General features: G+C 60.8%; 39 protein-coding genes and 1 pseudogene (1 of these 40 only partly in view). 19 read left to right on the top strand and 21 right to left on the bottom strand.

The genetic code is table 11. From position 1 onward, the window contains the following. From ACIQV9_RS02140 to ACIQV9_RS02130, 3 genes are all read right to left on the bottom strand, one after another. A protein-coding gene (locus ACIQV9_RS02140) for a methyl-accepting chemotaxis protein (RefSeq protein ID WP_403097525.1) crosses the window boundary here: on the bottom strand, window positions 1–754 show its 5' end (the start). The gene continues 872 nt to the left of window position 1, outside the view; only the first 754 of its 1,626 coding nucleotides appear in the window; it begins with the start codon at window positions 752–754; the stop codon falls past the left edge of the window. Between the two features lie 343 nt (window positions 755–1,097). After that, window positions 1,098–2,240 (bottom strand): glycerate kinase, encoded by a 1,143-nt coding sequence (locus ACIQV9_RS02135; protein ID WP_403097522.1) that lies wholly within the window; start codon window positions 2,238–2,240, stop codon window positions 1,098–1,100. Window positions 2,241–2,465: 225 nt separating this feature from the next. Then, the gene (locus ACIQV9_RS02130) at window positions 2,466–3,578 is read right to left on the bottom strand and encodes a sugar diacid recognition domain-containing protein (RefSeq protein ID WP_403097520.1); all 1,113 of its coding nucleotides are present in this window, start codon (window positions 3,576–3,578) and stop codon (window positions 2,466–2,468) included. A gap of 169 nt (window positions 3,579–3,747) precedes the next feature. On the opposite strand from ACIQV9_RS02130, the gene ACIQV9_RS02125 reads away from it, so the two are divergent. Beyond that, window positions 3,748–5,058 (top strand): MFS transporter, encoded by a 1,311-nt coding sequence (locus ACIQV9_RS02125; protein ID WP_403097517.1) that lies wholly within the window; start codon window positions 3,748–3,750, stop codon window positions 5,056–5,058. Window positions 5,059–5,355: 297 nt separating this feature from the next. Here the strand turns inward: ACIQV9_RS02125 and ACIQV9_RS02120 are convergent, their stop codons facing one another. Then, complete coding sequence (locus tag ACIQV9_RS02120) at window positions 5,356–5,718, bottom strand: DUF6124 family protein (protein ID WP_403097514.1); 363 nt, start codon at window positions 5,716–5,718, stop codon at window positions 5,356–5,358. 542 nt (window positions 5,719–6,260) lie between these two features. On the opposite strand from ACIQV9_RS02120, the gene ACIQV9_RS02115 reads away from it, so the two are divergent. From ACIQV9_RS02115 to ACIQV9_RS02055, 13 genes are all read left to right on the top strand, one after another. Further along, window positions 6,261–7,274, top strand: coding sequence for an aldo/keto reductase (locus ACIQV9_RS02115; protein ID WP_403097512.1), 1,014 nt, complete (start codon window positions 6,261–6,263; stop codon window positions 7,272–7,274). 655 nt (window positions 7,275–7,929) lie between these two features. Continuing rightward, the gene (gene glgA, locus ACIQV9_RS02110; protein WP_403097510.1) at window positions 7,930–9,516 is read left to right on the top strand and encodes a glycogen synthase GlgA; all 1,587 of its coding nucleotides are present in this window, start codon (window positions 7,930–7,932) and stop codon (window positions 9,514–9,516) included. A gap of 15 nt (window positions 9,517–9,531) precedes the next feature. Then, window positions 9,532–11,328, top strand: a complete 1,797-nt coding sequence (treZ, locus tag ACIQV9_RS02105; protein ID WP_403097507.1) for a malto-oligosyltrehalose trehalohydrolase — start codon at window positions 9,532–9,534, stop codon at window positions 11,326–11,328. Continuing rightward, a complete protein-coding gene (malQ, locus tag ACIQV9_RS02100) occupies window positions 11,325–13,403 on the top strand; it encodes a 4-alpha-glucanotransferase (protein ID WP_403097504.1) in 2,079 nt (692 codons plus the stop codon). The genes treZ and malQ overlap by 4 nt, the downstream gene beginning before the upstream one ends. Next, window positions 13,400–16,183, top strand: coding sequence for a malto-oligosyltrehalose synthase (locus tag ACIQV9_RS02095; protein WP_403097502.1), 2,784 nt, complete (start codon window positions 13,400–13,402; stop codon window positions 16,181–16,183). Before malQ ends, ACIQV9_RS02095 begins: the two co-directional genes overlap by 4 nt. Before the next feature lie 26 nt (window positions 16,184–16,209). Next, entirely contained in the window at window positions 16,210–16,527 is a 318-nt protein-coding gene (locus tag ACIQV9_RS02090; protein ID WP_403097499.1) for a DUF2934 domain-containing protein, read from the top strand. Window positions 16,528–16,723: 196 nt separating this feature from the next. Then, window positions 16,724–18,883, top strand: coding sequence for a glycogen debranching protein GlgX (gene glgX, locus ACIQV9_RS02085; RefSeq protein ID WP_403097497.1), 2,160 nt, complete (start codon window positions 16,724–16,726; stop codon window positions 18,881–18,883). Between the two features lies 1 nt (window position 18,884). After that, window positions 18,885–19,874: an acyl-CoA dehydrogenase gene (locus ACIQV9_RS02080; RefSeq protein ID WP_403097494.1), complete on the top strand. Its 990-nt coding sequence runs from the start codon at window positions 18,885–18,887 to the stop codon at window positions 19,872–19,874. After that, complete coding sequence (locus ACIQV9_RS02075) at window positions 19,871–20,629, top strand: PIG-L deacetylase family protein (protein ID WP_403097491.1); 759 nt, start codon at window positions 19,871–19,873, stop codon at window positions 20,627–20,629. Before ACIQV9_RS02080 ends, ACIQV9_RS02075 begins: the two co-directional genes overlap by 4 nt. Beyond that, a complete protein-coding gene (locus ACIQV9_RS02070) occupies window positions 20,626–21,225 on the top strand; it encodes an SAM-dependent methyltransferase (RefSeq protein WP_403097488.1) in 600 nt (199 codons plus the stop codon). Before ACIQV9_RS02075 ends, ACIQV9_RS02070 begins: the two co-directional genes overlap by 4 nt. Further along, on the top strand, window positions 21,222–21,881 hold the full coding sequence (locus ACIQV9_RS02065; RefSeq protein ID WP_403097485.1) for a glycosyltransferase: 660 nt from the start codon (window positions 21,222–21,224) through the stop codon (window positions 21,879–21,881). The genes ACIQV9_RS02070 and ACIQV9_RS02065 overlap by 4 nt, the downstream gene beginning before the upstream one ends. A 124-nt stretch (window positions 21,882–22,005) precedes the next feature. Further along, window positions 22,006–22,764, top strand: coding sequence for a PIG-L deacetylase family protein (locus ACIQV9_RS02060; RefSeq protein WP_403097482.1), 759 nt, complete (start codon window positions 22,006–22,008; stop codon window positions 22,762–22,764). Window positions 22,765–22,960: 196 nt separating this feature from the next. Then, window positions 22,961–23,761 (top strand): endonuclease/exonuclease/phosphatase family protein, encoded by an 801-nt coding sequence (locus tag ACIQV9_RS02055; protein WP_403097479.1) that lies wholly within the window; start codon window positions 22,961–22,963, stop codon window positions 23,759–23,761. 12 nt (window positions 23,762–23,773) lie between these two features. On the opposite strand, the gene ACIQV9_RS02050 is transcribed toward ACIQV9_RS02055, so the two are convergent. Both ACIQV9_RS02050 and ACIQV9_RS02045 read right to left on the bottom strand, forming a co-directional pair. Beyond that, window positions 23,774–24,337: a hypothetical protein gene (locus tag ACIQV9_RS02050; RefSeq protein WP_403097476.1), complete on the bottom strand. Its 564-nt coding sequence runs from the start codon at window positions 24,335–24,337 to the stop codon at window positions 23,774–23,776. A gap of 1 nt (window position 24,338) precedes the next feature. After that, a complete protein-coding gene (locus ACIQV9_RS02045; RefSeq protein WP_403097473.1) occupies window positions 24,339–25,109 on the bottom strand; it encodes a DUF2092 domain-containing protein in 771 nt (256 codons plus the stop codon). 527 nt (window positions 25,110–25,636) lie between these two features. On the opposite strand from ACIQV9_RS02045, the gene ACIQV9_RS02040 reads away from it, so the two are divergent. Then, a complete protein-coding gene (locus ACIQV9_RS02040; protein ID WP_403097470.1) occupies window positions 25,637–26,710 on the top strand; it encodes an autotransporter domain-containing protein in 1,074 nt (357 codons plus the stop codon). Between the two features lie 150 nt (window positions 26,711–26,860). Here the strand turns inward: ACIQV9_RS02040 and glgB are convergent, their stop codons facing one another. The 3 genes from glgB to ACIQV9_RS02025 form a co-directional block, all read right to left on the bottom strand. Next, complete coding sequence (gene glgB / locus ACIQV9_RS02035; RefSeq protein WP_403097467.1) at window positions 26,861–29,092, bottom strand: 1,4-alpha-glucan branching protein GlgB; 2,232 nt, start codon at window positions 29,090–29,092, stop codon at window positions 26,861–26,863. 2 nt (window positions 29,093–29,094) lie between these two features. Continuing rightward, entirely contained in the window at window positions 29,095–32,436 is a 3,342-nt protein-coding gene (treS, locus tag ACIQV9_RS02030; protein ID WP_403097462.1) for a maltose alpha-D-glucosyltransferase, read from the bottom strand. Window positions 32,437–32,645: 209 nt separating this feature from the next. Next, entirely contained in the window at window positions 32,646–34,643 is a 1,998-nt protein-coding gene (locus ACIQV9_RS02025; RefSeq protein WP_403097457.1) for an alpha-1,4-glucan--maltose-1-phosphate maltosyltransferase, read from the bottom strand. Window positions 34,644–34,850: 207 nt separating this feature from the next. On the opposite strand from ACIQV9_RS02025, the gene ACIQV9_RS02020 reads away from it, so the two are divergent. Beyond that, window positions 34,851–35,024, top strand: coding sequence for a hypothetical protein (locus ACIQV9_RS02020; protein ID WP_403097453.1), 174 nt, complete (start codon window positions 34,851–34,853; stop codon window positions 35,022–35,024). Here ACIQV9_RS02020 and ACIQV9_RS02015 read toward each other — a convergent pair. Next, on the bottom strand, window positions 35,021–35,533 hold the full coding sequence (locus tag ACIQV9_RS02015) for an MgtC/SapB family protein (RefSeq protein WP_403097449.1): 513 nt from the start codon (window positions 35,531–35,533) through the stop codon (window positions 35,021–35,023). The two genes, ACIQV9_RS02020 and ACIQV9_RS02015, sit on opposite strands and share 4 nt — an antisense overlap. 124 nt (window positions 35,534–35,657) lie before the next feature. On the opposite strand from ACIQV9_RS02015, the gene ACIQV9_RS02010 reads away from it, so the two are divergent. From ACIQV9_RS02010 to mapR, 3 genes are all read left to right on the top strand, one after another. Then, window positions 35,658–35,891: a DUF3203 family protein gene (locus ACIQV9_RS02010; protein ID WP_403097446.1), complete on the top strand. Its 234-nt coding sequence runs from the start codon at window positions 35,658–35,660 to the stop codon at window positions 35,889–35,891. Between the two features lie 196 nt (window positions 35,892–36,087). Beyond that, a complete protein-coding gene (gene ccoG, locus ACIQV9_RS02005; protein ID WP_403097444.1) occupies window positions 36,088–37,515 on the top strand; it encodes a cytochrome c oxidase accessory protein CcoG in 1,428 nt (475 codons plus the stop codon). Window positions 37,516–37,644: 129 nt separating this feature from the next. Further along, the gene (gene mapR / locus ACIQV9_RS02000) at window positions 37,645–39,054 is read left to right on the top strand and encodes a GntR family transcriptional regulator MpaR (protein WP_403097441.1); all 1,410 of its coding nucleotides are present in this window, start codon (window positions 37,645–37,647) and stop codon (window positions 39,052–39,054) included. A 118-nt stretch (window positions 39,055–39,172) separates the two neighbouring features. On the opposite strand, the gene ACIQV9_RS01995 is transcribed toward mapR, so the two are convergent. From ACIQV9_RS01995 to ACIQV9_RS01945, 11 genes and pseudogenes are all read right to left on the bottom strand, one after another. Further along, the gene (locus tag ACIQV9_RS01995) at window positions 39,173–39,919 is read right to left on the bottom strand and encodes an SDR family oxidoreductase (RefSeq protein ID WP_403097439.1); all 747 of its coding nucleotides are present in this window, start codon (window positions 39,917–39,919) and stop codon (window positions 39,173–39,175) included. Between the two features lie 199 nt (window positions 39,920–40,118). Then, window positions 40,119–42,200: a putative bifunctional diguanylate cyclase/phosphodiesterase gene (locus ACIQV9_RS01990; RefSeq protein WP_403097437.1), complete on the bottom strand. Its 2,082-nt coding sequence runs from the start codon at window positions 42,198–42,200 to the stop codon at window positions 40,119–40,121. A 337-nt stretch (window positions 42,201–42,537) separates the two neighbouring features. Next, entirely contained in the window at window positions 42,538–44,019 is a 1,482-nt protein-coding gene (locus ACIQV9_RS01985; protein WP_403097434.1) for an efflux transporter outer membrane subunit, read from the bottom strand. Beyond that, window positions 44,016–47,123: an efflux RND transporter permease subunit gene (locus ACIQV9_RS01980; protein ID WP_403097431.1), complete on the bottom strand. Its 3,108-nt coding sequence runs from the start codon at window positions 47,121–47,123 to the stop codon at window positions 44,016–44,018. The genes ACIQV9_RS01985 and ACIQV9_RS01980 overlap by 4 nt, the downstream gene beginning before the upstream one ends. After that, a complete protein-coding gene (locus tag ACIQV9_RS01975) occupies window positions 47,120–50,224 on the bottom strand; it encodes an MdtB/MuxB family multidrug efflux RND transporter permease subunit (RefSeq protein ID WP_403097429.1) in 3,105 nt (1,034 codons plus the stop codon). Before ACIQV9_RS01975 ends, ACIQV9_RS01980 begins: the two co-directional genes overlap by 4 nt. Beyond that, on the bottom strand, window positions 50,221–51,537 hold the full coding sequence (locus ACIQV9_RS01970; RefSeq protein ID WP_403097426.1) for an MdtA/MuxA family multidrug efflux RND transporter periplasmic adaptor subunit: 1,317 nt from the start codon (window positions 51,535–51,537) through the stop codon (window positions 50,221–50,223). Before ACIQV9_RS01970 ends, ACIQV9_RS01975 begins: the two co-directional genes overlap by 4 nt. Window positions 51,538–51,717: 180 nt before the next feature. After that, window positions 51,718–52,218 carry a thiol peroxidase gene (gene tpx / locus ACIQV9_RS01965; protein WP_403097423.1) on the bottom strand — a complete coding sequence of 167 codons (501 nt, stop codon included), beginning with the start codon at window positions 52,216–52,218 and terminating at the stop codon, window positions 51,718–51,720. 231 nt (window positions 52,219–52,449) lie between these two features. Further along, window positions 52,450–52,892: pseudogene (locus ACIQV9_RS01960) on the bottom strand (polyketide cyclase). Window positions 52,893–52,948: 56 nt separating this feature from the next. Further along, window positions 52,949–54,508: an S-type pyocin domain-containing protein gene (locus ACIQV9_RS01955; protein ID WP_403097421.1), complete on the bottom strand. Its 1,560-nt coding sequence runs from the start codon at window positions 54,506–54,508 to the stop codon at window positions 52,949–52,951. A gap of 106 nt (window positions 54,509–54,614) precedes the next feature. Continuing rightward, window positions 54,615–54,890 carry a bacteriocin immunity protein gene (locus ACIQV9_RS01950; protein WP_403097418.1) on the bottom strand — a complete coding sequence of 92 codons (276 nt, stop codon included), beginning with the start codon at window positions 54,888–54,890 and terminating at the stop codon, window positions 54,615–54,617. Beyond that, a complete protein-coding gene (locus tag ACIQV9_RS01945) occupies window positions 54,880–57,504 on the bottom strand; it encodes an S-type pyocin domain-containing protein (RefSeq protein ID WP_403097415.1) in 2,625 nt (874 codons plus the stop codon). Before ACIQV9_RS01945 ends, ACIQV9_RS01950 begins: the two co-directional genes overlap by 11 nt. Window positions 57,505–57,671 lie beyond the last annotated feature (167 nt).

Below are 57,671 nucleotides of genomic sequence, written 5' to 3'. Positions count from 1 at the left end.
AGGCACCGAGCAAGCGCGCCGGTTCGTCCTTGCCGTCGATCTCGATGGCTTTGGTCAGGTTGCCGCCGGCAATGGTTTCGGCCGCCGCCACCGCACGGTTCAGCGGCGTAACGATGCTGCGGGTCAACAGCCAGGCCAGCAGCACGGTCATGAGCGACGCCACCACCGATACCGCGATGATGCCCGTCACGGCGGTGTTGTAATTTTCTTCCGCGATAACACCGGCCGCTTTGGCACCCTCCTGGTTGTACGCCACCAGCTTGTTGAGCTGCTCGCCCATCTGGTCGGTGCCTTCCTTGATCCGCGTGTTGATCAAGGTGCGCATTTCATCCACCTTGTTCTGGCGCGACAGGTCCATCATCTCGCGCTGCGCTTGCATGTATTTATCCAGCGTGGCGCTGAACACTTTATATAGTGCGGCTTCGTCCGGGCCCGCCGGCAACTCGGCATAGCTGGCCTGGGCCTTGCGCGCCTTGTCGGTGAGCACGGCGATACGGGCTTCAGCTTCCTGCAAACTGGCCGGCTCGCGGTTGACCAGAATCCGGAACGACAAGATGCGCATGCGCAGGATATTTTCGGTGACATTGCCCAGATAGCCGACGCTAGGCAGTTGGGTGCTACCCATGTCGATCGAGGATTGGCGGATGATCGACATGCGGTTCACCGCGAACACACCCATCACAATGACGAGCAAGGCAATGAACGCAAAACCCAGGAAGGCTCGAGGCGCGATATTCAGATTACGCAGGGACATAGGACGATACTCGGGTGATTGAGGCGGCGAGCGTCCATGCGGTGATGGCGGAGTGGCGGGCTTTGGGGCACGCGCGATTTCAGCCGGGCGCCACTCTTGTAATAGGTTTGTGTGCGCCTGATCGGTGTATCGGCTGGGGATGAGGATTTTCGCGGGGATTTGAGAAAAATATTTTGCGGGGCGACATGTGTTTCAACGTTGAAACACCATTCCCTGTAGCAGCTGCCGAGCCTGCGAGGCTGCGTTCGAGCGCGCAGCGGTCGCGCTTTTAAAATCCTGCGACTGCTGCGCAGCCGAACGCAGCCTCGCAGGCTCGACAGCTGCTACAGGAATGGATTGAACTTCAGGATTTGTGAGCGGCCATCCGCCAGACCCGCGCGATATCACTGGCGCGATCGCGCAACAACCGTGGTGCCTCGGCACACGCCTGTTCCAGCGTCATCGGCCCGCTGGCCAAGGAAAACGCGGCATCAATGCCATGTTCATACAACTCCTGATAACCCTCGCCCAAGGTCCCGGCAATCACAATCACCGGCACGCCCTGCTCCCGGGCAATGCGCGCAACGCCAAACGGTGTTTTACCGCGCAAGGTCTGGGCGTCAAAACGGCCTTCGCCGGTGATGACCAGGTCAGCGCCCTTCACCGCCTCGGCCAGCCCGACCAGTTCGGCCACCACTTCAACCCCGGCCTTGAATTGCGCCTCCAGAAACGCCTTGGCCGCGAACCCCAAGCCACCCGCCGCGCCGCTGCCCGGTTCGTCCTTGACGTCCTTGCCCAACGCCTGGGCGCACCGCTCGGCGAAGTGCCCGAGGGCAGCGTCCAGTTGCCGGACTTGCTCGGGCGTTGCCCCTTTCTGCGGACCGAAAATCGCGGAAGCGCCGTGCGGACCGCACAGGGGATTGTTGACGTCGGCAGCGATGTCGAAGCGCACATCGGCCAGGCGCGGATCGATTGCACTCAGATCAATCTGATGCAGGTGCGCCAAGGCCAGACCACCCGGTGCCAGCGTTTGCCCTTGTGCGTCCAGCAACTTCACACCCAGCGCCTGCATCGCCCCGGCGCCGCCATCGTTGGTGGCGCTGCCGCCAATGGCCAGGATCACCCGTTGCGCCCCGGCATCCAGCGCGGCACGAATCAGTTCACCAGTGCCAAACGTGCTGCTGACGCACGCATCGCGCTGCCCCGGCGGAACCAGTTGCAGGCCGCTGGCCTCGGCCATTTCGATGATCGCGGTGTGGGTGTGCGGCAACCAGCCCCACGCGGCATCGACGGTGACGCCGAGCGGACCGCGAACCTGGGTCCTGCGCAATTCACCTTCGCACGCCGCCAGAATAGACTCGACCGTGCCTTCGCCGCCGTCGGCCATCGGGCATTTGACCAGTTGCGCATCAGGCCAGACCTGCGCCAGGCCGAGGGCGATGGCGTCGGCCACACCCTGGGCACTCAGGCTGTCCTTGAACGAATCGGGGGCGATGACGATTTTCATGCGAATTCTCCAGTTCCAATGCGTTCCATGCTGCCAGCAGCCCCGCACAATAACGCCGGTCCTCTGCACAAGCGGCGGTGGCGTTTATTGTTCATTTCCACAAACCACAGGATTGAGGGTGTTGCGGATGGCCTCTTCGCGGGCAAGCCTCGCTCCTACAGTGAATGCAGCGTTCTTGTAGGAGCGAGGCTTGCCCGCGAAGGCGTCCTTACAATCACCACCTCTCTAATCAGTTTGGGGCAAAAGCTGCACGCCGAGGTACAGCGCGAGCATGCCATCCAGTTTCAGCGGATCAACCCCGCTCAACTCGGCAATCCGTTCCATCCGGTAGCGCAAACTGTTGCGATGAATCCCCAGCGCATCGGCACATGCCTGACTTTGCCCGTCGTGCTCACACCAACTGCGCAACGTCGCCAGCAGTTGGCCGTTGCCATCCTTGGCGATGACTTTGCGCAGTGGCTTGAGCAGCTCATCCAGCGCGTCGTCGTTGCGATGCCGCCACAGCATCACCGGCAGCCGATAACGGTTGAGCGTCAGCAAACGCGAACGCGGCAACACATCGCGCCCATACGCCAGCAAGTCGCCGACCCGTCGATAACAACGACGCAGCCCGGACAACCCATCCGCCTGCCCACCCACGGCAATGCGCAAAATGTTCCAGCCCAGACCGTCGAGTTTTTCCAGCAGCCGATCATTCTCGATCGCCGGACTCGCCGGCCGGCACCACAGCAACGAAGACTTCGCCGAACTCACGCACCAACTGTCCGGATATCGCGAAGTCAGCCACGCACTGAGCGCATCGACGGTTTGCCCCGGCCCATGCTCCACGCCCAACTCGAACAGATAAGGCACCCGCGTCATTTGCGGTTTGAGGCCCAACTGCTGCGCTTCATCCAGCAAGCGCGGCGAATCCCCAGCCTCGCTCAGCAGCAATGCCAGCAAATCATCGCAACGCTGACGCCGCCATTGCTGCTCGGCCTGCTGATTGCGCTGGCCCACCAGCATTTCGGCGGTCATCCGCACCAGTTCGGCATAGGTGCGCAGTTGCTCGGGTTCACCGGTAATTCCCAGCACACCGATCAAGCGCTGATCGAGCAGCAACGGCAAGTTGATCCCCGGCTGCACGCCTTTGAGGTGAATCGCCGTCTGCGCATCGATTTCCACCACCCGCCCGTTGGCCAACACCAATTGCGCGCCTTCATGGCGGGTGTTGATGCGCTCCGCCTCGCCGCTGCCGAGAATCAAGCCCTGACTGTCCATGACATTGACGTTGTACGGCAGGATGGCCATCGCCCGGTCGACGATGTCCTGGGCCAGGTCGTGATCGAGTTCGAACATATCGGGATCCTTGGAGGCGTGATGGGACAGGTTGTTCACCCGCACAGGGCTGGGTTGCAAACCCTGTGCTAAGGCACAAAGACAGCAACCCCGAGGGTGGTCGAGACTCTCTGGGCGATCAACGTTACCCTGCGCATCGCAAAAAATCATAATAAAGAGAGAGCCCGCCATGTCACAGAGCGCCGCCGCTACCCAGGCCATCGTTGACGACAAAAACGCCGTCTACAAACGCATTACCCTGCGTTTGATCCCCTTCATCTTCATCTGCTATCTGTTCAACTACCTCGACCGGGTCAACGTTGGATTTGCCAAACTGCAGATGCTCGACGCGCTGAAATTCAGCGAAACCGTGTACGGCCTCGGGGCCGGGATCTTCTTTATCGGCTACGTGCTGTGCGGCGTGCCGAGCAACCTGGCCCTGACCAAATTCGGCCCACGGCGCTGGATCGCGCTGATGATGATCGTCTGGGGCACGCTCTCGACCTGCCTGCTGTTCGTCACCACCCCGACCGAGTTCTACACCTTGCGCCTGTTCACCGGCGCGGCCGAAGCCGGGTTCTTCCCGGGCGTGGTGCTTTATCTTTCGCAGTGGTTCCCGACCTTCCGCCGTGGCCGCATCATGGCGCTGTTCATGTCGGCGATCCCGGTGTCCGGTCTGCTCGGCAGCCCGTTCTCCGGCTGGATCCTCAACCACTTCGCCGCAGGCCAGGGCGGCTTGGCGGGCTGGCAGTGGATGTTCCTGCTGCAAGGGATTCCGACCGTCATCCTCGGCGCCCTCGCCTACTTCCTGCTGAGCGACAGTTACGCCAATGCCAAGTGGCTGACGCCGTTCGAGCGCTCGGTGCTGGAAGCCGACCACGCCATCGATCTGGCCAACAAACCGAAAACCACCACCGACTCGCTGCTGGCCGTGTTCAAGAACCCGGCGATCTGGGCGTTCGGTTTGATCTACTTCTGCATCCAGAGCGGCGTCTACGCGATCAACTTCTGGCTGCCGTCGATCATCAAGAACCTGGGCTTCAGCGATAACCTGGTGATTGGCTGGTTGAGCGCAATTCCGTATCTGCTGGCGGCGGTGTTTATGTTGATGGTCGGCCGCTCGGCGGACCTGCACAAAGAACGTCGCTGGCACTTGGTGGTGCCAATGTTGATGGGCGCGGTCGGTCTGTTGATCGCCGTGAACTTCGCCACAACCCCGGCCATCGCGATTCTCGGTTTGACCATCGCCACCATGGGCGCCCTCACCGGTTTGCCGATGTTCTGGCCGGTGCCGACAGCGATGTTGAGCGCGGGCGCGGCGGCGGGCGGTTTGGCGCTGATCAACTCCATGGGGCAGATGGCGGGTTTCCTGAGCCCGTACCTGGTGGGTTGGGTCAAGGACAGCACCGGCTCGACCGATGCGGCGCTGTATCTGCTGGCGGGTGTGATTGTGTGCGGCAGCATGTTGGCACTGCGCATGACGCGGACGTTGCGGGTTTAAGACATCACCGACCCAAACGTGATCTCCAACAGAAACGGCCCTTACGGGCCGTTTCTTAATTAGCGTATGCACACAGGCCTTATGTGGCCACTCAGACTTTTGTACTCAGACACATTGTTGAGGCGGGACAATCTTTTGTGGCGAGGGGGTTTACCCCCGTTGGGTTGCGAAGCGACCCCAAAACCATTCACCGCAGTTTTGTCAGTTAAACCGTGTATACCGGTTTTACGACTGCTGCGCAGCCGAACGGGGGCAAGCCCCCTCGCCACAAGGTATGTGCACTCTACGGGATCTGCTTTAGCCCTGCGGGCCGACGTTATCCAGCACCCGGTTCGCGGTGATCTCCGCCATCATGATGCTGTTCGAAATACCCAAAAGCGCGTACCGCGACTCACCCTCCAGATGATCCACCAACTGATGGACCATCACATCGACAGAGGCCAGCGTCTCGACCAGATACACCGCCAGGGTTTCGGTCGTGGCCTCTGGGTCTACGGAAAACAGGGTACTGCGAATTCGCGGGGTGGCTTTGATGTCGGCGCTCGACGGGAAGTGAAAGTCGAGCGCGCGCTCGGCAGCTTCGTTGAGTTTTTTGGAATCGGTGGATTCGTAGGGGGAAACGTCGTCTGTTTCTGGTGGGTTTGGCGTTGGTTTGAACATGGATGAAACTCCTAAAGCGCTTAAAAGGAGCCATCACCCCTCGCTACCAAACGAACGGGTGGTGGCCATACGCAGGTTGGTAGACCGGGCTTTAGGAAGCGGCGCGCCCGAAGGCGCCCTGCGCATGACCACCATAAAACCGAGACGAAAAATCTCAGCAAAGGGAAGTACTTTGCGTCTAAAAACCCGGGCTACCAAACCCGATCGCTGTTTTTCAGCGACGGGGAAACGATAAAACCCAGGCCCAAGGCGCACAAGCCGGCGGATTCTGGCGCAGTCGTAGGCAACGGCGCAAGGTTGTGTAGCCTGAGAGAGTGTCTGGAGATGTCTGTTAAACATCTCCGTTTAATTCTCGATTTCAGATCAGCTATGAAGGCTAAAACGCGCAAATAGATCCGTCCCCTTAACATGCTCGGAACGGGTCAAGGTGTTGCAGGCATTTTTGCAAGCGTTGTCATGCACTTTGCCGATAAATTCACTTTTCTCCGCGCAGGCGTTCTGGTATTTGATTGGAGCTTTCCCACCGGTAAAAGGATTTCGTCATGAGCTATCGCACGCTGGGTCATTCGGGTTTACAGGTGTCGACCCTGACTCTGGGCACCATGATGTTCGGCGAACAGACCAGCACTGAAGATTCCCTGCGGATCATCGACAAGGCCTGGGACCAGGGCATCAATTTCATCGACACTGCGGACGTTTACACCGGCGGCCGTTCGGAAGAGATCGTCGGCGAAGCGATTGCCGGCAACCGTCACGAATGGGTGCTGGCGACCAAGGTCGGTTTTGGCCCGGTGGACGGTGTGCCGAACCGCAGCGGGTTGAGCCGCAAGCATATTTTCAATGGTCTCGACGCCAGCCTGACGCGTTTGGGCACTGACTATCTCGACATCTATTACCTGCACCGCGAAGACCACAACACGCCGCTGGAAGTCACTGTGTCGGCGATTGGCGATCTGATTCGCCAAGGCAAGATTCGGTATTGGGGTCTGTCCAACTACCGTGGCTGGCGGATTGCCGAGGTCATTCGTGTGGCGGACAAGTTGGGTGTTGATCGGCCGGTGATCAGTCAGCCGCTGTACAACATCGTCAACCGTCAGGCCGAGACTGAGCAGATTACTGCCGCGCAAAACTATGGTTTGGGCGTGGTGCCTTACAGTCCGCTGGCGCGGGGTGTGCTCAGCGGCAAATACTCACCAGACGTAAAACCGGACGCCAACAGCCGCGCCGGTCGCGCTGACAAGCGCATCCTGGAAACCGAGTGGCGGGTGGAGTCGTTGCGTATTGCCCAGCAGATTCAGCGGTACACGCAGGAGCGTGGCGTGGGCATTGTCGAGTTCGCGATTGCCTGGGTGCTGAACAACAGCGCCGTCACGTCGGCGATTGTCGGGCCGCGCACCGAGGAGCAATGGGATGCGTACACCAAGGCGCAGGCGGTGAAGATCACGGCTGAAGATGAAGCGTTTATTGATTCGCTGGTCACGCCGGGGCATTCGTCGACGCCGGGGTTCAACGATGTGAGTCATTTTGTGTCAGGGCGTAAACCGCGTCTGGCTTGATTTTTTTCGCGGGCAAGCCCGCTCCCACAGGGATCGTATAAGTCCTGTGGGAGCGGGTTTGCCCGCGAAGGGGCCATAAGAGCCAACATCTCCGGTACCTGTTGTATCGCCATCGCGAGCAGGCTCACTCCTACAGGGTTCGCATCAATCCTGTGGGAGCGGGCTTGCCCGCGATGAGGCCCTCACCCCCCAACATGCCGCACTGCAATGGTGCAAGACCCGATAAAACCCGCCCATTTCCGTGACTCGCCAGTCCCGTTTTGACCCACTCTCAAAAATAAACCTGCCCTTCGTCGGTGCGTTTCCCCCTACAAGCGCTGTGCCTTTACCCTCTTCCAACCGATTGTCGAACAATTTCGCCAGTTGACCTGCCCCGCTCTAGGATCTGGCCTAGACTCATTTTCGCGAGGTAAAAGCGGTCAGTCATCTGGTGGTAAGAAACTCGAAACTTTTGGTCCTGGCCAGGGGTCAGGTTAAAGGTAGGGCCTCAGCGACTGGTGCATTCCTTGCAACGGCCCCTCCACCCTTTCTGCATTAGCGCATGGGGCAGCACTTGCTCACCGATGCGAAGCGCGTTTGCGCCCGGCCACAGGATTTGGCCACGATCACCGTTGGTGCCAGACCTGGAACTAGATCAACAACACGGGAGATTCATATGATTAGTGCGGCTTTAGATATTCAGGGAGAGCGTGCTCATCAGCAGGTCGGCGAATCAAACGCCGTGAATGCTCCGAGCACCCAATCGATCAGCGTAACCGGCACCAAAACGCTGTCACCGGCTGCCAGTCAGAATCCGAACAGAAAGAAGGTATTGTTCGTCACCTCCGAGATTGCCGATCTGGTCAAGACCGGCGGTTTGGGCGACGTTTCCGCAGCGCTGCCCCGAGCGATGGCTCAACTGCACGATGTGCGGGTGTTGATCCCCGGTTACCCGCAGGTGCTGCACAGCGAAAACCCGATTCATATCATCGGTGAACTGGGTGGGCACGCCGCACTGCCGCCCTGCAAGATCGGACGCATGGACATGCCCGACGGTCTGGTCATTTACGTGTTGATCTGCCCCGAACTCTACGAGCGCGAAGGTTCGCCTTACGGCGCCAATAACGGCCGCGACTGGCCGGACAACCACATTCGTTTCGCCCGCCTGGGCCTCGCCGCCGCCGATATCGCCGCCAATCTCGCACAAATTCACTGGTGCCCGGATCTGGTGCACGCCCATGACTGGCCGGCCGGGCTGGCGCCTGCCTACATGCACTGGCGTGGACAGCGCACCCCGACGCTCTTCACCATTCATAACCTCGCCTACCAGGGTGTCACCAGCCTTGGCTCGTGCCCGGAACTCGGTATTCCAGCGCATGCCTTGCAACAGGAAGGCATGGAGTTCTACGGCAAGATGTCGTTCCTCAAGGCCGGCATGGCCTATTCGAGCCACATCACCACCGTCAGCGCCACCTACGCCCAGGAAATCACCACGCCGGCCTTCGGCTGCGGTCTCGATGGCTTTCTCGCCGCCAAGACCCAGCAAGGCCTGCTCAGCGGTATTCCAAACGGTATTGATGAAAGCTGGGACGCCGCCACCGACCCGCACCTGTTCTGCCCGTTCGGCATCGGCGACTGGGACGGCAAAGCGGTCAACGCCGCCCATGTCCGCGACCTGTTCGGCCTCGAAGATTCCGAAGGCCCGCTGTTCGCCGTGGTCTCGCGCCTGGTCTATCAGAAAGGCCTGGACCTGACCGAAGCGGTCTCCGAATACATCGTCACAAATGGTGGCCAGATCGCGATCATCGGTCGCGGTGAGCCCGAAGAAGAACAAGCCATGCGGGAACTGGCCCTGCGCTTCCCCGGGCAAATCGGCGTGCGCATCGGCTTCAATGAAACCGACGCCCGTCGCATGTTCGCCGGCAGTGATTTCCTGTTGATGCCCTCGCGCTACGAGCCTTGCGGCTTGAGCCAGATGTACGCCCAGCGCTTCGGCTCGCTGCCGGTGGCTCGCAATACCGGCGGTTTGGCCGACACCATTGAAAACGGCGTGACCGGTTTCCTGTTCGACGAATCCACGGTCGAGAGCTATCAAGAGGCCCTGAGCCGCGCGTTCAAGGTGTTCGCCTTCCCCGGCCTGCTCAGCGCCATGCGGTGCCGCGCCATGGCCGCGCCCTTCAACTGGTGCAAGGCGGTTGAACCCTACGCCGAACTCTACGAACAACTGGTCGCCAAAGCCCTGGGTAAATCGGGCAAACAGTAAAAGAGGTTTTCAACGATGCCGTTACGGACCCTTGAGACCTGGCCCCACGGCGCAATCATGCTGGACGCAGAACACACGCGTTTTGCCTTGTGGGCGCCAGATGCGTTTTACGTCAGTGTCGAACTGGAAGATGGACAATCCTTGCCGCTACTGCCTCAGGCTGATGGCTGGTTCGTGATCAAGACCCGCTGTCCGGCGGGTACGCGCTACCGCTACAACATTGATGGCGAGCTGGAGGTGCCGGACCCGGCCTCCCGCGCGCAGGCCGGTGATATCGGCGACCACAGCGTGGTAGTCGATCCCCTGGCCTATCAATGGCAAAACAGTGCCTGGACCGGTCGCCCCTGGAACGAGGCGGTCATCTACGAATTGCACGTCGGTGCGCTTGGCGGTTTCAGTGAGGTCGAGCAGCACCTGGCGCGCCTTGTAGAGTTGGGCATCACCGCAATCGAACTGATGCCGCTGGCGCAGTTCCCCGGCGAGCGCAACTGGGGTTACGACGGGGTTCTGCCCTACGCGCCCCAAGCCTCCTATGGCACTCCCGAACAACTCAAACACCTGATCGACACTGCCCACGGCCATGGCCTGGCGGTGATTCTCGACGTGGTCTACAACCACTTCGGCCCGGACGGCAATTACCTGCATCACTACGCCAAGGGCTTCTTTCGCGAAGACAAGCACACGCCCTGGGGCGCGGCCATCGATTTCCGGCGGCGCGAGGTGCGCGACTTCTTTATCGATAACGCACTGATGTGGTTGCTGGAATACCGCTTCGATGGCTTGCGCCTGGATGCGGTGCACGCCATTGAGAGCCCGGACTTTCTCCAGGAACTGGCGCAACGGGTTCGGCAACAGACCGATCCGGCGCGGCATGTCTGGCTGACGGTCGAGAACGAACACAACCAGGCCAGCCTGTTGGAGGAAGGCTTCGACGCGCAGTGGAACGATGACGGCCACAATGCCTTGCACGTTTTGCTGACCGGTGAAACCGACGCCTATTACGCCGACTATGCCGACAACCCCACGGGAAAACTGGCGCGCTGCCTGAGCCAGGGCTTCGTGTTTCAGGGCCACGTGACCCGCCACGGCACAACCCGGGGCGAACCCAGCGGTCACTTGCCGCCCAGCGCGTTTGTGCTGTTCTTGCAGAACCATGACCAGATCGGCAACCGCGCCTTTGGCGAACGCCTGCATCAACTGGCCCACCTCGACGCCTTGAAAGCGGCGACCGCGCTGTTGCTGCTGTCACCGATGATCCCGCTGATGTTCATGGGCGACGAATTCGCTGCCGAGCAGCCGTTCCTGTTCTTTACCAGCCACCACGGTGAACTGGCGGAGCTGGTCCGCGAAGGACGACGTAACGAATTTGCAGCGTTCAGCGCCTTTACTGATCCGCATAAACGGGAACAGATCCCCGATCCGAACGCACAACAGACCTTTGAAGCGTCGCGGCCGAAGCTGACCGCCACCCGCCAATCGGCCATGCAGGGTTTGTATCACCAGCTGCTGCGGATTCGTCATGACCACATCATTCCGCATCTGCCAGGGGCTCAGGCCCTGGGGGCCGAAGTACTGGCCGAAGGTGCCGTGACGGCGCGCTGGCTATTGGGTAATGGCCGACAGCTGCGCATTGACCTGAACCTCAGCGACAAGCCAGTGGTCCACTCCCCACAGGCCGACGCCAGGTTGTTGTTCGAAACTCCGCCTCAGTCGGCCGGCCTGTTGGAACAGGGCACCCTTGCCCCGTATTGCGCGCTAGTCAGCCTCACGGCCGCAGCCCCTTTGCTACCCCCGGATGGAGAGCGCCAATGAGTGATGCGCAACTGGAAATACTGGCCAGCCGTGCCGGTTTGGCAGTCGACTGGATCGACGCCAACGGCCGCCCACAGAAAGTCGCCCCCTCGGTATTGCGGAACGTCCTGACCGGCCTCGGCCACCCCGCCGGCTCCGCACAGGAAATCGACGCCAGCCTCCTGCAATTGCAGCAGGTGCAACAGACCCGGCACCTGCCGCCGTTGATCACCGCCGACTTCGGTGTCGGCCTCGACCTGGCGCATTTCTTTGAGCCGCAAACACCGTGCGAGATCCACCTTGAAGATGGCTCGCGACTCAGCCTGAAACTGGACGCCGAGGCGCTGCTGCCCGGCATCGTCCCGGTCGGTTATCAGCACGTCAGCATCGACGGACAATCCTTTACCCTGGCCGTGGCACCGACGCGTTGCTACAGCGTCGGCGATGCCGTCGACAGTCCGATTCCGCGGACCTGGGGCCTCAGCGTGCAGTTGTACTCGCTGCGTCGCCCCGGCGATGGCGGGTTCGGCGATACCCAGGCGCTGGAAGACCTGGCCCGAGTGGCCGGCGAACGCGGTGCCGAGGCGTTGGCGATCAGTCCGCTGCACGCGATGTTTGGCAGCGATACCCAGCGCTACAGCCCGTATTCACCGTCCAGCCGGTTGTTTCTCAACAGCCTTTACGCCGCGCCGGGCGCTATTCTCGGCGAGCGCGCGTGGCGTGCTGCGATTGACGCGACGGGCCTGGCCGCAGAACTGCAACACCTGGAAGAACAGCCGCTGATTGACTGGCCTGTGGCCGCCGAAGCCAAGCATCGTTTGCTGCAAGCCTTGTACGAAGGCTTCGTCCAGGGCGAACACCCGTTGCATACCGATTTCAGCAGTTTCCGCCACGCGGCCGGTGAGGCCCTGGAAAACCACTGCCGCTTCGAAGCCATTCAAGAAGCCCGCGCCGCCAAGGGCGAAACCCTCGACTGGCGCGAGTGGCCGGAACAATGGCGCGACCCGCGCAGCGCCGCCCTCGCCGAATTTGCCGAAGAGAACGCCGGGCGCATCGGCTTCTTCGCCTTCTGCCAATGGTTGATCACCCGCTGCCTGGAGCGCGCGCAAACCGCCGCCCGCAGCGCGGGGATGAGCATCGGGCTGATCGCTGATCTGGCGGTGGGTGCCGACGGCGGTGGCAGTCAGGCCTGGAGTCGCCAGGATGAATTGCTGGCCTCACTGACCGTGGGCGCGCCGCCGGACATTCTCAACCGCACAGGCCAGGGCTGGGGCATTTCCGCGTTCTCCCCGGAAGGCTTGGTGCGCAATGGCTTTCGCGCCTTCATCGAAATGCTCCGGGCCAATTTCGCCCACGCCGGAGGCTTGCGCATTGACCATGTCATGGGCCTGCAACGGCTGTGGGTGATCCCCAATGGCTCGCCGCCCGCCGACGGCGCCTACCTTTATTACCCGGTGGACGACCTGCTGCGCTTGCTCAGCCTTGAATCCCATCGCCATCAGGCGATCGTCCTGGGCGAAGACCTCGGGACCGTGGCGGATGGCTTGCGGGAAAAACTCATCGCCCGCTCGATCCTCGGCATGCGGGTGTTGCTGTTTGAACAGGACAACGCACACTTCAAATCGATTCTCGACTGGCCGGACAACGCCCTCGCGACCACCAGCACCCATGACCTGCCGACGCTCAATGGCTGGTGGCATGGCCGTGATATCGACTGGAACGCCCGGCTGGGTCTGGTCGACGCCACGGGCGAAATCGAATGGCGCCAGCACCGTGAACGCGAGCGCGAAGGCCTGCGTCGCGTGTTGAGCGAGGACCCGCAGAACTTTCGCGAAGAGTCCCATGAGACAGACCAGATACTGGACGCGGCGGTCCGCTTCCTCGGTCATACCCGCGCGCCGCTGGTGTTGCTGCCACTGGAAGATGCTTTGGGCATAGAACAGCAGGCCAACCTGCCCGGCACCATCGACACGCACCCCAACTGGTCGCGGCGCTTGCCCGGCGGCAGCGAAGCGCTGCTCGATGACCCGGACGCCGCCCGGCGCCTGGAATTGCTCGCCTGTGCGCGACTTCAGGCTGGCGAGCGTGACCAATGAATCACCCGTTAATACAACCGCTGCCGCTTCGCGCGTCCCTGCGGCTGCAATTTCATAAAGGCTTCACGCTGGATCAAGCGGTGCCACTGGTGCCGTACTTTGCCAGCCTGGGCATCAGCCACGTCTATGCCTCGCCGCTGCTCGCCGCCCGTGCCGGGTCCATGCACGGCTACGATGTGGTGGACCCGACCACGGTCAACCCTGAGTTGGGTGGCGAAGCGGCCCTTCGCAGATTGGTCGCGACCCTGCGCGAACACAAGATGGGGCTGATCCTCGACATCGTCTCCAACCACATGGCCGTCGGTGGCGGCGATAACCCTTGGTGGCTGGACTTGCTGGAATGGGGACGCCTGAGCCCTTACGGCGAATTTTTCGACATTCAATGGCACTCGCCCGACCCGCTGATGGAGGGACAATTGCTGTTGCCGTTCCTCGGCAGCGACTACGGCGTCGCCTTGCAGGACGGCACCCTGCCCTTGCGCTTCGATGCACAGCGCGGCGCGTTTTATGTCGAACACTACGATCACCATTTCCCGATCTGCCCGTCGAGCTACGGTGAACTGCTGCGATCCGATGACGAACCGCTCAAGTTTCTCGCCGACCGTTTCAGTGCCTTGAGCTACCAGACCGACGCGCACAGTCTGGCGGTGCCGCTGAAAGCGGAACTGCGTGAACTGGCCAGCGACCCTGCACTCCTCAAATGCATCCAGCAAAATCTCAGCGCCTACGATTCGCTAACTCCCGAGGGTTTCCAGCGCCTGCACAACCTGCTCGAACGCCAGAGTTATCGCCTGGCCAGTTGGCGCACGGCGGCGGATGACATCAATTGGCGGCGCTTTTTCGATGTCAACGAATTGGGCGGCCTGCGGGTCGAACGTCCGGCCGTGTTCGAAGCGACCCACGCGAAAATCTTCGAGCTGGTGGCTGAAGGCTTGGTCGACGGTCTGCGCATCGACCATATCGACGGTCTGGCCGACCCGCGCGGCTACTGCCGCAAACTGCGGCGTCGGGTCCATACGCTGTCGCCCGACCGGCACCTGCCGATCTACGTCGAGAAGATCCTCGGCGAAGGTGAAACCCTGCACCGCGACTGGTCGGTGGACGGCACCACCGGTTACGAATTCATGAACCAGTTGTCGTTGCTGCAGCACGACCCACAAGGCGCGGAAAACCTCGGTCATCTGTGGAATCGCTACAGCGAACGGCCCGCCGATTTCCGTCAGGAAGCGCAACTGGCGCGTCAGCAAATTCTCAACGGTTCATTGGCCGGTGATTTCGAGAGTGTTGCCCAGGCGTTGCTGCAAGTGGCCCGGGACGACCTGATGACCCGCGACCTGACCCTTGGCGCGATCCGCCGGGCGTTGCAGGAACTGATCGTGCACTTCCCGGTGTACCGCACCTACATCAGCCCGCGTGGCCGGTCTGCCGAAGACGATGTGTTTTTACAGCAGGCCATGGACGGTGCACGGCAAACCCTCGGCGAGGCCGATTGGCCAGTGCTGGATTGCCTGGCCGGTTGGCTGGGCGGTGAGCCGTGGCGCAAACGCCCGGTGGGCCGTCAGCGCAAGATCCTCAAGCATGCCTGCGTGCGGTTCCAGCAACTGACTTCACCCGCCGCTGCCAAGGCTGTGGAAGACACCGCGTTCTATCGCTCGGCGGTGCTGCTGTCGCGCAATGACGTGGGCTTTAGCACCGAGCAATTCAGTGCGCCGGTCGCAGATTTCCATGCCGTCTGCATCAATCGCCTGGAACAGTTTCCGGACAACCTGCTGGCCACCGCCACCCACGACCACAAGCGCGGCGAAGACACCCGCGCGCGGTTGGCGGTGTTGAGTGAACGCAGTGCCTGGTACGCCGAGCAGGTCCCGCTGTGGCGAACACTCGCCCGGCCTCTGCGTGAAGACGATCAGATGCCCTCGGCGGGCGATGAGTTGATCCTCTATCAGGCGATCCTCGGCAGTTGGCCGCTGGACCTGCGCAGTGACGATCAACCGGCGCTTGAGGACTACGCTAAACGCCTGTGGCAATGGCAACAGAAAGCCTTGCGTGAAGCCAAGTTGCAAAGCAGTTGGAGCGCGGCGAACGAACCGTATGAAAAAGCCATGCAGGTCTTTATCGAGCGTCTGCTGCTGAGCCCCGAGGGTGAGCTGTTACGCGCGGCCCTCGGCAAAGCGGTTCAAACCATTGCCGCTCCCGGTGCGATCAACGGTTTGGCGCAAACCTTGCTGCGCATGACCGTGCCGGGGATCCCGGACCTCTACCAGGGCAGCGAGTACTGGGACTTCTCGCTGGTGGACCCGGACAACCGCCGGCCGGTGGATTACGCCAGCCGCCAACATGCGATGCAGGTGCCGTTGAATCTGCCCGACCTGTTGGCCAACTGGCGTGACGGGCACATCAAGCAAACCCTGATCACGCAAGTGTTGAACCTGCGGGCCGAGCATGCGCAGCTGTTTCGGCGAGGGACGTATCAAGCCCTTGAGGTCGTTGGCAGCCAGGCTCACCGGGTGCTGGCCTTTGCTCGCGAACATCAGGGAAAGCGGGCCATCGTGATCGTACCGATACGTTGCGCCCCGCTGCTGGAAAACAGTGCCGAACCCCAGGTTGACGCGCTGCGCTGGGGCGATACGCGGGTCAAATTACCGTTTACCGCCGCCGAGGAAAATCTGAAGGGACTTTTCTCGAGCACAGCAGTCACACACCACAAGGAGCTGAACATCAGCGCCGCGCTGGGGGATGTCCCGGTCAATCTCTTTATTCAAACGTTTACCCAAGCTTGAGTTCAGTTCAGTTCAGGAGTATTGCGATGAGTACCGACGATAAACGCGTTCGCGAGTTTGCCTATCAAATCTGGGAATCGGAAGGAAAACCCGAAGGCCAGGAGGCCCGGCACTGGGAGATGGCGCGCAAGCTGGCTGAAGCCGAAGCCCTGGCCCCCAAGAAATCGCCAAAGGCTGCCGGCAGTAAAACGGCTGCCAAACCTGCTGTGGCCAAAACCGCCAATGGCAAGGTGCCGGAGCCGAAAGCCAAGGCCAAGCCTGCTGGGGCGTCGAAGGTGATTCCGCCTGGCGAAAAAGCTGCAGAGAAGAAGCCAAAAGCAGCGCGTAAACCGCCTGCGGTCTGACGCTTCCCGAACCTGTTCTGATTGACCTCGTGGCCAGCCCCCTGGCCACCGTGGGCTCGCTCGCCCACGAAAAACCTGTAGGAGCGAGGCTTGCCCGCGAAGGCGGCATGTCAGTCGATTCAAATGTGACTGAAACACCGCCTTCGCGGGCAAGCCTCGCTCCTACAAAGAATCCCCCCTTTTTGCAGGAGCATGTATGACCAGTCCAAAGAAAGCCGCGCCAGAACCTCACGCCGAGGCCTCGCGAATCCGTGAAGGCTTGCCCTTCCCGCTGGGTGCGACCTGGGATGGTCTGGGGGTCAACTTTGCCTTGTTTTCCGCCAACGCCACCAAAGTCGAACTGTGCATTTTCGATGATGCTGGCGAAGTCGAACTCGAGCGCATCGAACTGCCCGAATACACCGATGAGATCTACCACGGTTATTTGCCCGACGCCCATCCGGGGCTGATCTACGGCTACCGTGTCTACGGTGCGTATGACCCGGCCAACGGTCACCGCTTCAACCACAACAAACTGCTGATCGACCCCTATGCCAAACAACTGGTCGGCGAGTTGAAGTGGTCTGAAGCGCTGTTCGGCTACACCATCGGCCACCCGGACGCTGACCTGAGTTTCGATGAGCGCGACAGTGCGCCCTTCGTGCCCAAGTGCAAAGTCATCGATCCGGCTCACACCTGGGGCAATGATCAACGCGTCAGCATCCCGTGGGACAAGACGATCATTTATGAAACCCACCTGCGCGGCATCAGCATGCGTCACCCCTCCGTCCCCGAGAACCTGCGTGGCACCTGCGCCGGGTTAATGGTCGATGACGTGCTGGAACACATTCGCAAGCTCGGGGTGTCATCGGTGGAGTTGCTGCCGATCCACGCCTTCGTCAACGACCAGCATCTGCTGCACAAAGGCATGACCAATTACTGGGGCTACAACAGCATCGCCTTCTTCGCCCCGGACCCGCGTTACCTGGCCAGCGGCAAGATCGCCGAGTTCAAGGAGATGGTCGCGCACCTGCACGAGGCCAATCTGGAAGTGATCCTCGACGTGGTCTACAACCACACTGCCGAGGGCAATGAACAAGGCCCGACCTTGTCCATGCGCGGCATCGACAACGCCTCGTACTACCGCTTGATGCCTGATGACAAGCGCTTCTACATCAACGATTCCGGCACCGGCAATACCCTGGACCTGAGCCATCCGTGCGTGCTGCAAATGGTCACCGACTCCCTGCGTTACTGGGCCACGGAAATGCACGTGGACGGTTTCCGCTTCGACCTGGCGACCATTCTCGGGCGCTACCACGACGGGTTTGATGAACGTCACAGTTTCCTTGTAGCCTGCCGTCAGGACCCGGTGCTGCGTCAGGTGAAAATGATTTCCGAACCCTGGGATTGCGGCCCCGGTGGTTATCAGGTCGGTGGTTTTCCGCCGGGTTGGGTCGAGTGGAACGACAAATTCCGCGACACCGTGCGCGCGTTCTGGAAAGGCGATGACGGCCAACTGGCCGACTTCGCCAGCCGCATGACCGCGTCCGGCGAGATGTTCAATCAGCGCGGCCGGCGCCCCTATGCTTCATTGAACTTCATCACCGCCCATGACGGTTTCACCCTCAACGACCTGGTGTCGTACAACGACAAGCACAACGAAGCCAACGACGAGAACAATCAGGACGGCAGCAACAACAACCTGTCCTGGAACCACGGCGTCGAAGGCCCGACCGACGACCCCGAGATCAATGAGCTGCGTCAGCGTCAGATGCGCAATTTCTTTGCCACGCTGCTGCTGTCCCAAGGCACGCCGATGCTGGTGGCCGGCGACGAATTCGCCCGGACCCAGGAAGGCAACAACAACGCCTATTGCCAGGACAGCGAGATCGGCTGGGTCAATTGGGACCTGAGCGAAGACGGCAAGGCCCTGCTCAAGTTCGTCAAACGCCTGATCAAGCTGCGTCTGGCGTATCCGATCCTGCGTCGCGGACGCTTCCTGGTGGGCAATTACAACGAGGACATCGGCGTCAAGGACGTGACCTGGCTGGCCCCGGATGGCAGCGAAATGTCCACCGAACAATGGGAAGAAGCCCACGGTCGCTGCCTCGGCATGTTGCTCGATGGCCGCGCACAGGAAACCGGTATCCGTCGCAAGGGCGGTGACGCGACCCTGTTGCTGGTGGTCAACGCGCACCACGACATCGTCAACTTCACCTTGCCGGAAGTGCCGGACGGCTATCACTGGACGTGCATGATCGACACCAATCAACCGTCGATTCGCGGGCAGGAACGCTTCGAGTTCGGTCACGAGTATTCCGTCACCGGCCGTTCGCTGCTGCTGTTCGAATTGCAGCATGAGGATGAAGAGTGAAATGGACGTTCAAGCCTTTCTCGATCGCCAGCCACCGGACTACGCCGATACTCAGGCGCTAGGCCGGTGCCTGCGGGCGCTGGTGGAGGCTGGACTCGATCAGCTTCCGCTGCCGGGCGGCGGCCAGACGCTGGAGCGATTCCAGCGGTTGGCCGCAGTCGGTGGGCATGACCTGGGGTTGTGCAAATTGTACGAAGGCCATACCGATGCGCTGGCGATCATCCAGCAACTCGGTGGCTCGCCAACCCCGGGCAGCACGTGGGGCATGTGGGCCGCTGAACCGCCACAGGCGCGGGTGCGCGTCCGTCCGCAAGGACACATGGTGGTGTTGAACGGGCGCAAGGCTTGGTGCTCGGGCGCGGCGGTGTTGAGCCATGCGTTGCTCACGGCCTGGGATCATCAAGACTGCCAGCAACTGGTCGCGGTGGCGCTGGATCAACCCGGCGTGACCGTTACCGATCAGGGCTGGCAAGCCGTCGGCATGGGCGCCACCGGCAGCGTTGAAGTGCTGTTCGAAGGCGCCGAAGGACAAGCCATCGGCTACCGCGGCGATTACCTGGATCGGCCCGGTTTCTGGCAGGGCGGCATCGGCATTGCAGCCTGCTGGTACGGCGCGGCACAGAGCATCGCCGAACGCCTGCGCACGCACTGCGCCCAACGTGAAGAACCCCACGCCCTCGCCCATCTGGGCGCCGTCGACAGTGCGCTGCATGCCGCCGCCGAGGTGTTGCGGGTCAGCGCACTGATGATCGACGCCGCCCCGCTGGACGACGCCGAATTGCTGGCCCGGCGCGCCCGGGCGGTGGTGGAACACACCGCCGAACAGGTCATGCTGCACGTCGGTCACGCCCTCGGCGCGGGTCCCTATTGCAGGGATCGGCAATTCGCCCGACTGATCGCCGACCTGCCGGTATTCCTGCGCCAAAGCCACGCCGAACGGGACCTCGCCGCCCTCGGCCAAACCGTCATTACCGGAACATGGACGTTATGAAAACCAACCCTATCGTCGGTCAGGGCACGCCGCTTCATCGGTGGCAGACCTCCAGCCACCTGGCGCAGTTACCGGTGATCGACATCCTGAGCCTGGTGCCGGAAGGTGCCCGCGCAGTGATTATCGCCCCGCACCCGGATGACGAAGTGCTGGGCTGCGGCGGTTTCCTGCAATTGCTCGCTGCTGCCGGTCGGCCCTTGCAACTGATCTCGGTCACCGATGGCAGCGCCAGCCATCCCGGCTCCGAGCGCTGGCCGGTGGAGCGCCTGAGCGCGGTCCGGCCTCAGGAATCGGTCGAAGCCTTGCGGCGACTCGGCCTGCCACTGCACAGCCTGAAATGGCTGCGCGGCGGATTCAAGGACAGCCGGGTCGCCAATCGAGAAACCGAATTGAGTGAATTCATCGAACGTCACTTGCACCCCAACGACGTGGTATTCACCACGTGGCGCGAAGACGGGCATTGCGATCACGAAGCCGTGGGGCGGGCCAGCGCCGCAGCGGCAAAACGCGCCGGTGCCACCGTGCATGAATTGCCCGTGTGGACCTGGCACTGGGCAGCCCCTGAAGACAGTTTCGTGCCGTGGCACCGGGCGCGGAAAATCCTCCTGGCCCCGCACTTGGTCGCGCGCAAACGTCACGCGATCCACGCCTTTGCCAGCCAGTTAGAAGGTGACCCACAAATCGGTTTGCCACCCGTGCTCGCGCCCTATGTGCTGGAGCGACTGTTGCAGCCGTTCGAGGTGGTGTTTTTATGAGCGTGGAGGATCGCTACTTCGACGGTCTGTTTGCCGGCAACGATGATCCCTGGTCGTTCCGTCAGCGCTGGTATGAGCAACGCAAACGCGCAATCACCCTCGCCGTACTGCCCCGCCCTCACTACCGCGCGATCTTCGAACCCGGCTGTGCCAACGGCGAGCTGAGCTTTGACCTGGCCAGCCGTTGTGATCGTCTTTTGTGTTGCGACACCGCCGCCGCAGCCGTAACGCTGGCCCGCACCCGACTCGGCCCGTTCGACCATGCCGAAGTCCGCCACAGCCGCTTGCCTGCGGATTGGCCGGACGAGAAATTCGACCTGATCGTCCTCAGCGAGATCGGCTATTACCTCGACGCCGATGACCTGAAACGCCTGATCGAACACGCCGCAGAGTCGCTGACCGCTGACGGCCAACTGCTGGCTTGCCACTGGCGCCCGCCCATCGACGGCTGTCCGCTGAATGCCCGTCAAGTCCATGACTTGTTGCACGAACATTTGCATTTGCCGCGCCTGGTGCTGCATCAGGAAGCGGATTTTCTGCTGGAACTCTGGAGTCGTGAACCACGCTCCGTGGCGGCTCTGGAGGGCTTGCGATGATTGGCATTCTGATCCCCGCGCATAACGAAGAAGACTTGCTCGAAGACTGCCTTGAAGCGGCCCTGCTCGCCGCGCAACACGATCTGCTGGGCGGTGAAACCGTCGAGGTGCTGGTGGTGCTCGACAGTTGCACCGACCGGTCCTCGGAGATCGTCAGCGCCTACCCGGTGCACAGTCTGGCAATCGAGGCGCGTAACGTCGGTCAGGCTCGCGCTGCCGGCGCACGGTTTCTGCTGGAGCGCGGGACACGCTGGATTTCCTGTACCGATGCCGACAGCCGTGTGGCGCAGGATTGGCTGGTGGCGCAGTTGGCCCTCGATGTCGATGCAGTGTGCGGCACGGTCACGGTGGAGGCGTGGCACGAGTCGTTCGATGAATCGGCTCAGATTCGCTATCACCAGCACTATCAGGCCCGCGACGGTCATCGGCACATTCACGGGGCCAATCTGGGCATTAGCGCTGTCGCCTATCAGCGCGCCGGCGGTTTCGAACCGCTGGCCTGTGACGAAGATGTTCAACTGGTGCGGCAACTCGAACGCAGCGGCGCCAACATCGCCTGGAGCCATCGTCCGCAAGTGCTCACCAGTGCCCGACTGGACAGCCGGGCACGCGGAGGTTTCGGCGATTATTTGCGGGGCCTGGCACAGCCTGGTTAAAAAATACCGTCTCAGATGACAGCACCACGCGACGAATAGCGTGACTTGAGCAATACTCTCCTCGCGGCAATCCAGGGTATGGAGCGCTGCACATTGCTCTCAAACAGAACAAGGACGTAGCCCGATGAAACCCGTTTCCCTCATCGAAAGCAGCTTGCCGGGACAGGTCTGGAACAGCGCCCTGCAACTGGACAACATCCCCGTCATCAACACCGAGACCCTGGTCCCCACTGGCGCACGTGCCGTGGTGATCGCGCCGCATCCTGGCGATGAAGTAGTCATGTGTGGTGGCTTGCTTCAGCTCCTTTCCTCCTTGGGTCATCCCCTGCAATTGATCTCGATCACCGATGGCAGCGCCAGCCATCCGGGCTCGCAACAATGGTCAGAGAAGCGCCTGAGCGTGTTTCGCGGCCAGGAAAGCGTCGAAGCCTTGCGCCGGCTCGGTTTGCCGATGCACAGCCTGAAGTGGATTCGCGGCGGCTTTACCGACAACGCCCTGGCCAAGCATGAAACCCAACTGACGCAATTCATCGCCCGTTATTTGCGCCCCGGCGACGTGGTGTTCAGCACCTGGCGCGAAGACGGCACCTGCGATCATGACGCCGTCGGCCGCGCGAGCGCCAATGCGGCGAGCATGGTCGGCGCGACGCTCAACGAACTGCCGGTCTGGGCCTGGCACTGGCCGACCCGGGATCAAGGACTCTTTCCCTGGCATCGTGCGCGCAAAATACGCCTCGACACCTGGACTGTCGCGCGCAAAAGCCACGCCACCCACGCCTATGCCAGCCAGCTCGACGGCGAACCGGCCATCGGCATCGCGCCGCTGCTGCCCCGGGTAATACTGGAGCGAATGCGCCTGCCGTACGAAGTTGTCTTCGTCTGACACAATTCCCGATCCGACATGGATCCCTGTAGGAGTGAGCCTGCTCGCGATAGCGGTGGGTCAGTGACATCAATGCTGGATGTCACTCCGCTATCGCGAGCAGGCTCACTCCTACATGGAAGGGTGTCGCTCAAACTGAACTGCCCGCCGCTGCATCAGTCGCATACATAAGCAGCCCAGATTCAGAGGAGTGAACGTGACCAGCGATGCCGAGCAGCGAGCCGTTGAATCAGTGCCCTTGAACTCGCCCCCGGCGATTCATCGATTGAGGGTGCTGACGGTCAACACCCACAAAGGGTTTACCGCCCTCAACCGGCGTTTCATCCTCCCGGAGCTGCGTGAAGCGGTGCGCAGTACGTCGGCCGATCTTGTATTTCTGCAAGAAGTGGTCGGCGAGCACGATCGGCATTCTTCCCGTTACAACGACTGGCCGCAGACCTCGCAATACGAGTTCCTGGCCGACAGCATGTGGAGCGATTTCGCCTACGGCCGCAACGCCGTTTACCCCAACGGCCATCACGGCAACGCGTTGCTGTCGAAGTACCCGATTCGCGAACACCGCAACCTCGACGTCTCGATAACAGGCCCCGAACGGCGCGGGTTGCTGCACTGCGTACTGGACGTACCAGGGCACGCTGAAGTCCATGCGATCTGCGTGCATTTGAGCTTGCTGGAAAGTCATCGCCAGTTGCAGCTTCAACTGCTCTGCCTACTGCTCGAATCCCTGCCCGACGATGCGCCGGTGATCATCGCCGGCGACTTCAACGACTGGCAGTTGCAAGGAAACGTCGCCCTCGCCCGTCGCGATTACCTGCACGAAGCCTTCGAGCGCCACAATGGCCGCCCCGCGAAAACCTACCCGGCGCGCTTTCCGCTGCTGCGCCTGGACCGGATCTACCTGCGCAACGCCAGCAGCCACAACCCGCGAATTCTCGGCAATAAACCCTGGACGCACCTGTCGGATCACTTGCCGTTGGCGGTGGAAGTGCACCTCTGAGTAATTAACGCATCAAGGCGCGTTGACCACGACATAGGTGACATTGCTGCCCTGATACTGCGGTTGATACCAGGTCGAACCACATTGCATGTACAACGTGTTGTACTGCATGACCTCCACGCAACTCGTGGGCATTTGTGCAGGCGTAAAGATCGAGCCGACCACGGCCGCTGTCACCGCGACCGTTGCGGTCACGGCCGCCGCCGTGGCGATCGGATGGTAGTGATTGTCGTAGCCGTAGCGGCCACGCCCGTCGACATCAATGTCGACATCACGATTGTTGTTGATGTTGACGTTACGGGTGCTGTTGTTGATGTTGGTACGGTTGCCGACGTTGTTCCCGGCATTGACCCGGTTGCCTGAGTTCACTCGATTGCCCGCATTGACGTTGCTCGCGCGTTGCGAGGTATTGATCCGTTGCGCCCGCTGGGCATTGGGTGCCGGCGCGCGGTTGACCGACGCCCTCGCCTGGCCTTGGCCCCGCGGCCGGGCATCCGCTTCGGCGATCAGGCCGACGGTCAGCACTGCGGCGGTGGCGAGCGATAACAACAGGCTCCACGACATTGTCCGGTTCATGTCATTCCCCTCCCTGCTCAGCGGCTTTCTTCAACGGAATCGCCACATCACCCTTGGCCGGTTTGAAGGTGAACATCGATTCCTGGAGGCCAGGCTTGAGGTTCCAGTGATACACCGCGCTGTATTCCGGAAAGCTCTTCTCGTCGGTGGTGGTGATCACCAGTTTGCAGGGCAGCGGCTTCTCGGACCGGGTGATCCACAATTGCCAGTCGATGCCCTCCTGCCGAAAGGCCAGGTGATCACAAAGTTGGCCCTTGATCGTCGACGGGCCCACGTACAGGGCTTCTTTCAGGGCATCGATCTGCGCCTGATCGCTACCAAACAGAAACAGGTCCTCCATGGGGATCTGGATCCCGTAATGGTCTTCGATCATGTGCAGGGTTTCGGACACCTTCGGTGGGGCATCCACCGTGGTGTAGTACTTGAGGTACGGTGAGTACTGGGTCAGTTTCTTGCCGTTGTAGAAGAACTCTCGCGTTCGAACATCGCCTTCTGTCCGGGCATACATTCGATCATGCCCCTGTACTTTCAGTGTAGTGGACGCCTCGGCCTTGATCTTCTGGCCGGTCTCCAGAACGGTATCCCGGGACACTTCGGCGTCTACCTGAAACTTCGACAGGCTGCGCAGGTAGTTGCCCATATCAATGAGCTTGTCGACCACCTGCGGATTGATGGTCGGGGTGGCATCCGCCACGGGGGCTTCTTCGGCTCGAGCTCCCGGGGCAAGGGCCAGAGTGAACATCAGGCAGAAAACACTGGTTTGGGTTTTCATCGATTTCGCTCCTGTCCCTGCGCCGGGCATGCGGCCCGAATGTCATGGCTGATTATTCAGCCTAGTCGCGGCCAACCCTGTTTGCCAGACAGACAAACCGGTACGGGATGCCGGTAACCTTGCGTTCATTTCAGCGCAGCATTACTGACAGAATCGAGACACAAACATAGCGGGGCAAGCGTGCCTTGAACCTCGCCCCGACAGACCGATAGCCCACTATCCAAAGGCTCTGCCATGCGGGTTTTTTGACGATTTTTCGAACAAACAAGAACTTAGATGTGCGGCATAAATCAGTCACTTGCGAGCACTAAAATACCACTACCACTTATCGGCCATTTTCTTGACGCCCTGTCAAGGGTCTTCTTAGCTACACGTTACTACCCCCGGAAATCCACCAGGGGCAAACCTCCAGGACACCCGCGAAATCGGGCGGCCAGCGGCTTGCCTCAATCCATTCGGTCGCCCCTCATTCGGGGTAGGAGAGACGCCAAAGCGAGATACAGCATGCGATTGCAAGGTAGACCCCCATGAAAACTTCATTCACCCAACAAGAGATCAAAGTCACTTTTTGCACTGTCTCGAGTTCACTGTTGCTGTGTTCTTCCATGGAGGTGCAAGCAGGGCCCGCAGAGGATGAAACCGCCTCCTGGTATCGCCAGGATGTTCCGGCAATGACCTTGCCCACGATCAATGTCACGGCCCCCTACCCCGGTCACTTCAGCGCCGCCTCCGACACACGAAGTTCACGCCTGACCATCGAAGATGCCACGCCTTCGGCCTGGGACCAGCTGTACGGGCAGGCATCGCGACAAGCACAAACCGATGTAATGACCCAGGGTTTTTCTATCCCTGGCAGCACCGAATTCAAAGGCCCGGCGATCCTGACCCTGCAGAGCGGTAGCGGCCATACCCAGCGGGTCGGCCTGATCGGCGGGATGACTCAGTTACAAGGCAACAGCAACGGCCTGTTGACCAGTCGCGCACTCGCCGACCCAGACCACGACACCCTCAACCTTCAAGGCCAGAGCCTCGGCGCCTACTGGAGCCTGACCGGGCCACAAGGCTGGCACGTGGATTTGTCGGCCAGTGGCGGCCGGGTCAACGGTTACAGCCGTAACGACCAGGGCGCGCGGATGGCGACCGAAGGCAGCGCGGTAACGTTGTCGGTGGAAGGCGGTTTTCCGATTGGCGTGAGCGATAACTGGGTGGTCGAACCGCAAGCGCAGTTGATCAATCAGCGCATCACGCTGGATACGCCCTATGCCGGTTCAAGCAATGCATCGTCCAGCGACCTGACGTCCTGGAGCGGCCGGGTCGGCGCACGGTTGAAAGGTAGTTACGACATCAACGGTCTGGGGGTCGAACCCTATGTGCGGACCAACTTGTGGCACACCGTGTACACCGGCAACACCGTGACCCTCGATCAGGTCGACAAGATCAGCAGCAGTCGCAATTCATCGACGGTCGAAGTGGGGTTGGGGCTGGTGGCCAGAGTCACGCCTGCGGTGAGCTTTTACGTCAGCGCCGATTACAGCAGTGATGTGGATGACAATGATTTGAACGGGTTGATCGGGAGTCTGGGTGTGCGGATGCGGTGGTGAATGGTTGACTTCAGGAATGTGATCGTTCCCACGCTCCGCGTGGGAATGCCTCAACGGACGCAGAGCGTCCCTGGCTGCATTCCCACGCGGAGCGTGGGAACGATCATGTGGGAGCGGGCTTGCCCGCGATGGGAGCGACTCGGTACTAGATCAACCCTCGGGACTTAGGATCAACACCGCCAGCGGTGGCAGATTCAGCACCAGCGAAAGCTCTTGCCCATGGCTCGGCTCTTCCTCGGTAAACGCCCCGCCGCTGTTGCCATAGTTGGACCCGGCATACATCGCCGCGTCGCTGTTGATCACCTCGCCCCAGCGCCCGGCGTACGGTACGCCGATGCGATAGGCCTGACGCGGCACCGGCGTGAAATTCGCCACCACCAACACCGGCCGTCCGTCCTTGCTCCAGCGCAGGAACGCGTAAACGCTGTTGATCGCATCATCGCCGATCAACCACTGGAAGCCTTGCGGCGCGTCGTCCTGGTCATGCATCGCTGGCTCTGCGCGATACAGCCGATTGAGGTCGCCGACGAGTTTTTGCACGCCCTTGTGTTCAGAGTATTGCAGCAAGTACCAGTCCAGTTGCTGATCGTGATTCCACTCGCGCCACTGGCCGAATTCGCAGCCCATGAACAGCAGCTTCTTGCCGGGATGCGCCCACATGAAACTCAGATAGGCCCGCAAGTTGGCAAATTTCTGCCAGCGGTCGCCGGGCATCTTGTCGATCAGCGAGTGCTTGCCGTGCACCACTTCATCATGGGAGATCGGCAGGATGAAACGCTCGGACCAGGCATACACCAGGCCGAAACTCAGCTCGTTGTGGTGATGGGCGCGGTACACCGGATCTTGCTGGATGTAATGCAGCGAGTCGTGCATCCAGCCCATGTTCCATTTGTAGTCGAAGCCCAGCCCGCCCTGTTGCGTGCCCTGGCTGACACCCGGCCACGCGGTGGACTCCTCGGCAATCACCAGCGCACCCGGCGCTTCCAGGTCGACCACGTCGTTGAGGTGGCGCAGGAAGTCGATGGCTTCGAGGTTCTCGCGCCCGCCGTGACGGTTCGGCACCCATTCCCCGGCCTTGCGCGAGTAATCGCGATAGAGCATCGACGCCACGGCATCGACCCGCAGGCCGTCGACGTGGAAATGCTTGAGCCAGTGCAGCGCCGAGGCCAGCATGTAGCCATGCACTTCGGTGCGGCCCAGGTTGTAGATCAGCGTGTCCCAGTCCTGATGGAAACCTTCTTGCGGATTGCCGTATTCGTACAGCGCGGTGCCATCGAATTGCGCCAGGCCGTGGGTATCGGTGGGGAAATGCGCCGGCACCCAATCGAGGATCACGCCGATGTCCGCCTGGTGGCAGGCGTTGACGAAGGCCGCGAAGTCGTCCGGTGAGCCGTAGCGGGCGCTCGGGGCGAATTGCGACAGCAACTGATAACCCCAGGAACCGCCGAACGGGTGTTCCATGATCGGCATCAATTCGATGTGGGTGAATCCCAACTCCTTCACGTAAGGAATCAGCCGCTCGCCCAGTTCGTGCCAGGTGTACTGGCGCGCTACTTCACCCAGATCGTCCAGCTCGCATTGCCACGAGCCGGCGTGCAATTCGTAGATCGACAGCGGTGCGCTCGGCAGATGCCGCTCGCCACGGGATTGCATCCACGCCTGGTCCTGCCAATCAATGTTCAGCGCAGAAGCGACTTTGGACGCGGTATCCGGCGGCAGCGAGGTGGCCAGGGCCATCGGGTCAGCCTTGAGCGGCAGAATGCCGTGGGCGCCGAGGATTTCATATTTGTAGGTTTCCCCCGCCTGCAGGCGCGGGATGAACACTTCCCAGACCCCGGTGGGATGGCGCAGACGCATCGGGTGCCGACGACCGTCCCAGTTGTTGAAGTCACCGACCACCGACACCCGTTTGGCGTTCGGTGCCCACACGGCGAAACGCACGCCGTCGACACCGTCGACCGTCTTCAGCTGCGCGCCGAGGCAGGCGCTGAGGTCGCGGTGATTGCCTTCGGCGAACAGGTACAAATCCATCTCGCCGAGCAGCGGGCCAAAGCTGTAGGGGTCCTCGGAAACCTGTTCACCGCCGGCCCAGCGGGTGCGCAGCAGATACGGCTGTGCCCGATCGAAGTGCCCGACAAACAGGCCCGGCGTCTGGGTGGCTTCAAGGTTGCCGAGTTCTTCCCCGGAGTCCTTGGCCAGTACCTGCACGCTTAGGGCGTCTGGCAGATAAGCCCGAATGAATTGCCCACCGGCGTCATCGCCATGGGGGCCGAGAATTGCAAAAGGGTCGTGATGTTCGGCGCGAACCAGCGCGTCGATATCCCGCGATCTGGGCAGTAGCGCCTCTTTAGCGTGACCCTGTTCCTTGTTCGAGAAACTCATAACTACTCTCCACCAAGATCGGAAAAGGGTTTAAGCCCACTCAATAATCCATACAAACCGTGCAATGGCACCGGCAGCCATGTGGGGCGATTTTCAGCCTCATAGGCCACCTCATACGCCGCCTTCTCCAGCCCGAACAACGCCAACGCGGCGTCCTCGCCTTCCGGATCTTGCCACGCATGAGCAAGACTAGCTGCCGCCAGCCGATAAGCGTCGACAAATGCCTGTTTTGCTTCATTCAGATATCGGTCGGCTACCCGTTGCCGTGCCGCTTGGGCCTCGGCGGTGTTGTCGACGTTGTGCACGTTGATCGCCATCGCCGCGGCGTAATCGAAGGAGCGCAATACGCCGCTGACATCTTTATAGGGGCTGTGCTTGCCACGTCGCTCGCTGAGCGGCCGTGCCGGCTCACCCTCGAAGTCGATCAGGTAAGCGTCGCCCTTGATCACCAGCACCTGACCCAGGTGCAAGTCGCCATGGACGCGAATGCGCAAGCCACCGACGGCTTTTTTGCCCAGGTCCTGGACATGACTGAGGATGGCTTTTTTGTTGTCCAGTAAACGAGTGACCAGCGCTTTGTCCGCCGGGTTCAGTTCACTTTGATGTTGCTTGAGCAACTTCAGCGAGTGCTCCAGTTGCGCCGCGACGTCCTTGGCCGAGGCCAGGGCGTCTTTCTGCGTGGTGACCTGCGGCGCGAAATCAGGGTCATCGGTCGGGGCCGCCAGCACCTGGTGCATCTCACCCAGCCGCTGGCCGAGCATGCCGGCGAAGTCTTTCAGTTCACCGAGGGCGTTGTAGTGTTGCTCCTGCTCGGACATGGCGTCCGCCAGCTCGTCACGCAGTGCCCGTTCGAGGTTGTTCTGGGTCCACTCCCAGGCGTCGCCCTGATTGCTCAAATAGCCTTGGGCAATCATCAGCAGATTGTCTTCGCCCTTGGCATCGCGGCGAACCACCGAACCCAGCAGCGGTGAGATGTTGCTGAAACCGGCATTGGTCAGGTACGCGCTCATTTCCAGTTCCGGGTGCACACCCGAGGCGACCTTGCGGATCAGCTTCAGCACCAGGCTGCTGCCGATCACCACCGAACTGTTGGACTGCTCGGCGGACAGGTAGCGCACTTCCGATTCGGCCGTCAGGCCCAGCTTGGCCAGTTCGGCGGTCGGCTCGAAACGAATCTCGCCGCCGTCGGAAGGCAACACGGTGTTTTCCTGCATGCCGAGCAGCACTGCGCGGATGAAGTTTTCCAGGCTGAACGCATCGGTGATTAACCCCACCTGAGGGCCACGTCGCACCCGAGAAAGCGCCAGTTGCTGCGGCAACGCCGGCCCGACCTGATCATCGGCAATGAAGCCGAACGGCAGCTGGTAACGGCTGGTCTGGCCGCCGCTGGTGACTTCGATTTCACTCAAAAGCACCGGGTGCTGCGCATCGCCGAAGCGCACGCCGTAGGCCAGGTTGACCTTCTCGATCGCCGCGTCCTTGCCGGCGAACCAGCGGCGGTTTTGCAGCCAGTTCGGCAGGATGCCCTGCTCCAGCGTGCCGCGGGACGGCGCTTCGAGCAGTTCTTCCATGCGTTTCTTCAGCACCAGGGTGGTGAAGTCCGGCAGGCTTTGCGCCGGTTCTACGTGCCAACTAGGCATTTGATTCTCCGCAGCGAGTCCGAACCAATAGAAGCCGTAAGGCGCCAGCGTCAGGAGGAAATTCAACTGGCCGATTGGCGGAAAGGCGTTACCGCCGAGCATCTCCACCGGCACCATGCCGACGTAAGCGGACAAGTCCAGTTCCGCCGCTTGCGCACTGCGCGATACGTTGGCGACACACAGGATGGTTTCGTATTTGCCATCCGGCCCGGTGTATTCACGGGTGTAGGCCAGAATCCGCCGGTTGCTCGGCGAGAGCATTTTCAGCGTGCCACGGCCGAAGGCCTTGGACTGCTTGCGCACGGCGAGCATGCGTCGGGTCCAGTTCAGCAGTGAGTGTGGGTCGCCGGCCTGGGTCTCGACGTTGACCGACAGGTAACCGTACTGCGGGTCCATGATCGGCGGCAGCACCAGACTCGCCGGGTCGGCGCGGGAGAACCCGCCATTGCGGTCGATCGACCACTGCATGGGCGTGCGCACGCCGTCACGGTCGCCGAGGTAGATGTTGTCGCCCATGCCGATTTCATCGCCGTAATACATCGTCGGCGTACCCGGCATCGACAGCAGCAGACTGTTGAGCAACTCCACGCGACGGCGATCCCGCTCCATCAACGGTGCGAGGCGGCGGCGAATACCGAGGTTGATCCGCGCCCGACGGTCGGCCGCATAGTAATTCCACAGGTAATCGCGTTCCTTGTCGGTGACCATTTCCAGGGTCAACTCATCGTGGTTGCGCAGGAAAATCGCCCACTGACAGTTGGCCGGGATCTCCGGGGTCTGGCGCAGGATGTCGGTGATCGGGAAGCGATCCTCCTGGGCCAGCGCCATGTACATGCGCGGCATCAACGGGAAGTGAAAGGCCATGTGGCATTCGTCGCCGTTGAGGCCTTTTTTGTCGGTGTCACCGAAATACAGCTGCGTGTCTTCCGGCCATTGATTGGCCTCGGCCAGCAGCATGCGGTCCGGGTAGTTGGCGTCGATCTCGGCACGGATCTGCTTGAGGACGTCGTGGGTCTCGGGCAGGTTTTCGTTGTTGGTGCCGTCGCGCTCGATCAGGTACGGAATCGCATCCAGGCGCAGGCCGTCGATGCCCATGTCAAGCCAGTAGCGCATCACCGACAGCACCGCTTTCATGACTTGCGGGTTGTCGAAGTTGAGGTCCGGCTGATGCGAATAGAACCGGTGCCAGAAGTACTGGCCGGCGACCGGGTCCCAGGTCCAGTTGGACTTCTCGGTGTCGAGAAAGATGATGCGGGTGCCATCGTATTTGTGATCGTCGTCGGACCAGACGTAGAAGTCCCGCGCCGCCGAACCGGGTTTGGCTTTACGCGAGCGCTGGAACCAGGCGTGCTGGTCGGAGGTGTGGTTGATGACCAGCTCGGTAATCACCCGCAAGCCGCGTTTGTGGGCCTCGGAGATGAAACGCTTGGCGTCGGCCATGGTGCCGTAGTCGGGATGGACGCCACGGTATTCGGCAATGTCGTAGCCATCGTCGCGCCGTGGCGACGGATAGAAAGGCAAGAGCCAGATGGTGTTGACGCCGAGGTCGGCAATGTAATCGAGTTTGGCGATAAGGCCGGGAAAGTCGCCGATCCCGTCGTTGTTGGAGTCGAAGAAAGACTTAACGTGAACCTGGTAGATCACCGCGTCCTTGTACCAGAGCGGGTCCTTGATGAAGGTGGCTGCCTTGGGTTTCTTCGCCATTTGAAACTCCTGTTGAATTCAATAAAGCCAACCAGGTCGCCGAGGCTGGCTCTTTGTGGCGAGGGGGCTTGCCCCCGCTCGGCTGCGAAGCAGTCGCAAAACCTGTGTACATGGATCTGGCGGGAGGGATGTATTGTCTGGGGTATTTTGGGACCGCTTCGCGGCCCAACGGGGGCAAGCCCCCTCGCCACAGAAGCCCCTCACCACATTCAGGAAGTAGAGATTCGCCAGATACCAAACGGTTGATGCGCCGGGTCGATCCGCATGAACTGGTACTTGCCGTGCCAGGTCCATCGGTGCCCGCTCATCAAGTCTTCGCCCTGGGTGCTGGCATCATCCGGCAAGCCCATTTCCCACAGCGGCAATTCGAAATTCGCTTCCTGGACGTTATCCGGATCCAGGCTGACGGCCACCAGGATAAAGTTGCTGCCATCCGCGCTGCGTTTGCCGAAATACAGAATGTTGTCGTTCCACGCGTTGTAGACCTTCAGGCCCAGGTGCGTGTGCAGCGCCGGGTTTTGCCGGCGGATGCGGTTGAGCTGGGCGATCTCGGCGATGATGTTGCCGGGCGCGGTAAAGTCCCGTGGACGGATCTCGTACTTCTCGGAGTTGAGGTATTCCTCTTTGCCCGGCACCGGCGCGGCTTCACAGAGTTCGAAGCCCGAATACATTCCCCACAGACCGGAGCCCATGGTCGCCAGCGCGGCACGGATCAGAAATCCGGCGCGCCCGGATTCATGCAGAAACGCCGGGTTGATGTCCGGCGTATTGACGAAGAAATTCGGCCGGTAGCATTCGCGCCACGGCGACTCATTAAGCTCGGTGAAATAGGTCGCCAGTTCCGTCTTGGTATTGCGCCAGGTGAAGTAGGTGTAGCTCTGGGAGTAACCGACCTTGCCCAGCCGCGCCATCATGGCCGGCGTGGTAAAGGCCTCAGCGAGGAAGATCACCTCGGGGTACAACGCCCGCACATCGGCGATCAGCCATTGCCAGAACGGCAGCGGCTTGGTGTGAGGGTTGTCGACGCGAAAGATCTTCACGCCCTCCTCGACCCAACCGACCACGATGTCCCGCAACTCGACCCACAGGCTCGGAATTGCATCGCTGCCATAGAAATCGACGTTGACGATGTCCTGGTACTTCTTCGGCGGGTTCTCGGCGTATTTGATCGTGCCGTCCGGGCGCCAGTTGAACCAGCCCGGGTGCTGTTTGAGCCACGGGTGGTCCTGAGAACACTGGATCGCGAAATCGAGGGCAATTTCCAGCCCGTGATCCGCCGCCGCTGAAACCAGCCGCCGGAAGTCTTCGCGAGTGCCGAGTTCGGAATGAATCGCCTCGTGCCCGCCCTCTTCGCTGCCAATGGCATACGGGCTGCCCGGATCGTCAGGGCCGGCGCTCAATGAATTGTTCGGGCCTTTGCGGTAGCTGCGACCGATCGGATGGATCGGCGGGAAGTACAGCACATCGAAACCCATGTCCTGAATCATCGCCAACCGCGAGTGCACGTCGTTGAACGTGCCATGACGGGCCGGATCGTCGGTGATCGAGCGCGGAAACAACTCATACCAGCTGGCGAACTGGGACAGCTCCCTTTCGACGTCCAACGGAAATTCAGGGCTGAGGCTCAAATAAGCGCGGTGATCGGCCTGGGCCATCAGGTCGGCGCTACGTTGGTGCAGAAACAGCGCGACCTGCTCGGTTTCGAGCAGACCGGACAGATCATGGTGCAACGCCGCCAGTTCTTCGCTCAGCGGCCCTTCCGCTCGTTCGGCCGCCTGTTGCACCTGGTTGCGCCCTTCCTGCAATTCCAGGCTGATGGGCACGCCGGCGACGTGTTTCTTCTCGATCTCGTACAAAAAGCTGCCGTATTGATCGATCCAGGCTTCGATACAGAAGACGTAGCGGCCTTGATCTTCAACGCGGAACTGGCCTTGCCAGCCGTTATTGCCGAGGTCGGTCATGGCCTCGCTCTGCCAGGCCTCGTCACCGTCGGCACGCCAGCGGATGCGCACGGCCAGTTTGTCGTGACCGTCGGCGAACACTTTGCTGGTCACCACCACGTCCTGACCCACCACGGCCTTGGCAGCGAACTGCCCGCCATCCAGGGTCGGCATGGTGTTTTCAATGGCGATACGCGGCAGCAGCAGCGCCTGCGACAATGGCATATGAGGGTTGTAGTTCAGCTCTGTCGGTTTTTCAGCAGTCATCGAGCATCTCTCCTTAACGCCCCATGGACGCTCTTGTGTCTGGTCGTCTTTCACACGAAACCCGTCGGTCCCGAAATGAACTCACTTAGGTTCCGAGCGACAAGCGCGGCGAAAAGTTCACGCCCATTTGCCGGGAATCAAATCCCTTGCGCGACGGTCAACTCACTTAAGCACGACTTACGCCATGTGCCACTGGAGGCTTCAACGATGAGTATTCCAATCCCGGCCGAAACACCCGATCCGAACATCGACACCCCGACCATTCCGCCGACCGAGCCGGAACCGGTACCTGAGCAAGAGCCGCCCGGCACCACACCGCCACCCAGAGAAGAGCCACCGAGCACCATGCCGCCGGTGATCGTGACACCTGATAATGGCTAAGGCCGTTGCTGCTCGTCTTTATCCCTGTCGAGCAGTTTCAAGACGCTTGGCATCACACTGAAAATCGCCAACGCCAGCAGCGTACTGAACACCGCCGTCGCTTCCCGGCCCAACCCGGCCGAGACCCCTATGGCGGCCGTCATCCACAACCCGGCGGCGGTGGTCAGGCCTTTGACGTGGCCTTCATCGCCCTCCTGGTTTTTCAGGATGGTGCCGGCGCAGAGGAAGCCGATCCCGGCGATCACGCCTTGCACCACTCGGCTCATGGCATCGGCCTGGGAACCGGACATCTGCGGCACCAGCACAAACAATGCGGCACCGAGGGCCACCAGCATGTGCGTGCGCACGCCTGCGGCCTTGCCCTTTTGCTCGCGCTCGAAGCCGAGAATGCCGCCCAGGATCGCAGCCATCAGTAATCTCACGGTTATACGCGTCAGTTGCGACGCATCGCCGATGTCGGCGAACTCTGCTTGCAGCGTTACCCAAACCTCATGCCACCAAGCGTTCATGGTGCAATCCTTGTGATTGATCGTTATGGGAGGATGGACCGCGCCGACCATTAATCGGTTGCACAGAACGATGACCGTCGGATGCGCCCTAACAGTTTAGAACCCGCAAAAAAAGGACACCTCCATGACTGTGCGCATCGAAAACCAGACCTGCTTTTTCATCACCGAGAACGGCGAAGAAATTCGTCTGTGCCCCGACGTCACGATCATCACCGACTCGGAAAAAGCCATGTCAGCGGTGGAGCTTCACGGCCAGCGCGTTTACATCACCGAAGCAGAAGCCGATGCATTGACCGTAGCAGGCGCAGTGGACGGTCGTAGGCATTTGAAGGCCACCGACAGTGATTCGGTGATTTGACTGACCCGGATCAACAACCCTTGCAAGCGCCTGACATAGGCGCCTGCGCCCCGCTGTAACGGGGTGCATCAAGTTGTCGCAGGCAGCGGATCAAACCCCATCTGATCCGCTTTTTATTGCAATACCTGAGTCTGTTATGCAAACAGATCGCTGGTCATAGTGCTCATGCCTGATGGAGGCTGATGAGCGAAAGACCATGAGCGAAAGAATCCCCGTCCGAACCATAGAACCTGCCTCATTTATAAAAACCGAGCCTTTGCGTCCAAAGATAAAGGCCAAGTCCAGCGACAACCTGATCCACACCCGCAGCTTCACCGGCCTGTTCCGCACCTTGCGCATGAGCGGCGCGGGCGTATTGTTTTTGCTGTTCTTCGGCACCGTATGGCTGAACTGGGGCGATCGTCAGGCGGTGCTCTGGGACCTTTCCGAAAGCAAATTCCATATCTTCGGTGCGACCTTCTGGCCCCAGGATTTCATCCTGCTCTCGGCGCTGCTGATCATTGCCGCGTTCGGCCTGTTTGCGATCACCGTGTTCGCCGGCAGGGTCTGGTGCGGTTACACCTGCCCGCAGAGTTCCTGGACCTGGATCTTCATGTGGTGCGAGAAGATCACCGAGGGCGAACGTAACCAGCGGATCAAGCTGCAAGCTGCGCCGTGGGGACTGAACAAACTGATCCGGCGCTCGGCCAAGCACACCCTGTGGCTGGCCATCAGCTTGCTCACCGGGCTGACGTTCGTTGGCTACTTCACGCCGATCCGACCTCTGGCTGAAGAGCTGCTGACCTTGCAGATGGGCGGTGTCAGTCTGTTCTGGGTGCTGTTTTTTACCGGCGCGACTTACATCAACGCCGGCTGGCTGCGTGAAGCGGTGTGCATGCACATGTGCCCGTATGCGCGGTTCCAGAGCGTGATGTTCGACAAGGACACCCTGACCATTTCCTACGACGCGGCCCGTGGTGAAAATCGTGGTCCGCGTAAACGTGAGGTGAAACCGGCCGAGGCAGGCCTGGGGGATTGCATCGATTGCCAGCTGTGCGTGCAGGTCTGCCCGACCGGGATCGACATTCGCGACGGCTTGCAGATGGAGTGCATCGGGTGCGCGGCGTGTATCGACGCCTGCGATTCGATCATGGACAAAATGGGCTATGCCCGTGGCTTGATCAGCTATACCTCGGAGCATGAACTGCAAGGTGGCAAGACTCATCTGCTACGGCCGCGGCTGATCGGTTACACAGCGGTGTTGCTGGTGATGATCGGCGCCCTCGCCCTCGCCTTGATTGAACGGCCGATGGTGTCGCTGGACGTGAGCAAGGACCGTGGCCTGTTCCGTGAGAATAGTCAGGGACAAATCGAAAACATCTACAGCCTGAAGGTCATCAACAAGACCCAGCTGCGTCAGGACTATCGGCTGAGCCTAGAAGATGGCGAAGGCTTCGTGCTGCAAGGCAAGACCGATCTGAGCCTGGCGCCGGGTGAGATTGTCGATGTGCCGGTGTCGGTGGCCATGACCACCGAACGGCCGAGCAGCAGCTCGCAGACGATCAGTTTCAAAGTTGCCGACAGTGATGAACCGGACATCTATAGCGTGGCCAAAAGCCGGTTTGTTGCGCCGATGAACCGTTGATCCCTTAGACTGCGGTGCGCCATTCGCGGGCAAGCCTCGCTCCTACGGTACGGTGTTGACTGTAGGAGCGGTGCTTGCCCGCGAAGAAGTCACCTCGATTTTTCTGAATGACCCCAATCCAGGCACTCGATGAAACGCTACGAAAAATTCGCCGATGACATCGCTGAACTGATCCGCTCCGGCGTCCTCGGCCCCGGCCAGCGCGTGCCGTCAGTGCGCTATGCCAGCCAGACTTACGGGGTCAGCCCGTCCACCGTGTTCCAGGCCTATTACCTGCTGGAACGCCGAGGCCTGATCCGCGCCCGGCCGCGCTCCGGCTACTTCGTCAACGCGCACGCACCGAGCCCGTTCTCGGAGCCGGTGATCAGTAGCCAGGTCAATGAATCCACCGAAGTCGACGTCAGCGAACTGGTGTTTTCGGTCCTCGACTCGATCAAGGACCCGACCACCGTGCCCTTCGGCTCGGCCTTCCCCAGCCCGACCCTGTTCCCGTTGCAGCGCTTGTCCCGCTCCCTCGCCAGCGCCGCCCGGGACATGGACCCGCGCATGGTCGTCACCGACATGTCGCCGGGCAACCCGCAACTGCGGCGCCAGATTGCCCTGCGCTATATGGTCGGTGGGCTGATGCTGCCGATGGAAGAACTGCTGATCACCAACGGCGCGCTGGAAGCCCTGAACCTGTGCCTGCAAGCGGTCACTGAACCCGGTGACCTGGTGGCCATTGAAGCGCCGGCGTTCTATGCCTGTCTGCAAATACTGGAACGGCTGAAACTCAAAGCCGTCGAGATCCCGGTGCACCCGCGCGACGGTATCGACCTGGGCGTGCTCGCGCAAACCCTGGAACGCCACCCGATCAAGGCCTGCTGGTGCATGACCAGTTTCCAGAACCCGATGGGCGCGACCATGCCCGAGGCCAAGAAGCAGGCGCTGGTCGAACTGTTGCGTAGCCATCAGGTGCCGCTGATCGAGGACGACGTCTACGCCGAACTCTATTACGGTCAACAGGCGCCGAAACCGGCCAAGGCGTTTGATACCGAAGGGCTGGTGATGCATTGCGGTTCTTTCGCCAAGAGCCTGGCCCCCGGCTACCGCATCGGCTGGGTCGCGGCCGGCCGTTATGCGCAAAAGATCGAGCGCCTGAAACTCATGACCTCGCTGTGCGCCTCGATGCCGGCCCAGGCCGCCATCGCCGACTACCTGCAACACGGCGGCTACGACCGCCACCTGCGCAAACTGCGCTACGCCCTGGAAGAACAGCAAAGCGCCATGCTCGCCGCCATCGCCCGCTACTTCCCGGCACAGACCCGTGTCAGCCAACCGGCCGGCGGCTACTTCCTGTGGCTGGAACTGCCGCCCCAGATGGATTCGCTGAAGTTATTTCAGATGGCGTTGGCGCAAGGCATCAGCATCGCGCCGGGGCCGATCTTTTCACCGACGCAGCGGTTCAGGAATTGTATTCGGTTGAATTATGGCAGCCCGTGGACCGAGGATTCGGAGAAGGCGATGGAGACGTTGGGGCGGATAGTCAGGTCATTCTGACACTGATCGTTCCCACGCTCTGCGTGGGAATGCATCCCGTGACGCTCTGCGTCACCTCCAGAGCCGAACGCGGAGCGTCCGTGGCGGCATTCCCACGCGGAGCGTGGGAACGAGCCGGTTAACGGCCACCGCCCAGGTCAACAAAAGTCCCGGTCGCATAAGAAGCCTTGTCCGACAGCAACCAGATAATCGCCTCAGCCACTTCATCCGGTCGCCCGCCCCGGGCCATCGGAATCGCCGATTCCAGTTTGCTGACCCGATCCGGATCACCGCTCAACGCATGGAAGTCGGTGTAAATAAAGCCTGGCCGCACCGCGTTGACGCGAATGCCTTCGCCCGCCACTTCCTTGGACAGGCCGATGGTGAAGCTGTCCAGCGCGCCTTTTGACGCCGCGTAATCCACGTATTCGTTGGGTGAGCCCAAACGCGAGGCCACCGAGGATACATTGACGATGCTGCCGCCCTGCCCGCCATGCTTGGGCGACATGCGCATGATCGCGTGCTTGGCGCAGAGGATCGGTGCCAGGACGTTGGTCTTGAGGGTTTTCAGAATGCGAAACTCGGACATTTCGTCGACGCGAGACTTGTGGCCCACGGTGCCGGCGTTATTCACCAGCGCGGTGACTCGACCCAGCTCGGTGTCCACCCGGTGGAACAGACTGATTACTTCGTCTTCGATGCTGACGTCGGCGCGCACGGCAATGGCTTGAGCGCCCAGTGCCCGGACTTGTGCCAGCACGCTTTGCGCAGCCGATTCGTCGGATTGATAGTTAATGCAGATCCGATAACCCAGCCCGGCGGCCAACAGCGCGGTTGCAGCGCCGATACCACGGCCGCCGCCGGTGATGACAATGACTTTGTCCATGCTGACTTTTCTCCTTCACGCGTAAGCAGTCGGGGCCAAGAATAACCGCCATTGCTCGGTTTTGCATGGACTCACGTCAACTGATCCTACCAACGTCGTATGCATTGGAGTCTCTGTAGCAGCTGTCGAGCCCCCTCGCCACAGGAGCCCCCTCACCACAAAGCAGGCTCGGCAGCTGCTACAGGGATTAGCGCGATCGTTAGCCGACCGCCAATCGTTCCCCGCGAACAATGTCGGCCATGAAGCGATCCGCCGGCAGCGGGTGCCCGAGCAGGTAGCCCTGCAACGAATCGCAACCCAGTTTGGTCAGGAAGTCTTGCTGGACGCCGGTTTCCACGCCTTCGGCAACGATGCGCAAGCCCAGCGCCTGACCGAGGGCGACGATGGCTGACACGATAGCGGCGTCGTCACTGTCGTGTTCCAGATCGCGGACGAAACCGCGGTCGATCTTCAGTTCGTTGGCCGGCAAGCGCTTGAGGTACATCAAGCTCGAATAGCCGGTGCCGAAGTCATCGATGGACAGGTCGACGCCCATTTCCGAGAGTTCCTGAAGCACCGTCATGCTCGCATCGGCATCGCTCATAGCGGTGGTTTCGGTGATTTCCAGGGTCAGGCTATTGGCCGGCAGCTGATGCGTGGCCAAAGCTTTGGAGACGCTCTTGACCAGGCCCGCATGGCAGAACTGCAACGCCGAGAGGTTCACCGCAATGCGCCAGTCGGTATAGCCGAGCACGTACCACTCGTGCATCTGGCGGCAGGCTTCGTTCAGCACCCATTCACCAATGGGAATGATCAGCCCGGTCCTTTCCGCCAGGTCGATGAACCTGTCCGGCAGCAGCATGCCCTGGGTCGGATGCTCCCAGCGCAGCAACGCTTCAGCACCCAACGCGCGACCATTGCCGGCGTCGAACTTGGGTTGGTAATAGAGGCTGAACTGCTGCTGATCGAGGGCATTGCGCAAGTCCTGCAGCAATTGCAGCTGTTTGCGCGCGTTGCTGTTCATCGACGCGTCGAAGAAGCTGTAGCCGTTTTTCCCGGCGCCCTTGGCGTGGTACATCGCCGCGTCGGCGTTCATCAGCAGTTCCTGGGCGGTCTGGCCGTTGCCCGGGTACAGCGCGATGCCGAGGCTGGCGGAAATCTGCAAGTCATGTTCGGCAACCCGGAACGAACTGCCGATCAGGCCGACCTGCCGCGCTGCCACGTTCAGCGCGTCGTTTGGCTCACTGAGCCGCACCAGCAGGACGAATTCATCGCCGCCGATCCGCGCCAATGTGTCCTGACTGCGCATGTCCTCGCGCAGGCGCAAACCGACCTCGCGCAACAACTGATCGCCCATGTGGTGACCGAAGGCATCATTGACCGGTTTGAAGCCGTCGAGGTCGATGAACATCAGCGCGAAACAACCGCCCTGCTCCTGAACCTTGGACATGGCCTGCTCGATGCGATCGGCCAGCAACATGCGATTGGGCAAACCGGTCAGGGTGTCGTGCAGGGCCAGTTGGGTCAGCTCGCGGTTGGCTTCCGTCAGCGAGCGCGCAAGGTCAGCGGTGCGGGCTTCAAGACGCGCATCGAGCACCGAGGTGAGCAAGGCGATGCTCAACACTGCGAGCGTGGTGATCAGCACCAGGTTGTCGAGGCCTTTGCCGTTCAAGCCGCTGATGGCGGCGCCACAGAAACTGCCGTCGGGGAATCGCGCCGCAGCCATGCCGGTGTAGTGCATGCCGACGATGGCGAGGCCCATGATCACCGCCGCACCGGCGCGAAGCAGACCCACATACGGCGTGTGCTGACGCAGGCGGAAGGCGATCCATAACGCGGCGCCGGAAGCACCGACGGCAATGAGCAGCGACGCACCAAACAGCGCCGGATCGTAATCGATGCCCGGCTGCATGCGCATGGCGGCCATGCCGGTGTAATGCATGGCACTGATCCCGGTGCCCATGATCAATGCGCCGAACCCCAGTTGCCAGGTCGGCAGCCGTGGCTGACTGACCAGCCAGAGGGCAAAACCGCAGGACAGGATCGCGGTCAGCAGCGACAGGGACGTGAGGATGAGGTCGTAACCCAGGTCGATGGGCAATGTGAACGCGAGCATGCCGATAAAGTGCATCGACCACACGCCGACGCCCATGGCAAAGGCGCCGCCCGCCGTCCATAGAAACACGGCACGGCCTTTGGCGGTGGCAATGCGTTCGGTCAGGTCGAGCGCGGTATAGGAGGCGAGAATCGCTACACAGAGCGAAATGATAACGAGTGTGGGTGAATAGCTACCAATGAGCATGTGACTTCTCGCAATCGCCCCGCCGTACTGCTTCCGTTCTCGGGAGGGCAAATCGGGCGATTGTACTGATTGCGCAAAAGAACGCACTGACAAAAGTAATCAGATGGCCATCAAACCGATGAAACGCTTGTTTGACACTCCGGCAGGCTTACGAACTCGACGGTAGCAGCTGTCGAGCCTGCGTTGTGGCGAGGGGGCTTGCCCCCGTTCGAGCGCGAAGCGATCGTGCATACAGACGACTCGGTGTTTTTGAACCATAGCGAGGGCCGCTTCGCGCCCCAACGGGGGCAAGCCCCCTCGCCACAACGCAGGCTCGGCAGCTGCTACAGGGGCCGCGCTATCTGTTTTCGCTCACCTGGAGCGCCCCATCCCACCCACCGCCCAACGCCGCAATCAGCTGCACACTGGCAATCAAGCGGCTCTGCAACAGGCTCAACACACTACGCTCGTTACTCAACGCGGTAGCCTGGACCACCACCACACCCAAGTAGGCAATCACCCCGGCCTTGTATTGGTTCTGCGTCAACCGAAGGGATTCGCGTGCCGCATCCAGTGCTTCCTGGCGCACGCCGGCTTCGTCTTCCAGCACCTTGAGCTGCACCAGGTAGTTTTCCACCTCGCGGAACCCATCGAGCACGGTCTGGCGGTACTTGGCGACGGTTTCGTCGTAGGCCGCTTCACTGCGATCGACCTCGGCCGAACGCTGGCCGCCATCAAACAGGGTCATGGCCAGTTGTGGCCCCACCGACCAGAAGCGGTTCGGCACGCTGATCCAGTTGGCATAGGTGCTGCTGCTATAACCGCCGTTCAGGCTCAGGGTCAGATCCGGGTAGTAGGCGGCCTTGGCCACGCCGATGTTGGCGTTGGCCGCCATCACCGAACGCTCGGCGGCAGCGATGTCCGGACGGCGCTCAAGCAGCTGCGAAGGCAGGGCCAACGGTATTTCGGGCAACGCCGGGATGGTCTTGGTTTCGGCCAGGCTGAACTCCGCAGGTGGCAGGCCGATCAATACCGCGATGGCATTCTCGAACTGGGCGCGCTGCCAGATCAAATCGACCATGTCCGCCTGGGTGCTTTTGAGCTGCGTCTGCGCCTGGGCCACCGCGTCCTTGCCGGAGACGCCGGCGCGGTACTGGTTTTCGGTCATTTTCAGCGAGCGCTGATAGGCCTCGACGGTCGCTTCCAGCAAGCGTTTCTGCTCGTCGATCACCCGCAATTGCAGGTAGTTCTGCACCAGTTCCGATTGCTGGCTGAGGCGCATCGCCGCCAGATCGGCAAAACTGGCCTCGGCGTTGGCGGTGTCGGCTTCCAGGCCCCGACGCAATTTACCCCAGATGTCCGCTTCCCAACTGACGCCGGCCTGCGCCGTGTAGGTGTCGCGAATACCGCTGGAAGAACTGGTCAGGCTCGAACTGCTGCTGCCGGTGCCCTGGCTGGAGCGGTTTTTCCCGACGGTCAGATCCACCGTCGGAAAAAACGCGCCCCGGGCACTGCGTACCAAGGCCTGGGCCTGACGGTACTGGGCTTCGGACTGGGCGACGGTCTGGTTGGAACTGTTGAGTTTTTCGATCAGGCCATTGAGTTGCTGATCGCCATACAACTCCCACCAGGCGCCGCGGGCCAGGGCATCACTCGGGCTGGCCTGACGCCAGCCGGCCGCTTCTTTGTATTGCACCGGCGCGGCGGCTGGCGGGCGCTGGTAGTCCGGGCCGACAGCGCAAGCGCTGAGCATCGCCACGCACAGCGCCAAGCTCAACAAACGCGAGCCCCGGGCGGCTGCCAGCGGCGTGGCCAGATTGATAAGCGAACGGTCAGTCATAGCGGAGTTTCCAGAGCGGCATCGGTACGCACGCCACGCCACTTGTTGAAGCGATGGCGCAGTTTGTCGAGATAGAGGTAAACCACCGGGGTGGTGTAAAGGGTCAGCACTTGGCTGAAAATCAGCCCGCCGATGATGGTCAGGCCTAGCGGCTGACGCATTTCCGCGCCTTCGGCACGGCTCAGCAGCAACGGCAACGCGCCGAGGATCGCCGCCAGGGTGGTCATCAGAATCGGCCGCAGACGTTGCAGACAGGCGCTACGAATCGACTCCAGCGGCGCCAGGCCTTGACGGCGCTCCAGTTGCAGCGCCAGATCGATCATCAGAATGGCGTTTTTCTTCACCACGCCGATGAGCAGGAATAACCCGAGCAATGAAATCAGGCTGAACTCACCGCCCAGCGCGTAGATCGACAGCAACGCGCCGACCCCGGCCGATGGCAACGTCGACAAAATGGTCAGCGGATGGATGTAGCTTTCATACAGCACACCCAGCACCAGATACACCGCCACCAGCGCGCCGAGAATCATCCACGGCTGGCTCTTCTGGGTGGCGGCGAAGGCATCTGCGGTGCCGGCCATTTTCGCAATCACGCTTTCCGGCAGACCGACCTTGGCGATGGCCCGCTCGATCGCCGCCGTGCCCTGCTCCACCGTCACCCCGTCAGCCATGTCGAAAGACAGGCTTTCGGAGGCGAACTGGCCTTCGTGGCTGACCCGGTCGTCTTCCAGGCTGTTTTCGTAATGGGCAATGGTCGACAGCGGAATCCGCGCGCCGTCGGCGGTAATCACCTGCACCTGCTTGAGGGTAATCGGGTCCTGGGCGTATTTCGGATTGACCTCCATCACCACCTGGTACTGGTTGAGGCTGTCGTAAATCGTCGAGATCTGCCGCTGGCTGTAGGCGTTGTTCAGCACCGAAGTGACCATGTCCATGTCGACGCCCAGGCGTTTGGCCTGATCGCGATCGACGATCAGGGTCACCTGTTGCGCACCGCGCCCTTCACGCGCATCGATCGCCGTCAGCTCCGGCAACGCCTTTAACGCGGTGACGACTTTCGGGTACCACTCGCGCAAATCGCCCAGGTCGCCGCTTTGCAGGATGTAGGAATACTGCGAGGTAGTCTGTTCACGACCGCCACCGAATTGCAGGTCCTGATCGGCCATCAGCATCAATTGCGCGCCAGCGACTTTAGGCATCTCCTTGCGCAACCGTTCGATGACTTTCTGCGCGGAAATGTTGCGTTCCTTGATCGGCTTCAACCGCACCAGCATGAAGGCGTTGTTGGTGCCGTTGGTGCCGCCGATGAAACCGGCAACGCTTTGCACCGCCTCGTCCTTGAGCACGGCACGGCGGAAGATTTCCATTTTCGGCTGCATGACGCTGAACGACAGCCCGTCGTCGCCGCGCACGAAACCGATCAGTTGACCGGTGTCCTGCTGCGGCATAAAGGTTTTAGGAACAACGACATACAGCGCGATGTTAACGCCGACTGTCACGAACAGGCTGAGCAAGGTCAACCGACGGTGACGCAGCACCCAGTCGAGGCTGGTCGCGTATTTGCCGACCATCCACTCGTTGGCCCGCTGACTCCAGCGCTGCAAACGGTTTTCCTGCCCCGGTGTGTGCGGCTTGAGCCACCGGGCGCAGAGCATCGGTGTCAGCGTCAGCGAGACCACCAGCGAGACCACGATGGACGCCGCCAATGTGATGGAAAACTCACGGAACAGGCTTTCGACAATCCCGCCCATAAACAGGATCGACAGGAACACCGCCACCAGCGAGACGTTCATCGACAGTAACGTGAAGCCTACCTCCTCAGCTCCGAGGTAGGCGGCCTTCATCGGCGGCACGCCTTCATCGATGTGCCGGGAAATGTTCTCGAGCACCACGATGGCGTCGTCCACCACCAGCCCGGTGGCCAGGATCAGCGCCATCAGCGACAGGTTGTTGAGGGAAAAACCGTAGAGGTACATCACCGCAAAGGTGCCGACCAGCGACACCGGCACGGCCAGGGTCGGAATCAACGAGGCGCGGAAATTACCGAGAAACAGGAACACCACCAGAATCACCAGCGCCACGGCGATCAGCAGGGTCATTTCCGCTTCGTGCAACGTCGCCTTGATCACCGGCGAACGGTCCATCGCCAGGTTCAGCTTGACGCTGGCCGGCAGCACCGCCTGCAACGCCGGCAGCTGCGCCTTGATCTCGTTGACCGTCTCGATGATGTTCGCACCGGCCTGGCGGTTGATCACCAGCAGCACCGCCGCGTCGTTGTTGAAGAAACCGCTGTTGTAACGGTCCTCGACCCCATCGCTGACCTTGGCCACGTCTTTCAGGCGCAACGCCGCGCCGTCCGCGTAGTGGATGATCAGCGACTCGTAATCCTTGGCTTTTTCCAGTTGATCGTTGGCCTGCACCTGCCACAACCGCTGGCCGTCTTCGACCGAGCCCTTGGGCCGGCGCACGTTAGCGTTGGCGATGGTGTTGCGCACATCGTCCAAGGCCACGCCGTACTGGTTGAGCGCTTGGGGTTCGAGTTCGATGCGCACCGCCGGCAACGAGCTGCCGCCAATTTGCACCTCACCGACGCCCTGCACCTGGGACAGGCTCTGGGACAGGATCGTCGAGGCCAAATCGTAGAGCTGGCCTTTTTCCAGCACGTCGGAGGTTAGCGACAGCACCATGATCGGCGCCTGCGACGGGTTGACCTTCTTGTAGGTCGGCATGCTGCGCATCCCGCTCGGCAGCAGGTTGCGCGAGGCGTTGATCGCTGCCTGCACTTCCCGGGCCGCGCCATTGATGTCGCGATCCAGGTCGAACTGCAAAATCACCCGGGTCGAGCCCTGGCTGGAGCGGCTGCTCATGGTATTGACGCCGGCGATGGCGCCGAAGGAGCGCTCCAGCGGCGTGGCCACGGTCGAGGCCATCACTTCAGGGCTCGCACCCGGCAGGCTGGCCTGGACCACGATCACCGGGAAATCCATCTGCGGCAACGGCGACACCGGCAGCAGGCCGAAGCTCACGCCGCCCAGCAGCATGATCGCCAGGCTCAGCAGCATGGTCGCGACCGGGCGCTTGATGAAAGGTCCGGACAGATTCATGGCTGCTCTACCGCTTCCGCGGCTTCAGACTTGCGACCCCAGCGCCGACCAAGGCGGTCGAAATACAGATAGATCACAGGCGTGGTGAACAGCGTCAGCACCTGGCTCAACAGCAGACCGCCGACCATCACCAGGCCCAACGGCTGGCGCAATTCCGCGCCGGAACCGGTGGCCAGCATCAATGGCACCGCGCCAAACAATGCCGCCAGCGTGGTCATCAGAATCGGTCGAAAACGCAGCAGCGCCGCTTGATAAATCGCCGTTTCCGGGTCCATGCCCTGATTGCGCTCGGCGTCGAGGGCGAAGTCGATCATCATGATCGCGTTCTTTTTCACGATGCCGATCAGCAAAATGATGCCGATGATCGCGATCATCCCCAGGTCATTGCCGCTCAACAGCAAGGCCAGCAAGGCGCCGACCGCCGCCGAGGGCAAGGTCGAGAGAATGGTGATCGGGTGGATGTAGCTCTCGTAGAGCACGCCGAGCACGATGTACATGGTCACCACCGCCGCCAGAATCAGCAGCAAGGTGCTCGACAACGACGCCTGGAATGCTTCGGCGGCGCCCTGGAACTGGGTCTGCACGCCAATCGGCATACCGATGTCTTGCTGCACCTGTTCGATGATCTCCACCGCATGCCCCAGCGCCACGCCGGGCGCGAGGTTGAACGACATCATCACCGCCGGGAACTGGCCGATGTGCGTGATCGCCAGTTGCGCTTGACGCTCCTCGATGTGCGCCAGGCTGGACAGGCGCACTTGCCCGCCGTCGGTGGTCTTGACGTGAATCTGGTTCAACGCGTCCGGGCCGATCTTCTCGCCGGACTGCGATTGCAGCACCACGCGGTACTGGCTGGCCTGGGTGTAGATGGTGGAAATCTGCCGCTGACCGAAGGCGTCGTACAGCGCATCGGTGATGTTCGACACCGACACACCGACCCGCGACGCTGCATCGCGGTCGATCACCAGATAAACCTGCAAGCCTTTGTCCTGCAAATCGCTGGCGACGTCGGTCAACTCCGGCCGTTGCGCCAGTGCGTCTACCAGACGACCGCTCCACAGACTGAGCAGCTCGGAATCCGGCGACGACATGCTGAACTGGTATTGCGTGCGGCTGACGCGGTCTTCGATGGTCAGGTCCTGCACCGGTTGCATGAACAGGCGAATGCCGACCAGCTTGTCCAGTTCCGGTTGCAGCCGGGCGATCACCTCGGTGGCGCTCAAGTCGCGGTTGCTGTGGGACTTGAGGTTGATCAGTAGCCGGCCGCTGTTCAGCGTCGAGTTGTCACCGTCGACACCGATGTAGGACGACAGGCTTTCCACCGCCGGATCGGCCAGGATGACCTTGGCCAGTTCCTGCTGCCGCTCGCTCATCGCCGCAAAGGAAATCGACTGAGGCGCCTCGGAAATGCCCTGGATAACGCCCGTGTCCTGTACCGGGAAAAAGCCCTTGGGCACGACCATATACAGGAACACCGTCAGCGCCAACGTGCCGATCGCCACCATCAAGGTCAGCGGTTGATGCTTGAGAACCCACTTTAACTTGCGCCCGTAAGCCGCGATCATCCAATCAATTGTTGCACCGCTGGCCCGGTAGAAACGGCCCTGTTCTTCTTCCTTGGGCTCACGCTTGAGCAACCGCGCGCACATCATCGGCGTCAGGGTCAGGGACACGACCAGGGAAATCAGGATCGCCACCGCCAGGGTGATGGCGAACTCGCGGAACAAGCGCCCCACCACGTCGGCCATGAACAGCAGCGGAATCAGCACCGCAATCAACGACAGGGTCAGGGAAATCAGGGTGAAGCCGATCTGCTTGGCGCCCTTGAGCGCGGCATTCAGGGGGCTGTCCCCTTCTTCGATAAACCGGGAGATGTTCTCCAGCATGACGATTGCATCGTCCACCACGAAACCGGTGGCGATGGTCAGGGCCATCAAGGTCAGGTTGTTGACCGAAAAACCGGCGAGGTACATCACGCCGAAGGTGCCGATCAGCGACAGCGGCACGGCCACCGACGGAATGATCGTGGCACTGGCCCGACGCAGGAACAGGAAGGTGACCATGACCACCAGCGCGATGGCGATCAGCAATTCGTGCTGCACGTCGGTGACCGAAGCGCGGATGGTCTGGGTGCGGTCGGTGAGGACCGTGACGTCGAGGCCGGCCGGCAGGTTGTCGGTGATGCTCGGCAGCAGGGCTTTGATCCGGTCAACCACTTCGATAACGTTGGCGCCGGGCTGACGCTGAATGTTCAGCAGCACCGCCTGGTTTTCATTGGCCCATGCCGCCAGGCGTTCGTTCTCGGCGCCGTCGACAATCTCGGCCACGTCCTTGAGGCGCAGCGGCGCGCCGTTGGCGTAGGCCAGGATCAGGTTGGCGTAGTCCTTGGGCGAGGTCAGTTGATCGTTGGCGTCGAGCATCGACACCCGGGTCGGACCGTCGAAGTTGCCCTTGGGCTGGTTGACGTTGGACGCGCCAATCAGGGTGCGCACATCCGACAGGTTCAAGCCATTGGCCGCCAAGGCCTCCGGGTTGACCTTGATCCGCACCGCCTGACGCTGGCCGCCGGCAATGCTGACCATGCCAACGCCGCTGATCTGGGCGATTTTCTGCGCCATGCGCGTATCGACCAGGTCGTTGAGCTTGGGCAACAGCATGGTTTTGGAGGTGATGGCCAGGGTCAGCACCGGGGTGTCCGCCGGGTTGACCTTGTTGTACACCGGCGGCGCCGGCAGGTCCTTGGGCAGCAGATTGGTCGCTGCGTTGATCGCGGCTTGGACCTGCTGCTCGGCGACGTCCATGTTGATGTCGAGGCTGAAACGCAGGGTCAGCACCGAAGCGCCGCCGGAACTGGTCGACGCCATCTGGGTCAGGCCGGGCATCTGCCCGAACTGACGCTCCAGCGGCGCGGTCACGGCGCTGGTCATGACATCCGGGCTGGCGCCGGGATACAGCGTCATGACGCGGATGGTCGGGTAATCCACCTGAGGCAATGCCGACACCGGCAGCAGCCGATAAGCAATCACGCCGGCCAGGATAATGGCCAGCATGCTCAGCGTGGTGGCGACCGGGCGAAGGATGAACAGCCGCGAGATGTTCATGCGCCGCCCTTTTTCGCCTTGTCGGTGGTCGCCGGCTCAGTCGAGCTGGCCGCCGATTTGCCTTGCAGGTGGCCGGTCGGGGTGGTCGGTACGTCCTGGGTGTCGTTGACCACTTCCACTTCGCTGCCTTCCTTCAGGCGGTCGGTGCCTTCGAGGACCACGCGATCTCCTGGGACCAGGCCTTCAGTGATCACGGTGTTTTCACCGTCACTGGCGCCGACTTTCAACGGACGGATCGTGACCTTTTTGTCACCGTCCAGGGCGTAGACGAAGGTGCCGTTGGTGCCGAACTGAATCGCCGCCGAAGGTGCGAGCACCACATCCTTGAGGGTGTCGGCCAGCAGGTGGACGTTGACGAACTGGTTGGGGAACAGCGCCTGATCACGGTTCTCGTAGCGCGCCTTGAACTTCAGGGTGCCGGTGGTCACGTCGATCTGGTTGTCCAGGCTCTGCAACACGCCGGTGGCTTGCAACTTGGTGTCGCCACGGTCCCAGGCTTCGGCCGGCAGTTTGGCGCCCGTGCGGTAGCGCGCCAGGACGACGTCGAGGCTGTTTTCCGGCAAGGTGAAGGCGACGCTGATCGGTTGGGTCTGGGTAATGATCGCCAGCGCCGTGGTGTCGTTGGCCGCCACCAGGTTGCCGACGTCCAGCTGCCGCAGGCCCACACGCCCGGCAATCGGGGCGCGGATCCTGGTGAATTCGAGATTGAGCTTGGCGTCGTTGACCGCCGCCTGATTGGTCTTGACCGTGCCCTGGTACTGACCGACCAGTGCTTCGGCGGTGTCCAGGGTTTGCTTGGCGATACTGTCTTCCTTGAACAGGCCGCGATAACGCTCGACATCGACCTGCGCATTTTTCAGTTGTGCCTGGTTCTGCAGGAGCGTGCCTTCAGCCTGGAGCAAGGCGTTCTGGTAAGGACGCGGATCGATTTCAGCCAGCAGGTCGCCGGCCTTGACCATCTGCCCTTCTTCGAAGGAGATCTTCATCAGTTCGCCGCCAACCCGACTGCGCACATTGATGGTGTTCAGCGCGGTGACGGTGCCCAGCGCCTTGTAGTACAGCGGAAAATCACCCTTGACCGCCGGCGCCACGCGCACCGGGATCGGCCCGGTCGCCCCGCCGAAGCCCGGACGCATCCCCCCCGACTTGCCGGTGTGGCCGGCCACGGCTTTCGGCGCAGCTCCGTCCTTATTGGCAGTGCCGGCGGGCCAGAATTTCCAGCACAGGCCAGCGATGACCAACAGCACAAGCAGGCCGAGCAGCCAGCGACGAGGTTTACGGGAAGCGGAGGATTGCATGGAATGATCAACCATTGGGCGCGTGAGCTTCTTTCTACAGGAGGCTGAACGATAAGCACTGGTGGGTATTAAGCAAAGCGCCTTTACCGGCAATTTACCTTCGGCTTACGTAACAGGATGTTTGGCCAAGACACTGAATCACAAATGAAAACGGCCTGGACAGGGCCAGGCCGTTAACAATTGTAAAAAGTAAGCTTATTTCAGAACAGCAAGTGCCGCTTCGTAGTTCGGCTCTTCAGCGATTTCCTTGACCAGTTCGCTGTGCAGCACGTTGTCGTTTTCGTCCAGTACCACGACGGCACGGGCGGTCAGGCCTTTGAGCGGGCCGTCAGCGATGGCAACGCCGTAGTTCTGGATGAACTCTGCACCGCGCAGGGTCGACAGGTTTTGTACGTTGTCCAGGCCTTCGGCGCCGCAGAAGCGTGCTTGAGCGAACGGCAGGTCAGCGGAGATGCACAGCACCACGGTGTTGGCGATGTCGTTGGCCTGGGCGTTGAACTTGCGTACCGAAGTGGCGCAGGTCGGGGTGTCGACGCTTGGGAAGATGTTCAGCACTTTGCGCTTGCCGGCGAAGCTCGCCAGGGTCACGTCGGACAGATTGCCGGCAACCAGGGAAAAGGCTGGCGCCTTGGAACCGGCTTGTGGCAGTTGGCCGTTGACTTGAACCGGGGAGCCTTTAAGAGTGACTTGAGCCATGAACGGAGTCCTTCTGACGTTGTTGTGGAGAATTTTGAAGAGGCCGAAGTTAACCACGAAATGGTCCGACGACCTATGCCCGGATACAAATTGTGATGTCTCGTCGCACACATTGGATACAAACCAAATCCTTTGTAGGAGCGAGGCTTGCCCGCGAAGAACGATAACGCGGTCAGTCTGTCGCAACGAGGTGTTCCCTTCGCGGGCAAGCCTCGCTCCTACGGGTCGGGGTCAGGCCAGCAACCGCAACATATTGTGGTGTCGCGCCTCGAAACTCCGGCGCATATCTGCATTCACCAGCAACGCTCCCGTTAATTCACCACCGAAAGCCAATACGTTACATGGTCGGTGTACAGCGTACCGCCCTCTCCCGCCGCCACCCGGTGTTCATGACGAAAGGCAGCCATCGGCCCCTTGAGCATTTCATCAATGAAATGATGCTTGCCCACCTCGCGGATCACCACGGTCCAATCGGCAGGTATGAAATTGAACATCCAGTGTCGAAAACGGAACTGGCGCCCGGCTTCGATTCGAAGATTGCTTAAGTCGATATTGCTTAATAGCGTCACCCGCCCCGGGAAGATCTTCGGAAAGTTGACGCCTTCCAGGCAGTAATCGAGGACTTGCGCCGGTGTCCGGCCGGGGATGAGCGTAGTAATTTGCAACACAGGCATTTGCAGTGGCATTCCATTGTTTGGCAGGAGGGTGAAGTGGCAAGCGGGCAGGCACATCAATTTATGGTTTCGGGTAGTGGAAACTCACGTCTGTCCCGGAACATGACGTAAAGCGGGTCCACCCCGGAGCCTGTCGGGAAGACAACGATGTAGTCATCGAATTTGATCTCGGTCCTGCCGTCAAAGGGCTCCAGTAAAGGCACAGGCGGAGATTGCAAGAACCCCAGGCGATACTCGGTGGTCGCCCCCTGGTCCGGTGTGGTTTCAAGCGCCGCAGGTGCGCGCCAGCTGACAGTGACCGGGGCCGCTCCATCGGCGGTGAAACAGTACGCTTGCATCGAGTCCTTCCAGACCGCGGGGCGCACCCTCACTTTGGACGACAAGGTGTTGCCATTCGTTGGCGTTATGGCCACCTGTAACAGCGTGCTTATCAATCTCACGCCTTGAGACATCGTCCCTGCGGGAACATCGTAGGTACCGCTGATCATCCTGAAAGCAATATCCACATCTGCCGTATTTGCTGCAAGGTCGTGCCAATCATGCCCCTCGATGGGCTGGAACTCGTGCAAAGGCACACACACCGCATACCTGCCAACCTCGGCGCGACTTGAAAATTCCATTCGTAGAACCGCCGCGTATTGACCCTGATGGGCTTCGGTACCGGAGGTGATCTGCCAGGTAAATTCTGCCACCGCAGAACGCACCGATTTTTGCAGAGCGACCCGGTAAGTTTCCATTGGCTGCGAAAGCGCCCCATCGATCCAGACGCCGGGACGCGAATTGACGTGGCCCAGTGACGCCAACAAAAGGCCCGGGGTCTGAACGGGACCCACTCCTCCCAGATAGCGTTGGCGTACCAGTTGGGTTTGCGCATTGATCAGTAACGTTTCAGCCTCGATTTGCAGGTGATTCAGGCGCTGCCTGACGACGCTCAACGTCGCCAGATAACTAGACTCAGTGGCAGTGATCAACTGGGCGATGTTTTGCCACTGTGCTTGCTCGGCGCGGCCATAAGTCAAATCGCGTTGGGCAGCGTCCCTTTTGAACTTGAGCCTCATTTCCCAGAACTCGTAGCGCCTGACCACCAGACGTGTATCAAATTCAGCGATTTCGAGACTACGGATGTCCGCCTCACGCCCACGGATGTCCACCTCAGCGCTCTGTTGGCTGCGCAGATGCTTGATACGTCGCTCTAAAAGGCTTAACGCTGGCTCGACATCATTCTGGGAAGTTGCCACGTCTACGAAGACTTTTTGTGCCGCTGCCAGACTTTGAGCGATGCGCAGTTGCGTCACTTGGGCAAACGTCATCGGAGTGGACGGCCAATGGGCATTGGAGCTCGGCATGGGGATGCCTTCGCCCTTGAATGCAGGCTGCCCACGCTTGTGGTGCCAGTCTTCGACGTAGTACACGACCGAGCCTGTGGTGTGGCCGTTGTAGTCGTCCTCAGCAGGATAGAACAACAGGTCTGCACCTTTGGGGTGGCCGACGATCCGGTCGAAGTGGTTGATGAGTCGATCGTGGTCCACTTTAGGCAAATCGACAGCCCATATTCTGTTCACCAACGCCTGGAATTCTGGCTCGGTGTAATCCTTGAGTGTTGCTTTGAGTTCCATCTTCGGTTCTTCCTTGTGTCACTGACACATAACGCCTGCTGGACGACGGCATCGCTCAGTCGTCATGAGCGGATGCACGTCGTATTGCGCATTCAACGCTGTTCAGTCATTCCGGTTTGAAGCCGGGTTTGTTATTGAGTGCGCGCCATTCCTTGACTTCTTTCAGGATGCCTTCGGGACTGTCTTCCTGACCTTCCTTGGGGTAGAAAATGACGTCTGAGCGGTCTGGGTGTTCTGAGATCAATTCAAAATGGTCAAGGAGGTCATCTCTGTAATCCTCCAGTGCCTGCCCTCGCAGGTCGCTCGTCTGATGGAAAAACTCCCCCAAAAATGCCAAAAACTCTGTCTCTGTGTAGTCCTCCAACCGCTTTTTAAAAATCATGACTGTTTCTCTCTTTGTGAAGTTGAATATGACGTTTAGGGGTCATCACCGAGAGGTTGTCCAAGCCGTAGACATCTCCTCCTTTCGAAACTTCAACTTCATGGTGAAGTTCAAACGTCCTACGTCCACCAGCTTGGTCTACAACTGCCGAAAAAGGAGCAGATCCATCCCGCATTCTGTCCAGATTGCTTCGAGTAAACTGGCGACTTAACTCTGCATCCTCCGCAACAGCCCTCCAAAACGCCCGCCTGAAACCATGAAAGTTTCGAAACTCCTTCCACCGCAACTGGTCCGCGATTTGCCCTGGTATCGGCGCCCCATCTCCCCTCGCATCGTCTCCAAGCCAAATTTCTGAAACGTCGGATCCCCATCCCGTTGCAGTCCCCGGATCATCCCGCCGGTCCAGAAACAGAACATCCGACGAAGGCAATTCCATATCTGCCGGGAATCCAGGAATACTGCCACCGATCAGACCTTGGTCAACAGCCGGAAATGTCTCGTTTTGAGGTAGGACCGGGATGGCCGGTGTGCCGGGATAAACCGCTGGAATCGTCGGGGTGACCGGTGATGTTGTAGGACCAAGGTGTTCGATTCCCGGCGGAACGAGGGGTGTCCAGGTACCGACGCCAACGGGACGAATTGGCCAGGGCAGAATTGCCGGTCTGATGCCCAGCCGTCCTTGGCTGCTTTGCGGAGTAGTAATGCTGATTTTGTCGAGGTTGAAGGGGTTTTCGCCACGTTCCACGGGCTCTTGATAACGCAGCTCGAATTCACGCCTTTGCCCGACCCACGTGCTCTTCGGTGCGTAAGGCGCGAAGCCTTGTTCGAGGCGTTTTTTGTTCACCTCATCGAATTCGGTGACAAGCGCCGGGTGTTCGCCGACCGTACGCCATAGCGCTTCATCGAAGGCGCTGAACGACCGGATTTCTCGGCCGCGGAATTGGTCGCCGATCTGCACAGGAATGGCTGCGCCCTGGGCTCGGCTTGCGGCTTTCCACCAATCATTCGCAGCAGGTTGACCGGTCCCGGTGACGATGCCTGAGCCCATGGGCGGCAGGTTGAAGGACATGTAGATCGGCGTCAGGCCCGGCACGCAAACGATGCAATCCTGAATACGCAGGTCGACACCCGCCGGGATGTCCTGGATCTGCGGCGTCATCACCGCCAGGCCGGCTTGGCCAGAAGTGGTCACCTGAGGTGTGGACTCGGGTGTGAACTGCAGGAGTCGTGGCGGTGAACCCGGGACCTCGGCGCTGTAGACACCGGTCAGCGGGTCAAGTACGGCATTGATGACCGGTACACGAGCGTCTACCTCACCACCGGTGCTGGTGACGATAATCGCGGTACCTTCCGGCACAGCTTCGGGTTTGAGCCGGTACGCCACCTCCGCCGAACCGCCCGCATCTGCGATTGACTGCAGCGCCCGACTGTCAGTAAAGCCCAGCGCTTGGGCCGGAACGCCAATGCCCTGCAACAAACGCCCGCGCTGTTGCGTAGTCAACTCGCCATTGCCAAGGGTTGGCGAATAAAACATTGCAGTGACAAATACTGGCCCTGTCCTGACCACGATGCGTCCGGCATCGATGAGTGTGTCGATGGCAGCCTGGACAGCCCTTTCAAGTGCAGCGGCGACGTCTTGCGCAACCAACACACTTTCTCGAGTCAAAAACATTCCGCCGCCAGCGGCCACCGAAGTTACCGGCGCCGTCAGCGTGTTGGCCTGCCTGACCCGTTCAACCCGCGCACCTTCATCGACTTGCTGCTTGAACCGGACTCGCGCGTCGCGCTGCTCGGCAAACTGACGAAGCGCCTCCCACACCGCTTCCCGCTCACGCCAGACAATGGTCTGCTCGGCATGATGTCTGCCCAGCGCATTGGATTTATCCGTGAGCGCGTTTATCTGCGCGGATAGAAGCCGGGCTTCGTGGGCGGCGTTGTAAGCGTTTTCCCAGATCTGGTGGCCGTCGTTGAGCGCCTGGCCGAACTCACCCAGTCGTGTCAGGTAATCGTTCGAGGTACGGGTGAATGGATCGTGTCCATCGAAGGATCGGGCAACCGCATTCTTTGCATTGAGCTCTGCGGTTTTACGGGCGATCAGCCCATCGATTTCGTTTTTTTCCTTGGTGATGATGTAGAGCTGCCAACGCTCGCTCGATCCACTGTGCGGTGGTCGTCTAACACCCGAGATTTCATGTTCCAGGGAGGGTGCGAGTTGACTGGCCTTAGCCGCAAAGCTTCGGTCTGCCTCTGCTCTGATAGCGTCATGGCGTTGGGCCAGACCGGCAAGAAACTGATGCAAGGCCTGGACACGAGACAACTCCTGAGCCTGTGCTGCGGCGGCCTGTGCTTGAGCCGCCTCGGCTTGCGCTTGCGCTTGGGCTTGGGCTTGGGCTTGGGCTTGGGCGACAGATTGCGCGTGCGCTTTTTCCTTTGCCTGACGAGCGGCCTCTATGGCCCGCTTTCGAGCCTTCTTCTTTTTCTTGCTGGATTTACCGAACCCGCCTGAAACCCCTCCGCCGCCAGTCCCCCCACCGGAACCACCGTTTGAAGCGGGCGGGCCCGACCTGATTACGACACTTCCTGACGTTCCATCGTTATGTATTTGTTGTGCCATACAGTCACTCCTTGTCTGTAGGGCACAGCATGTCGATGGAGCAGTGGTCCGGTGCGGTACATAGTTAAAGGGCAGTCTTTACATCGAGCGTCGTCAGCTACTTGAGTGGAGAGTCGATAAAGAATCGGATTATCCAAGCAACTTTCGTTAGCGGTGTTGTCGATTCA

This window comes from Pseudomonas sp. NPDC099000 (genome assembly GCF_044759925.1).
In the GTDB taxonomy this organism is placed as follows: Bacteria; Pseudomonadota; Gammaproteobacteria; order Pseudomonadales; family Pseudomonadaceae; genus Aquipseudomonas.
The sequence above is the reverse complement of the archived record's forward strand: the minus strand, read 5'-3'. Positions and strand labels throughout refer to the sequence as shown.

What these genes read in the sequence shown, in the direction of transcription:
- ACIQV9_RS02135 (WP_403097522.1), bottom strand. Translation starts at nt 2,240, where the DNA reads ATGAAAATCGTCATCGCCCCCGATTCGTTCAAGGACAGCCTGAGTGCC.
- ACIQV9_RS02130 (WP_403097520.1), bottom strand. Translation starts at nt 3,578, where the DNA reads ATGTTCGAACTCGATCACGACCTGGCCCAGGACATCGTCGACCGGGCG.
- ACIQV9_RS02125 (WP_403097517.1), top strand. Translation starts at nt 3,748, where the DNA reads ATGTCACAGAGCGCCGCCGCTACCCAGGCCATCGTTGACGACAAAAAC.
- ACIQV9_RS02120 (WP_403097514.1), bottom strand. Translation starts at nt 5,718, where the DNA reads ATGTTCAAACCAACGCCAAACCCACCAGAAACAGACGACGTTTCCCCC.
- ACIQV9_RS02115 (WP_403097512.1), top strand. Translation starts at nt 6,261, where the DNA reads ATGAGCTATCGCACGCTGGGTCATTCGGGTTTACAGGTGTCGACCCTG.
- glgA (WP_403097510.1), top strand. Translation starts at nt 7,930, where the DNA reads ATGATTAGTGCGGCTTTAGATATTCAGGGAGAGCGTGCTCATCAGCAG.
- treZ (WP_403097507.1), top strand. Translation starts at nt 9,532, where the DNA reads ATGCCGTTACGGACCCTTGAGACCTGGCCCCACGGCGCAATCATGCTG.
- malQ (WP_403097504.1), top strand. Translation starts at nt 11,325, where the DNA reads ATGAGTGATGCGCAACTGGAAATACTGGCCAGCCGTGCCGGTTTGGCA.
- ACIQV9_RS02095 (WP_403097502.1), top strand. Translation starts at nt 13,400, where the DNA reads ATGAATCACCCGTTAATACAACCGCTGCCGCTTCGCGCGTCCCTGCGG.
- ACIQV9_RS02090 (WP_403097499.1), top strand. Translation starts at nt 16,210, where the DNA reads ATGAGTACCGACGATAAACGCGTTCGCGAGTTTGCCTATCAAATCTGG.
- glgX (WP_403097497.1), top strand. Translation starts at nt 16,724, where the DNA reads ATGACCAGTCCAAAGAAAGCCGCGCCAGAACCTCACGCCGAGGCCTCG.
- ACIQV9_RS02080 (WP_403097494.1), top strand. Translation starts at nt 18,885, where the DNA reads ATGGACGTTCAAGCCTTTCTCGATCGCCAGCCACCGGACTACGCCGAT.
- ACIQV9_RS02075 (WP_403097491.1), top strand. Translation starts at nt 19,871, where the DNA reads ATGAAAACCAACCCTATCGTCGGTCAGGGCACGCCGCTTCATCGGTGG.
- ACIQV9_RS02070 (WP_403097488.1), top strand. Translation starts at nt 20,626, where the DNA reads ATGAGCGTGGAGGATCGCTACTTCGACGGTCTGTTTGCCGGCAACGAT.
- ACIQV9_RS02065 (WP_403097485.1), top strand. Translation starts at nt 21,222, where the DNA reads ATGATTGGCATTCTGATCCCCGCGCATAACGAAGAAGACTTGCTCGAA.
- ACIQV9_RS02060 (WP_403097482.1), top strand. Translation starts at nt 22,006, where the DNA reads ATGAAACCCGTTTCCCTCATCGAAAGCAGCTTGCCGGGACAGGTCTGG.
- ACIQV9_RS02050 (WP_403097476.1), bottom strand. Translation starts at nt 24,337, where the DNA reads ATGAACCGGACAATGTCGTGGAGCCTGTTGTTATCGCTCGCCACCGCC.
- ACIQV9_RS02045 (WP_403097473.1), bottom strand. Translation starts at nt 25,109, where the DNA reads ATGAAAACCCAAACCAGTGTTTTCTGCCTGATGTTCACTCTGGCCCTT.
- ACIQV9_RS02040 (WP_403097470.1), top strand. Translation starts at nt 25,637, where the DNA reads ATGAAAACTTCATTCACCCAACAAGAGATCAAAGTCACTTTTTGCACT.
- glgB (WP_403097467.1), bottom strand. Translation starts at nt 29,092, where the DNA reads ATGAGTTTCTCGAACAAGGAACAGGGTCACGCTAAAGAGGCGCTACTG.
- treS (WP_403097462.1), bottom strand. Translation starts at nt 32,436, where the DNA reads ATGGCGAAGAAACCCAAGGCAGCCACCTTCATCAAGGACCCGCTCTGG.
- ACIQV9_RS02025 (WP_403097457.1), bottom strand. Translation starts at nt 34,643, where the DNA reads ATGACTGCTGAAAAACCGACAGAGCTGAACTACAACCCTCATATGCCA.
- ACIQV9_RS02020 (WP_403097453.1), top strand. Translation starts at nt 34,851, where the DNA reads ATGAGTATTCCAATCCCGGCCGAAACACCCGATCCGAACATCGACACC.
- ACIQV9_RS02015 (WP_403097449.1), bottom strand. Translation starts at nt 35,533, where the DNA reads ATGAACGCTTGGTGGCATGAGGTTTGGGTAACGCTGCAAGCAGAGTTC.
- ACIQV9_RS02010 (WP_403097446.1), top strand. Translation starts at nt 35,658, where the DNA reads ATGACTGTGCGCATCGAAAACCAGACCTGCTTTTTCATCACCGAGAAC.
- ccoG (WP_403097444.1), top strand. Translation starts at nt 36,088, where the DNA reads ATGAGCGAAAGAATCCCCGTCCGAACCATAGAACCTGCCTCATTTATA.
- mapR (WP_403097441.1), top strand. Translation starts at nt 37,645, where the DNA reads ATGAAACGCTACGAAAAATTCGCCGATGACATCGCTGAACTGATCCGC.
- ACIQV9_RS01995 (WP_403097439.1), bottom strand. Translation starts at nt 39,919, where the DNA reads ATGGACAAAGTCATTGTCATCACCGGCGGCGGCCGTGGTATCGGCGCT.
- ACIQV9_RS01990 (WP_403097437.1), bottom strand. Translation starts at nt 42,200, where the DNA reads ATGCTCATTGGTAGCTATTCACCCACACTCGTTATCATTTCGCTCTGT.
- ACIQV9_RS01985 (WP_403097434.1), bottom strand. Translation starts at nt 44,019, where the DNA reads ATGACTGACCGTTCGCTTATCAATCTGGCCACGCCGCTGGCAGCCGCC.
- ACIQV9_RS01980 (WP_403097431.1), bottom strand. Translation starts at nt 47,123, where the DNA reads ATGAATCTGTCCGGACCTTTCATCAAGCGCCCGGTCGCGACCATGCTG.
- ACIQV9_RS01975 (WP_403097429.1), bottom strand. Translation starts at nt 50,224, where the DNA reads ATGAACATCTCGCGGCTGTTCATCCTTCGCCCGGTCGCCACCACGCTG.
- ACIQV9_RS01970 (WP_403097426.1), bottom strand. Translation starts at nt 51,537, where the DNA reads ATGGTTGATCATTCCATGCAATCCTCCGCTTCCCGTAAACCTCGTCGC.
- tpx (WP_403097423.1), bottom strand. Translation starts at nt 52,218, where the DNA reads ATGGCTCAAGTCACTCTTAAAGGCTCCCCGGTTCAAGTCAACGGCCAA.
- ACIQV9_RS01955 (WP_403097421.1), bottom strand. Translation starts at nt 54,508, where the DNA reads ATGGAACTCAAAGCAACACTCAAGGATTACACCGAGCCAGAATTCCAG.
- ACIQV9_RS01950 (WP_403097418.1), bottom strand. Translation starts at nt 54,890, where the DNA reads ATGATTTTTAAAAAGCGGTTGGAGGACTACACAGAGACAGAGTTTTTG.
- ACIQV9_RS01945 (WP_403097415.1), bottom strand. Translation starts at nt 57,504, where the DNA reads ATGGCACAACAAATACATAACGATGGAACGTCAGGAAGTGTCGTAATC.